We start from the raw sequence: 55,444 nt of genomic DNA on the forward strand, positions 1-55,444 counted from the left end.
TCGTACAGCTTACGACGCAGGCGGGAGATCGCCACGTCGATGCTGCGATCCATACCGTCGTAGCTCACGCCACGCAGGTTTTGCAACAACGCCTCGCGATCCATGATCTGCCCGGCATGGGTCGCCAGCTCCCACAGCAGATCGAAATCCGAGGTGGACAGGGTGATGGTTTCTTCGCCCAGCGTAACCTGACGGTTGACAGGATCGATGCACAGCAGCCCGAAATGCAGCGCGTTATGCTGGGTGAGCGGCTGAACCGACTCTTCTTTCGGCTGTTGGCTGTGTTGGCGCAGGTGCAAACGCAGGCGCGCCAGCAACACCGCCGGTGGCGTGGTTTTCAGGATATAGTCGTTGGCGCCCATCTCCAGCGACAGGATATGGTTCATGTCACTGTCGAGCGAAGTGAGCAGCACGATCGGGCCGGGGAAGGTAGGGCGCAGATCGCGGCACAGCGTCATGCCGTCTTTGCCGGGCAGCATGATGTCCAGCAGCACCAAATCGGGTTGCTCGCGCTCGATGCGCGCCTGCGCGCTGTCGCCACGCGGTTCGATCAGCACCTCGATGTCATGTTTGCCCAGATAGGCGGCGATCAGTTTGCCGACTTCAGGATCGTCTTCCACAAAAACAATTTTATGCATATGCCCGTGTTTTAATATAAAAAGCGGATTTGAGCATAGCGCGGCCCGCGACGTTGCGCCATGCGGATCTTGGCGTCAGCGCAGCGGCCGGCCGCCGTCGACGCCGTGGGTGCGGCCGGTGACGTAGCGGCTTTCCAGCAGGTAGTTCACCAGATTGACCACTTCACTTTCGCCGGGCGCGACCTTCATCAGCGATTTCGCCAGCGCCTGCTGGCGATAGGCTTCGTCGTCGCCCGGATTGAAGATGATCAGCGCCGGCGCGATGGCGTTGACCTTGACCTCCGGCGCCAGCTTGCGGGCAAACGAACGAGTCATATTGTCCAGCGCAGCCTTGCTGGCGGCGTAGGCGATATGCTTGTCGCTGCCTTTTTCCACCACGTAGTCGGTGAGATGGATAATGTCGGCGCCAGCCTGGCCCTGGCCGGTCAGACAGGATTCGAGCAGCTGGTTGAGCAAATAGGGCGTGTAAACGTGAATTTGCAGCATTGCTGCCATTACCTGTTCCGGCGGCACCTCCGGTGACTCGGCCTGCCAGGCGCTGGCGTTGTGGATCATCGCGCGCAGCTTGGGCGCCACTTGCCGCACCTGGTCGGCGAAACGGTAGATACCTTCATGTGTGGCAAAGTCGCCCTGAATGCAGCGGGCGCCCAAGGCCTGCAACTCGGCCATCGCCGGATATTCGCTGCGATAGGCGATAATGACCGGAACGCCGCGCTGGAGAAACGCTCTGGCGAGCGCCAGCCCTATGCGCCGCGCGCCGCCGGTAATCAGCACCGGGGCGGAGTTGGGGTGTTCCATTGATTAAAGCTCCTGGACAGACTGGCAAACAATAGGGGAATTATGCCATCATACGGCGGAAAGTCGTTAAAGCTTCGCATGATTATCCATTTCTGGATGTAAGATCCCCAATGCATTTCAGGTTGCCGTCCGGCGGCGGCTTGAAAGACCACGGGTTAACACTGGCCATGAGAGGAATGAGGGGATGAACAGCAATCACCTTGCATCCATCGCGCGCAGTGAGAAAATCTGTTTTGACTACATGGATTTTCTGTCCGCATCGTGCAGGAAGCACTGGCGCTTTGTTGATGCTATTTATGGTGTGATGCCGATCTTCGGCATGGTGTTGAAATCGCGCGTGACCACGTCACAAACGCGCAAAGAGCAGTTGAAAGAGCTGGCGCTGCAGGTGGTGTCAACGCAGGTTAGCGATGAAACCAATATCGTGCGCCTGATTGACCTGGCGCAGCAGCAGGGCCTGACGGTATTTGATATTCAGCTGCCTTATGCGCTGGAGGCGCAACAGCTGGCGGCCATTCAAAAAGAGTGCGCGGAAGGCATTGCGATCGCCCTGGTGGGTGAGCGAATGACCGTCACCATTCCCCCTAAAAGCTGACCGGGAATCAACCCGGCCGCCCGTTCATGGTTAGGCAATTGACCTGCTGCGATCGCCTAACCATGAACGTGAAATCTCACGCCGCGTGACGCGTGCTGTCTAAAGTCGGGTCCCGGCATTGGGATCGGAACGCAGGGTGTAAATACTGTCTATATGTATTAACACCGCGTATTTCGGCGGATTCATCCCGTTTTTTTCTGCAAATGCCAGCGCCTCGTCAAACGGTTTGCCCGTCAGAAACAGTTCGGGTGTACCAACGAAGCGGTAGCCGTCCAGTGCCTCGCGGTCGATGACCACAACGGCCATTTTCGAGCCTTCCTTGATGTTTTGCAGCGTTTGGCCACCGGTATTTTCGTTGTAAATCAGTGTACGGTCATCATAGAGGCGCAGAGAACGCTTGGGGCCGATATCGGGCACGCCGCTCGGGCTGCTGGTTGCCTGCACTGGCAGCTGTTTAGCCAGCATCTTCTTCATCTCGTCATTCAATTCATTCATGGGCAGATTACCCCTCAGGTTGATGTGTCACTGTTAATGCACGGTGGCGGAATGGTGGGTAGCGGGCGCGCAGATGCTGGTTTCCGGCAGACGGTGCTCGCGCAGTAAGTGCAGGGTTTCAATCCTGAAGCGCAGCAGGTGCCGCTCAGCGATCTGCTGCATCTGTTCGCACAGCGACGAATCGGCTAAGAGTTGCTCGATAGCGACTCGGGCCTGATGAACATGCAGCTCGACGCCGCGCAGAGGCTTCTGCCGCAGGCGCAGATGGGTGATGTTGTTGAACGTGACGATCAGCGCGGCAAGGGCAGACTCGAAAATATTCAGCGCTTCAAATCTGGCGGTATAGTCCGCATTCAGCCAAGGCTTCTCGGCGATGATCGCCTGAGCCCCCTCCAGCGCCTGTTGATAGCTGGTCATCGCCTGGCGATCGTGCCGCTGATTAAACGCCGTGTTGCCCTCGGCGATCAGCGCCTCCCAGGCGGCAAACAAAGGTAATGCGTGCAGCAGTTTCTCAGCCATGAAATGCCTTCCATTTTAGCCTGTCTTCATCCGCCGCCTGACGCCTCTCGCCAGGGGCACTCGCGTCTTACCATTAACCAATAAATGATAATGATAATTAATTGCATTTGAGATCGCAAGCGTGGCGCATGGCTGACTGTGCAAAGGGAGGGTAAGCGTGGTAGCAGGGGAAAAGAGGAAGCAAAATGCGGCTGACGGGCAGCCGCATTGACGGGGCACTTTAGTGCAGCATAAACCAGCCGGCGGGCAGCGTGGCCACCAGCAGCAGTAAGATACTGCCTTTTTCCAGGCGATTCAGCAGATTGATATCCTGATGGCCGCGGCGGGCGTACATGAACACCAACAGGCCCGGCGCATACAGCAGCACCGACATCAGCAGGTGCATCAGACCGGAAGCGTACAGCAGCCACAAACCATAGACGCAGGCGCCGGTGGCGGCGAAGATCAGGCGTTTGTCGCGGCGGCGGTAAGCCACCTTAAACAGAAATGCGCCGACCAAGAAGTAAGGCACCAGGATCATTTCCGACGCGATGGTCAACAGCGAGTTGTAGTTGCTACCGGTCAGCCAGATCAGCACCAGCGCCAGCTGTACCGCGATGTTGGTCAGCCACAGCGAAGACGCTGGGGCGTGATGGCGGTTCTGCTTGCCGAACACGCGCGGAAACGCGCCGTGCTGTGCGGCCAGCAGCGGCACTTCCGCCGCCATGATGGTCCAGCTGAGGTAGGCGCCGCACACGGAGATGATAAGTCCAGCGGCGATGATCACGTCTCCCCACGGGCCAATCAGTTCCACCATCAGCACCGCCATCGACGGATTGCGCATGTCGGCCAGTTCGCTGCGTGGCACCACGCCCAGCGACAGCAAGGTGACCATCAGGTACACCGCCAGCGCCGACAGCACTGCCAGCATGGTGGCGCGGCCCACGTCTTTCTTATTGCGGGCGCGAGCAGAAACCACCACGGCGCCTTCCACGCCGATAAACACCCACAGGGTGATCAGCATGGTGTCCTTGACCTGTTCCCACACCGGCTTGCCGAGGGCGATACCTTTGAAATCCAGCGTGAACACGTCCATTTTGAAGGCGATCGCCGCCAAAACGGCGAACATTCCCAATGGCAGCAGCTTGGCGAGGGTGGCCGCCAGGTTAATGCTGGCGGCAGTTTGCACGCCGCGCAGTACCAACGCGTGCACGATCCACAGCAGGGCGGACTCGGCGATCAGCGCCTGCCAGGTATTGCCGTCACCGAGAATCACGTTGCCGCCGCGATCGGTGAAAATACTCAGCGCCGCAAACACGATCACCAGATACGAGACGTTGGCGATCACGGCGCACAGCCAGTAACCCCAGGCGGAGCAGAAGCCCATCAGCTCGCCGAATCCTTCTTTGGCGTAGGTGAAGATGCCGCCGTCCAGATCCGGGCGCAGACGCGTAAGCAACAGCATGGCGAACGCCAAAAACAGAATGCCGACGCCGGTGATCCCCCAACCCAGCAGCAACGCGGCGGGGCTGGCGACCTGCGCCATGTTTTGCGGCAGACTGAACACGCCGGCGCCCAGCATCGAGCTGAGCACCAAAGCGGTTAGCGCGGTAAGACCGAGTTTTTTTTCCAATGACGGATCCTGAACGCAGAATAAACAACTGGAAGGGAACTGCTTGGCGGCAACAATGTGTTAACAACCACTGCGCGAATAGACAATAGCCCTAAAAATTGGCGCAAATTCTACGGAGGGATGATTAGAGATGCAATGATTGAATATGCGGAATTTACAAAAAACTATTCAACGAGCGGCGAAAAGAACGGCAATAAAAACGGGCAGCTCAAGGGCTGCCCGATGGTAAACCGAAAAGCGGGTTTTATTTGAACAGATCGGCGCTGACGGTCAGGTTGCCGCCGCTCTTGTTCTGCCATTGGCGAGTGACGTGATAGTACTTGGCGCCTTTCTCGGCCGCGCGTTTCGCCACTTCGGTGGACACGTCGGTCATGCTGTTGAAGTGGCCGGTGAAGGTGACGGAATCGAACGGCACCATCTGCGCGGCGGTCACGTTGTTCACTTCCTGGATCTTGGTGCCGTTAGGCAGCGTGACGGTATAGCGCTGGCCGGTAGAGGACTGCGTTTCGAAGAAACGGCCCACTTCGCGGCTTGGCGAACCGGAAGACGCGACGCCAGGGATTTCGACTTTCGCGGCTGCGGCACCACCGGCGGCCAGTGCGGCGCGGCCGGCGTCAGAATCAGCCGGGATAGCGTCCGGGCTCTGCACGCGGCGTTTCGGCGCATCGGCCTTATAGATGTACGCGGTGACGAACTGGTTGCCGCCGGAGTTGGCGTCAACCTGGCGCACGATGAAGAACGAGGCGGCGCCTTTTTTCTGCGCTTCTTTGGAGATGGCGTCGTTGATGTCCGGCTGGCTGCGGTAGAAACCGCTGACGCTCACGGTATCGTAAGGCTCCAGCAGGTAGGCTTCCTCTTTAGGCAGTTCATTCACGCCGTTAAATACGCGGTATTTTGGTGTTTTGCTCACTTCTGGCGCATCTTTATGATAAAGGTCTGCGGTGACGCGCCAGTTGCCGCCGTTGTTGCTGTTGTTGCTGTCCTGGATATAGAAGGAATCGGCACCCAGTTTGTCTGCACGGCGGGATACGGCGTCGACGGCTTCATTGATGGCATTGAAGCGGCCGGTAATCGTGATGCGATCAAACGGCTTCAGCGCCGCTGCTTTCTCAGGAGTTAACTCTTGCGCCGCATGAGCAGACAGCGCGGTGAGTGATAACAAGGCTGACGCGATGATCGTGGTCTTCAGCTTCATAAAAAATCCTTTCGCCTAGCGCATTAACGTTTATAACGTACTGAACTGTTTAAGTGTAATTCAGCCGTCGATTATTACATGTAATTCTGAAAACTGTCTCAGCATTTTATGTTATCCCGTGCGACAAATCGCTTACGGTGACGCGGGCCGCACGGATGGCGCCATCATCATAAGTTTCCATAATAAAGGCTTTGGTGTCATTAATGTTAATTATTCACAAAATGATAACTTTTATGCTTTTTCGCCGCGCGTGGCCATCAATCGTTACGCCGGGCGTAAACCTCTTGTCACGCAGAATGTGCTGTTCTGTATGGATTTTTTCACAGTAAATTGCGATTTGTCATATCACGCGCGGCATTTTTATGTAAAAACAGAGCTGAATGCGTAAGCAATTATGGATCATCGACCTTATTTTCAGTAGGTTATAGTTGGCGTCTGAAATCAGTGCGGGCAAGTTAACGCCTTGCTCGCCGGTGGCGTCGTGCTATGGGCAGGAAAATAATAAACATCATCCAAGACAGGTGAGAAGGGAACATTATGCGTATTGGTGTACCAAGAGAGCGGTTGGCCAATGAAGCCCGGGTCGCAGCCACGCCGAAAACGGTGGAACAACTGCTGAAGCTGGGTTTTACCGTCGCGATTGAACGCGGGGCGGGCAAACTGGCCAGTTTTGACGACGTCGCCTACGAAGCCGCCGGTGCGGCGCTGGTCGACGAAAACGAAGTGTGGCAGTCGGATCTGATCCTGAAAGTCAACGCGCCGCAAGACGACGAGATCGCCTTGATGCGCGAAGGCAGCACGCTGGTCAGCTTTATCTGGCCGGCGCAAAACCCCGAGCTGATGGCCAAGCTGGCGGCGCGCAACGTCACCGCGCTGGCGATGGATTCGGTGCCGCGCATCTCGCGCGCCCAGTCGATGGATGCGCTGAGCTCGATGGCCAATATCGCCGGCTACCGCGCGATCGTCGAAGCGGCGCATGAGTTCGGCCGCTTCTTCACCGGCCAGATCACCGCCGCCGGCAAAGTGCCGCCGGCTAAGGTGATGATCATCGGCGCCGGCGTGGCCGGCCTGGCGGCGATCGGCGCTGCGGGCAGCCTCGGCGCCATCGTGCGCGCCTTCGACACCCGCCCGGAAGTGAAAGAGCAGGTGCAGAGCATGGGCGCGGAATTCCTCGAGCTGGATTTTGAAGAGGAAGCGGGCAGCGGCGACGGTTACGCCAAAGTGATGTCCGAAGCCTTTATCAAGGCCGAGATGGCGCTGTTTGCCGCACAGGCGGCGGAGGTTGATATCATCGTCACCACCGCGCTGATCCCAGGCAAACCGGCGCCGAAGCTCATCACCAAAGAGATGGTGGCGTCGATGAAGCCGGGTAGCGTGATCGTCGATCTGGCGGCGCAAACCGGCGGCAACTGCGAACTGACCGTGGCCGACACCATTACCGTGACCGGCAACGGCGTGAAAATCATCGGCTATACCGACCTGCCGAGCCGCTTGCCGACCCAATCTTCGCAGCTGTACGGCACCAACCTGGTCAACCTGTTGAAGCTGCTATCGAAAGAGAAAAACGGCGAGATCGACATCGATTTCGACGATACGGTGATCCGCGGCGTTACCGTGGTGCGCAGCGGTGAAGTCACCTGGCCAGCGCCGCCAATCCAGGTCTCCGCCCAGCCGAAAGCGGCACCTGCCGCTGCACCGGTCGCCAAACCCGAAGCCAAACCGACCTCGCCGTGGCTGAAGTACGGCCTGATGGCCCTGGCGATCCTGCTGTTCGGCTGGCTGGCGGACGCGGCGCCGAAAGAGTTCTTGTCGCACTTTACCGTGTTCGCGCTGGCCTGCGTGGTCGGTTACTACGTGGTCTGGAACGTCAGCCATGCGCTGCATACTCCGTTGATGTCGGTCACCAACGCGATATCAGGGATTATCGTGGTCGGTGCGCTGCTGCAAATTGGCCACGGCGGCTGGGTGAGTTTCCTCTCCTTTATCGCCGTGCTGATCGCCAGCATCAACATTTTTGGTGGATTCACCGTCACTCAGCGCATGCTGAAGATGTTCCGCAAGAACTAAGGGGTAACAAATGTCTGGAGGATTGGTTACAGCTGCATACATTGTTGCCGCTATTTTGTTTATTTTCAGCCTGGCGGGCCTGTCGCGTCATGAAACGTCGAAGCAGGGCAACCTGTTCGGCGTCGCCGGTATGGCGATCGCGCTGATCGCCACCATTCTGGGGCCGGATTCCGGCAACGTCGGCTGGATCATCATCGCCATGATCATCGGCGGTTCGATCGGCGTCTATCTGGCGAAGAAGGTCGAGATGACCGAAATGCCGGAACTGGTGGCGGTGCTGCACAGCTTCGTTGGCCTGGCCGCGGTGCTGGTCGGTTTCAATAGCTACCTGGATCACGGCGCACCGATGGAACCGGTGATGGCGAATATCCATCTGACCGAAGTGTTCCTCGGTATCTTTATCGGTGCGGTGACCTTCACCGGTTCGATCGTCGCCTTCGGTAAGCTGCGCGGCATCATCTCTTCCAAGCCGCTGATGCTGCCGAATCGCCACAAGCTGAACCTGGCGGCGCTGGTGATCTCGTTCCTGCTGCTGGTGGCGTTCGTTCGCGCCGACAGCGTGGGCTGGCAGGTGGTGACGCTGCTGCTGATGACGGCGATCGCGCTGGCGTTCGGCTGGCATCTGGTTGCCTCGATCGGCGGCGCCGACATGCCGGTGGTGGTGTCGATGCTCAACTCTTACTCGGGGTGGGCCGCGGCCGCGGCGGGCTTCATGCTGAGCAACGATCTGCTGATCGTCACCGGCGCGCTGGTGGGCTCTTCGGGGGCGATCCTGTCTTACATCATGTGTAAGGCGATGAACCGTTCGTTTATCAGCGTGATCGCCGGCGGTTTCGGCAGTGACGGTTCATCCACCGGCGACGCCGAAGAGATGGGCGAATACCGTGAAACCACGGCGGAAGAGGTGGCCGAGCAGTTGAAGAACTCCACCTCGGTGATCATCACCCCGGGTTACGGCATGGCGGTGGCACAGGCGCAATATCCGGTGGCGGAAATCACCGAGAAACTGCGGGCGCGCGGCGTGAAGGTCCGTTTCGGTATTCACCCGGTCGCGGGGCGCTTGCCGGGCCACATGAACGTGCTGCTGGCGGAGGCGAAGGTGCCGTACGATGTGGTGCTGGAGATGGATGAAATCAACGAAGATTTCCCGGATACCGACACCGTGCTGGTGATCGGCGCCAACGACACGGTGAACCCGGCGGCGCTGGAAGATCCGCGCAGCCCGATCGCTGGCATGCCGGTACTGGAAGTGTGGAAAGCGCAGAACGTGATCGCGTTCAAACGGTCGATGAACACCGGCTACGCCGGCGTGCAGAACCCGCTGTTCTTCAAGGAGAACACTCAGATGCTGTTTGGCGACGCCAAAGACAGCGTGGAAGCGATTCTGCGGGCGTTGCAGAAGTAAAATTGGGCAACCAAAGAAAAACGGGCCGCTTAGCGGCCCGTTTTTTATACGCGAAGCTTAATCTTCGTCGTCGTGTTCGTCGTCTTCATCCGCTTCGATCGGGCAGTTGAAGTTTTCCGGTTTAATCACCAGCAGGTCGCATTTCAGATGATCGATCACATGTTCCGCGGTGTTGCCGATAAAGGCGGCTGAAATGCCGGTGCGGCCCAGGGTGCCCAGCACCACCACGCCGGCCTGCAGGTGTTCGGCCAGATCGGGGATCACCTCTTCCGGCAGGCCTTTTTCTACGTGGGTGAACTCTTCCTTAATGCAGAATTTCTGCCGCAGCGCCTTCATGGCGATCAGGTGCTGGCCGCGAATGGCGTCGTTGTAGACGCTCGGGTCGAAGTCGGGCAGTTCGATGGCGATGTTGATCGGCGTGACGGGATAGGCGCCGACCAGGTGAACCTCGGTCTGGTTGACGTTTTGCGCCAGTTCGACGGTTTCTTGCACCAGTTTGATATTGAGCGGGTCGTGATAGGGTTCTTCGCTGGCCAGGTTGACCGCCACCAGCGCTTTGCCGCCTTCCGGCCAGGGCTGGTCTTTCACCATCCACACCGGGCAAGGGCATTTGCGCAGCAGGTGCCAGTCGGTGGGGGTAAAGATCACCGACTCCAACCGGTCGTGCTGGTGCGCCATTTTCAGCAGCAGGTCATGTTGGCCAGAAAGCACTTCCTGAATGATGGCTTCGAAGGGGCGGTTATGCCAGACCACTTTGATTTCGATCGGCACGCCGTCGTTGAGGTAGAAGCGGCACTGTTCATTGATCCAGGCGGCGCGTTGGCTGATCACACCTTGCCGCATCGCCGTTCTTTCGTCCGGGGAGAGCAGGGTCGTCATTTCGTAAGAGAAGTCGTAAATGGGCAGGAAGGCTTTGATGCGCCCGCCGTTCCGTTTTACCAGGTACACGGCGCGGCGCAATGCCGGCTGATCGTCCTGATTGGGGTCAATAGCCACCAGAAGATTCTGATACTTCGCCATAGGGCCTCCTTACAGCTGAAATCAACAGTCTGTTAATTTACAGAGTAACCCAACATTGAAAAACAGAACAACAACAGAAGCGTGCCGGATCAACAATTTCGGGGAAATGTTGATCCGGCAGGGGGATCAGGCGTTGACGGTCACGTTGATACGTGGCGTTCCGGCCAGCACCGACAGGGCGTCGGCATTTTCGATGGTGATGTATTTGCCTTTCACGCTGAGAATTTCGCTTTTCTGGAAGCGGCCCAGCAGGCGGCTGATGGTTTCCACCGTCAGGCCGAGGTAGTTGCCGATGTCGCCACGGGTCATGGTCAACCGGAACTCGCGCGGTGAGAAGCCACGTTCCGCGAAGCGACGCGACAGGTTGTAAACGAACGCCGCCAGGCGCTCTTCGGCATTTTTCTTCGACAGCAGCAGGATCATGTCCTGGTCGCCTTTGATCTCGCCGCTCATCAGCCGCATGATCTGCTGACGCAGGTTGGGCATTTTGCCGGACAGATCGTCGAGGGTCTCGAACGGGATCTCGCACACCATCGAGGTTTCCAGCGCCTGGGCGAAGCTCGGGTGCTTCAGGCCGCCGATGGCATCGAAGCCCACCAGGTCACCCGCCAGGTGGAAACCGGTGATTTGCTCGTCGCCTTGCTCGGTGATGGTGTAGCTTTTGATGGTCCCGGAACGGATCGCGTACAGCGATTTCAGCTCGTCGCCGGCCTTGAACAGGGTCTGGCCTTTCTGGATGGGCTTTTTCCTCTCGATAATGTTGTCGAGCTGGTCCAGCTCGTGAGCATTAAGGGTGAAAGGAATGCACAGCTGGCTGATGCTGCAGTCCTGGCAATGGATCGCACAACCACCAGACTGGATACGACGAATCACGCGTTTTTCCGGGATCATAGATTACGCTCATTCAATAATTGATATGAGTCAATTTTAACATCTTTTGCTGCAGCTGATAAGGGTGGCATTAGCATGAATAGGGGTATTGTGTGCGAATTTTGCGCACACATGCCGCCGATTATTCTGTATGGGACTGAAGTTATGAGTATTATTTGTGACTTATGCGTTTTATTCACACAAGCTATTAATAGTACCCAAGTGGGCACGCGCGCGGCGAAGAGCAATGTGTTTTATTAAGCAGCGCCAAACAATGGCGCTGGATAGGTGGCTACAGCAAATTTTTCGGCAGGTAGCCTTCGTGCTGCAGCAGCCACTGCTTGCGTTGTACGCCGCCGGCATAGCCGGTCAGCGCGCCCTGCGAACCGATCACTCGGTGGCAGGGCACCACGATGCTGATCGGATTTGAACCGTTGGCCATGCCGACCGCGCGCGAGGCGGTCGGACGGCCGATGCGTTGCGCCAGTTGGCCGTAGGTCAGGATCTCGCCGCAGGGGATTTGGCGCAGCTGTTGCCACACGGTGCGTTGGAACTCGGTGCCGGCAGTCATCACCGGCAACCGATCGATAATGCTCAGTTCACCGGCGAAATAGCGCTGCATGGCGTCGGTCAGCCCGCTGGGATCGCGCTGTTCGCGCAGGGTGAAGCGATCGGCGCGGTAGTGGGTATTCAGCAGCTTCATGAGGCGCGCTTCGTGATCGGTCCAGTCAATCGCCCGCAGGCGCCCCTGTTCATCGGCAATCAGCACCAGTTCACCCACCGGCGTAGCGGTACGATCAATCAAAAAAGTCTGCATCTGGATCACTCCTCGGTTTAGTGTGGGGATTATCGCATGAAACGGAGGGAGACGATGGCGGATTTCGGACATGTTGATGGGCAACCGCAGGGTTACCCAAATAGGCGGCTCAGGGGAAGCCAGGGAGTCATTGTTCGACGAATTTATAAAATAAATTTATAAGTTATCAAGACAAGTTGTTTCTTGTTTATTATTTCATCAAGCATTGACACATTGGGGTTACTTATAGCTGATGGTCACACGCTTTAAATGGGGATCGTTATTCACCATTTCACTGGTGACGGCAGAGACTAATTCTTTTGGCATCTCTTTTAACGAAGAAGAAATATACCCGTTCTGATATTCCGTCACTTTGCCGAAACAGTTGGAGATAAGCTGTTCATCCTGATGTGTGATGGCGCAGGTTGGCGTAGTAATGGCGCCGGTGAAGCGCACGACGCCGGAGGCGACCTGGCTTCCGGAAAGCGGTTTTGCTTGCAGAGCGAAGGGCAGAATGACCAATGCGCTTAATACGGCTAAGTAATGGTTCATACGCTGTTCCTCTTAGAGTAAAGAATGCCGCCAATTAAAAACAAGCATGCTTGTTTTCATTAAATAAGCTATTTCGTGTGGCGAAATAAAAACTAATGGGCAAAATTCCTACTGCCTTCATCCAATGGATTTGATAATAGGGAGGTAGGGTGAGCAAAACCATGATTTGGATCATAGTGAAGGCCGGTTAATGGTTTCCGGTGCGGGCAGGGTAAAAGGCTGTGATCGTTCTCTCAGGAAAGCGGGGAATGGCGGGATGTTTTCGCCCCCGTGGTGTAACGGCAGGAACCGGGGGCGAGAGCGGGCTTACAGCATGCCGCTGCTGCCGCAGATGCGGATCTTTTCCGCTACCACTTCTTTCATCGCCAGCTTGCCGGGGACGATGTATTTGCGCGGATCGTTAGCATCCGGGTGCTGCGAAAAGTAGCTTTTTACCGCATCGGCGAAGGCGATTTTCAGTTCGGTAGCGACGTTGACCTTGCAGACGCCGAGCGAAATCGCGCGCTTGACCATCGCTTCCGGAATGCCGGAGGCGCCGTGCAGCACCAGGGGCACGTCCACCTGTTCGCGGATCAGCGCCAGGCGCTCGAAGTCCAGCTTCGGCTCGCCGTGATACAGGCCGTGGGCGGAACCGATCGCCACCGCCAGCGAATCGATGCCGGTGGCGGCGACAAACTCGCGTGCCGCCATCGGGTCGGTATAGAAGCTGTCCGCGGTATCGACGATCAGATCGTCTTCCTGCCCGCCCAGGCGGCCCAGCTCCGCCTCCACGCTGGCGCCATAGCGGTGGCACAGGGCCACTGCGGCGGCCACCTTGGCGATGTTCTGCTCGAACGGCAGATGGGAACCGTCGATCATCACCGAGCGGATACCGCTTTTCACCTTGTGCTCGATGTCGTCCAGCTCTTCGTGATGATCCAGATGCAGCGCCAGCGGCAAATCGTAGCGGTGCGCGGCCGATTGGCAAATGCCGATCAGGTAGTCGGTGCCGGCGTAGCTGAAGGTGCCGGGCGTGCCGGCCATGATCACCGGTGAGCGCAGCTCGGCGGCGGTCTCCGCCACCACCTGCACGGTTTCCAGATTGTGGACGTTAAACGCCGGAACGGCGTAACCCTGGCGCTGTGCCTTGAGCAGCATTTCTCGATTGGCTATCAGATACATGGGATCTCCTTACAACTCAGGGGAGGGAAAACGGTAAATCGTCACGCCTTTCACCACCCGGTTGACCTCGCCGGTCGGGCAAGGGTTGTCCGGGGTCAGCCCCAGCGCCAGCGAACTCTCGAAGGCCAGCATCTGGGTGAACAGCAGATACGGGAACAGCAGCCAGATATCGTCAGCCGCGTCGTGCATATTCAGCAGAGCGTCGGACAGGGATTGGCGTTCGCCGGTCAATCCGACCAACTGCATCGCCAGCCCGTCGCGCTGCAGCTCGTTCCACAGATCGCGGTCATACTGGCGGGCGTAGTCGTCGTGGGAGAACATCAGCACCACCAACGTCTGGCCGTCGACCATGAATTTCGGGCCGTGGCGCAGGCCGAGCGGCGAGTCGTAGCGTGTAACGATGCGGCCGGCGGTCAGCTCCAGCATCTTAAGTGAGGCCTCTTCGGCGAGGCCGGTAAAGCAGCTGCCGCCGAGGGTGATGTAGCGGCGGAAGCCGCTGGCGGCCAGCGCTTTCACCTGCGCCTGCAGCGTTTCACGCAGTTCTCGGCAGCGCTGCACCATGGCACTCAGCGGTGCCTGGGCGGCCTCGAGCGACGTTGGGCCGAGCAGCAGCGCGGCGCTCAGCATCATACAGCTGAAGCTGGAGGTCATGGCGAAGCTCTGATCGTTGGAACCTTGCGGCATCACCAGCGAACAGACGTTGTCACGCCGATGCGCGTACTGCGCCAGCCGGCTGTCCGGGTTGCACACTAGCATCAGGTGATAGCTTTCCGGCAGCAGCTGGTCGGCCAGCTCCACCGTCGCCACGCTTTCGGGGCTGTTGCCCGAGCGGGCGAAAGAGACCAGCAGCGTCGGCCGATCAGGGTCGAGATACTGCAGCGGGTTGGCGACGATATCGGTGGTGCCGTAGGCTACCACGTCGCGGCCGGTGCGTTCGCGCAGCCAGGGCGCCAGGGCACGGCCGGCAAATGCCGAACTGCCGGCGCCGCACAGGACGATCTGCAGGCGCGGATTGGCCAGCAGCGGCGCCAGGAACGGCTGCCACTGCGCCTGTTGATCCTGCAGCTGCCGGTGCAGCGCTGCCCACAGATCCGGCTGTTGCCAAATTTCTGCGGCGGTGTGCCAGGCGTTGCGCTGCTTCAGCCAATCCGCCTCGTAAGAGAAATACGCGTTCATGATGACAGCTCCTTAAAAAGCCTCGGTTAACGGTCGGCGATAATCACGTCGATCCCTAAATGGTGCAGCGCCTGCAGGTAGTGCGCCGGAATGCGGCTGTCGGTGACCAGACGGTGGATCTGACCGATTTCGCGGATCATGCAAAAACTGGTGCGGCCGAATTTGCTGGCGTCGGCGATGGCGATCACTTCACGCGCCACCTCGCACATCACGCGGTTCAGCTGCGCTTCGCCCGGATCCGGCGTGGTGATGCCGCTCGTGAGATCGAAACCGTCGACGCCGAGAAACAGCTTGTCGAACCGGTATTGGTGCAGCTGCTGTTCGGCGGCAGGGCCGTACAGCGACCAAGCCTTGCGGCGCACGCTGCCCCCGACCACCATCAGATCGATCTGCTCGTTGCTGGCTAATTCGTAGGCGATGTTTAGCGCGTTGGTCATCACCACCAGATCCTTTTTCCCCGCCAACTGCGGCGCCATCTGGCTGGTGGTGGAGCCGGAGTCGAGGATGACGGCATCGCCGTCTTCAATCAGCGCCGCGGCCGCGCAGGCGATGACGTGTTTTACGTCGCGATTGAGGCGGCCCTTGTCCTGCAATGGGCGGTCGAAGGCGAACTGTTTGTTCAACATAGCGCCGCCGTAGGCGCGCACCGCGCAGCCGTGTTTTTCCAGCTGGCGCAGATCGCTGCGGATAGTGACGCTGGACACCGAAAACTGCTGGCTGAGCTGCTCCACGCGCACTGTGCCCTCGCGGCACAGCTGGTCGATAATTAATTCCCGGCGTTTTGCGGTATTGATCATTAACGCAGACTCCTGATTTACCTGTAGCCGTGCCCGACCGCGGCTTAATAAGCCGCAGCGATACCGACCGGAGCGCTTTCAGTTGTTCGTGGCGAATTACAGCAAACGAAACACTGAAATGCAATCGGTTAATTTTAAAATATCTATATCTATCAGATGGTTATATTTAATTTTGCTTTCAGTTTAATGCCAACCGAAAGCGGTGTTAACGCAAAGTGAAAACGGCAAATTCGTTATTTTTCAGTCGCCAATTCCCGGCATTTAATTATTCAGCCCGTCGAGGCCGAAAGCCGCAACGATCGCTCGACAACCGCCAGGCTTTCACTGTTTTTTTATGCCGGCGCGCGTAAAAGCGCCGCGCCGCGTACGCCGCTGCTGTCACCGTGCACCGGCGGGAACACCGCCGCCGGTTCCACGCCCGGCAGCAGCCAGCGCCGCATCACCGGCGGCAACAGCCGGTAAAGCTCGCCGACGTTGGACAATCCACCGCCCAGCACGAAGGCATCAACATCCAGCAGCAGCTGTAAGCCGGCCAGTGCGCTGGCCAGAATGTCGACGTAAATCGTCATCAGCCGATGCGCGAGCGCATCACCGGCACGATAGCTGGCGACCAGCGCTGGCACGTCGGCGGCCGGATGGGCGAAATGGCGGCTCAGCGCCAGCAGTCCGCTGCCGGAGACGTAGCGCTCAAAGCAGCCGGTCAGCCCACAGTTGCAGCCGAACAGCGGCAGATCGTAACGCTGCGCCAACTGGGCCGAGATCGGCATATGGCCCCATTCACCCGCCACGCCGCTGCGTCCCTTATGCAGTTGCCGGTTCACCACCAGGCCACCGCCGGCGCCGGTGCCGATGATGGCGCCGAACACCAGCGGCAGGTGTGCGGTTTGCGGCGTACTGGCTTCCGACAGCGCGAAGCAGCGGCAATCGTTCTCGATGGCGATCGGCCGCGCCAGCGCCCGCGTTAAATCATCCGCCAGGCAATGCCCGGTCAGGCAGGGCACGTTGACCGCCAGCTGGCGGCGGCTGACGGGATCGGTGATCCCCGGTAAACCGATGCCGATGCTGCCGCGCGTATGCAGTTCGCGATCCGCCTGCTCGACCAGCCCGGCGATGCAGGCCACGAATTCGCCGTAATCTCTGGTAGGGGTGCGCACCCGCTGGATCAGCACCTGATTGAGCCGGCGATCGTAAGCGGCCATTTCAATCTTGGTGCCGCCGATGTCGAAGCCGTAACGCATCTCTGTCGTGGCCATGCTTCAGGCTCCGTTCAGGGCGATCACCGCCGCTTCACGGCGTGCGCGTTCGGCGGCGAACACCATCAGGTGGCTCTCCAGCGCTTCGGCCGGGCCGGCCAGCACCTGGCTCGGATCGTTGGCGCGAATGGCCGCGATAAAGTGCTGCATCAGGTAGTAGTCGCCGCCGCCGTGGCCGCCCATCGCGTGCAGATCCTGGCCGGCGTCGGTGTCGTAATGCGTTTCGCCGTCGTCGAGGAACGAGGTGATGCGGATATGGCGGCCGTCGCCTTCCAGGCAGCCGCGGCTGCCGAAGATGCGGGTGTGGCGATCTTCGTGGCGAGTGAAGGCCGTCATGGTGAACGACGCAGTGCGGCCGCCGGCGAACTGCATGTTGACCACCTGATGGTCGACCACGTTATTGTCGCAGCGGTAGACGCAGCGGCCGTAGGGCCCGTCGCGCAGCGCCGCCCGCAGCGTCGTCTGGTCGGGTTCCGGCGTCAGCACCCGCAGAAAACCGGGCGTGGCCTTGTGATCGTCGCCCAGATAGATGCGTTTGGCGGAATAGGGACAGGCTGCCTCCACTGCGCAATCCAGGCAGTTGTCCGCCGCGCCGGCCGGTTGGTTTTCCCGGCGGAAGTGGTGCAGGTTGCCGAAGGAGCTGACCTGTTCGCAGGGCTGTTCCATCACGTAGCGGATCCAGTCGATGTCGTGGCAGGATTTCTGCAACAGCATAAACGCGGCCTGTTGATCGTTGCGCCAGTTGCCGCGCACGAAGGAGTGCGCCTGATGCCAGTAGCCAACCGGTTCTAAGTGTTGCAGGCTGACGATGTCGCCGATCGCGCCGTCGCGCAGCAGCTGTTTGAGCTTTTGGGTATAGCGGGTATAGCGCAGCACGTGGCCGACTGAGAAGATCAGCTTTTGGCGCACGACCTCTGCGACGATGGCCCGGCACTCGTCGGCGTCCGGCGACAGCGGTTTTTCCAGCAGCATGGCGTAGCCCTGACGGGCGAAGGCCAGCGCCGGCTCTAGGTGCATCTGATCCTGAGTGCAGATCAGCACCGCGTCGGCCAGCTTGCCGGCGTCGGCGGCCTGGCGCCAGTCGGTGAAGACGTTTTCCGGCGCGATGGCGTGCTGCACCACGAACGGCTCGCGGTAGGCATCGCGCGGTTCCGCCACCGCCACCACCTGCATCAAATCGGGGTGCGCCAGCGCATAGCGCGAGTAGATTTCACCGCGCGCACCGGCGCCGACGACCAGCACTCGCACCGGGCGCTGGGCAACGTTGTTGGGTTGTGTTGACGACATTGCTGATACTCCGCTGTTGTTATTTGAGGTTTTGGCCGCTGAGCTCGTCGAACAAATGCGCGCGCGTCAGATCGAATGCCAGATGAATGCTTTCGCCGAGGCGCGGCTCCCAGTCCGGCAGCGACGCCATGCGCAGCACGAAGCGCAGGTCAGCCAGTTCGCAGTGCAGTAACTCTTCGTTGCCCATGCGCTCGATGGTGACGATCTGCGCCGGGAAACAGTTGGCGCTGCCGGGCGCACACAGCCGCAGGGACTCCGGCCGGATGCCGAGACACACCCGCGCATGCGGGTAGTCGGCCAACTGCCGTTGCAGCGCCGGCGGCAGATCGAGCTGGTGCTGCAGGCCGATACGCAGCCGCACCGTTTGGCCGTCGCGCACGATCGCCAGATCGTGCAAATTCATCGACGGGCTGCCGATAAACTCGGCGACGAAACGGTTGGCGGGGTGGTGGTACAGATTGATCGGTTTATCCACCTGCATGATGGCGCCGCGATTCATCACGCAAATGCGATCGCCCATGGTCATCGCTTCGACCTGATCGTGGGTGACGTACACCATGGTGGCGGCGGCGCCTTCCTGCTTCAGCTGGTTGTGCAGTTCGATCAGCTGTACGCGCATCGACACTCGCAGCTTGGCGTCGAGGTTGGACAGCGGCTCATCGAACAGGAACACCTTGGGCTTGCGCACGATGGCTCGGCCGACCGCCACCCGCTGGCACTGGCCGCCGGAGAGCTGGCCCGGCTTACGCTGCAGCAGGTTGGTGATCTCCAGTTTTTCCGCCGCGTCGCGCACCCGGCGGTCGATCTCGGCCTTGCTCTCTTTGCCGATCAGGCCGAACGCCATGTTCTTGTACACCGTCATGTGCGGGTACAGCGCATAGTTCTGGAACACCATGGCGATGCCGCGATCCTTCGGCATGCTGTCGTTGACGCAGCGATCGTGGATCAGGATCTGCCCCTCGCTGACGCTCTCCAGCCCGGCGATCATCCGCAGCAGGGTAGACTTGGCGCAGCCGGACGGGCCGACGAACACCATAAATTCCCCGTCTTCAATTTCCAGATCGACGCCGTGCAGCGCGTGGAAACCGTTGGGGTAGACTTTTTTAACGCTGTTTAACTGAATTCCGGCCATGTCGTTTACCTTGTCTGCGCGTTAGCCTTTCACCCCGGCGCTGGCGATGCCCTGGATGAAATAGCGTTGGAAAATAATGAACAGCATCAACATCGGGATCACCGCCATCAGCGCCCCGGCCATCAGCAACGGGTATTCCACCCCGGCGCGGCTGGAGAGCGAGGCGAGGCCAACCGGCAGCGTCAGCTTCTCGGTGGTGGTATTGACGATCAGCGGCCACATCAGGTTGTTCCAGCTCCACAGGCCATTGATGATGACGCAGGCGATAATGCCTGGCCGGATCAGCGGCAGCATGATGCGCCAGAAGATGGCGAAGTAGCTGTAGCCGTCGATCAAAGCCGCTTCTTCCATTTCCTTCGGTACCGCCAGGAAGAACTGGCGCAGCAGGAAGGTGGCGTAAACGCTGAAAATGCCCGGCAGCACCAACCCGGTGATGCTGTTGACCAGCCCCAGCTTCTGTACCACCAGGAATTGCGGGATCAGAAACGCCTGGCCGGGCACCATCAGGATCGACACGCATACCAGAAACACCGCGTCGCGGCCGCGAAAATGCAGGCGCGAGAAGCCATAGGCGGCCAGGGTAGCGATCGCCATCTGCAGGGTGACGGTGAAGAAAGTCGCCAGCAGCGAGTTGAGGTAAAAGCCGGCGAACGGGATTTCGTGCATCACCCGACCGTAGGCCTGCAGGCTAGGGTGCGCCGGCAGCAGCGTCAGCGGGATCTGAATGCTCTCGGCCTGGGTTTTCAGCGAGGTCACCAGCATCCAGATAAAGGGCACCACCGAGGCCAGCGCCGCCAGCCCCATAAACAGGTACACCAGCGTTTTCTTGCTTGCGTTCATGTGCAGCTCCTCAGCTGACTTTCAGGCGCTTGCCGATCGCCATTTGAATCAGGGTGATCACCAGCGTGACGGCGAACAGCACCACGGTGATGGCGGAAGCGTAGCCTTTTTCCTGCAGGTAAAACGCGTACTTGTAGAACAGGTTGGTGACGGTCATCACGTCGTTTTCCACCAGCGCGCGGTCGAACATCAGGAACACCACGTCGAAGATTTGCAGGATCTCGATAAAGCTCATCACCGACACGAAAAACAGCGTCGGCACCATCATCGGCAACGTGATACAGAAGAAGCGGCGCAGGGTGCCGATGCCGTCGATATCCGCCGCCTCGTACAGCTGGCGCGGAATGCTCTGCAGCCCGGCCAGCAAAATGATGATCTTCAGCGCCAGCGACGACCAGATGATGATGATGGACACGCTGATGCGCACCACGTCCGGATCGGACAGCCAGGCGACCGGCGCAATGTGCAGCAGGCCCAGCGCCTGGTTGATCAGGCCGAAATCCTTGTTGAACAGCCATTGCCACACCATGGCCACCGCCGCAGGCATGGTGACCGCCGGCAGGAACAGCAGGGTGCGCAGCAGGCCTTTGCCACGGATGTTCTGATTGAGGCCGATCGCCAGCAGCAGCGACAGGCTCAGGCTGATCGGCACGCACACCACCACGTAGAACAAGGTGTTGGCGGCGGCGGTGTAGAAGTCATCGTCTTCGAACAGGTTGAGATAGTTATCGACGCTGATGCTGCTCCAGCGCATGAACTGGTTCAGATCGGTAAAGCTGTAAAAAATGTTTTGCAAAAAGGGGATCAGGTAAAACACCGTCACCCCCAACAACAGCGGCAGGATCATCACCCAGCCCCAGAAGCGTTCGGCGCGTTCGAGCCGATTGAGCGCGGGGCGGGCGGTGCGCCGGGATGGTTTCAGGGTGACCGTAGCCGTTTCTGCCAGCGACATGTTGCCATTCCTCACCTATGACGTTCAGCGTGGGTCCACCGCGGCGCGTGCTCGGGGCTGCGCGCCGCGGCGGGGCGATTACTGCTCCATGACGCGCGCGATCTTCTTGACCGATTTGTCCATTTCCTGCTTAGCGTCCGCGCCCATAAAGATCTTCTTCAGGCTGGCGATCCACATGTTCTGCCACTTCGGCGTATTGGTGCCGGCGGTGGGGTAAGCCTGGGTCACTTCAAGGGTCTGGATATAAGGCGAAACGTCGACTTTCTGAATCTGCTGCGCCCAGACCTTGGCCGCCGTCTTATTGGCCGGGATCACCACCTTGGCCAGCTCAGCCTGTGAGGCTTCGCTGCTCATGAAGGCAATATATTTCCAGGCGGCCTGCTTATGGGCGCTTTTGGCCGACATGGCGAAGGCCAGGCTGTGCGCCACGCCGGACTGGCGTTCAATTTTGGGCATCATCACCACGCCGATGTGGTCGTTGATCAGCGGGTTATTGGCGAACGGTGCCGCCAGCCAGGAACCGGCATAGACCATCGCCGCGCGGTTGGACTGGAAGATGTTCTCGGTTTTGACTTCGCTCATCTGCTGGGCGCTTGGCATCAGGCCGTCTTTCATCATGCCCTGCAGCTGCTGGTAGACCCAGAGGGATTTGTCGTTGGCGATGTCGGTGGGCTGGCCGTCTTTCGGCACGATGTGATTGCCGTTTTGGAACAGCAGGTTCATGTAACTGTCCTGACCGTCGATGCTGAGATCCATCACCAGCGGGAAGGCCGTGCCTTTCAGCCCGTTTTTCAGCGCGGTAGCCTTGCTTTTCAGATCGTCCCAGTTCCAGTCGCTGGTGGGGTAGCTGACGCCGGCCTGATCGAACAGTTTTTTGTTGTACCACACGGCGATGGAATCGACGTCGCGCGGGATGGCCATCTGCTGGTCGTCGTACTGGTAGGCTTTCACCGAGCTGGCGACCACGTCGTCCAGCTTAAGGCCGCTGTCTTTAATATAGGGTGCCAGCGGCTCCATAATGCCGTTTTTGGCGTACTGCACAAAATAAGGCATATTGATCCAGAATATATCCGGCGCCACGCCGCCGGCGGCTGCGGAATCTAATTTAACGAAATATTGTGCCGAGGGGGTTAATTCTATTTCTATTTTTATATCCGGGTTGGCCTGCTCAAATCGCTTAGCAATCTCCTGTTCGGATGATAATTGATTTCTGTCCCAAACGGCATAGCGCAATGTTATTTTATCTGCGGCGTGGAGCAGTGTGGGCAATAATAATGCGCTGGCAAGAATAGAGTGCGCCAGCAGGCGGCCGGTATTTTTTATCGGTGACATTGCTTTCCCCTCGGTGAGCGACGAATAGCGTTTTTCGCAACGTAAATTCTTTCTATCCCTTAACTTTCAATGTGTCAATACACCCCCAAATGCCCAAAAATGGGGCGTTGATGTTTCATTGTTGTTAAAATCGAAAGGCTTTGACGGCCAAGTGAAAGGTGTGTTTATTCACAATTCGTTAACCTTTTGACGGGTTTTTTCCCCGGTGGCGCGGCATTTAGCGGCCTTCGCAGGCATAGGAATAACTGATAACCCTTGCACCATAATGGGGATTAAAAACATTTTTATTGTGCAAGCTTCTGCTTCTTTCATTTTTGTGATGCAAATAAACAAAAAAATCTTGCTGTGGCTGTCAGAGGAGGGGGCAGGAACGTTTTTTATTGCCGGCTATTGTCTGTGGCGATAAAAGACGTTAGCCTGAATTTCACAATATTGATTTATCCAAAATAAAGAGGGCCGATTATCATGCGCCTGTCTCTGGTATTTACGCATTGCCTGGAGAAAGTATTTCATTGCCAAAATATGCCGCCCGTTGCCGTAGAAAATCGGCTGAGCGGGTTAAATAACGAGGTGCTTTCCTGGCAGGCGGTGTACTGTTTGCAAACCCCGGGCAACGAGACTCGCCATGAGCTCAGTTATCAACTTGACGGACCGCTGGCGGCGTATATCAGCGTGCGCCAGGTGCAATCGGTACCGAGCGGTTTTCCCTGTTATCGCGAGATCGATGAGAATTACCTGACGACCGAGCCGGGCTTATTTCCCGATCCGCTGATGCCGCTGCCGCAACGGCGTTTTTTTGCCGCCTGCCGCTATTATGGCAGCCTGTGGCTGACCTTGACGCCGCCGGCCGACGCGCAACTGGCTGGTGACTTTCCGTTGACCCTGCGGCTGCGGGATGCCCAGAGCGGTGAGGCGCTGGCCGAGGCCACGCTGACGCTGCATCTGGTGCCGGCGGCGTTGCCGCCGCAAACGCTGTTGCACACCGAGTGGTTGCACACCGACTGCCTGGCGGATTACTACCGTCTGGCGGTGTTCAGCCCGGATTACTGGCGCGCGGTGCGCAACTTTGTGCGCTGTGCGGTGCAGGCGGGGGTTAATATGCTGCTGACGCCGCTGTTTACGCCGCCGCTGGATACCGCCGTCGGCGGTGAACGCACCACGGTGCAGTTGGTGAGGGTGTCGCGTTCGGCGCAGGGGTATGACTTCGATTTCAGTCTCCTGGCGCAGTGGATAGCGTTGGCGCAGGAAGAGGGCATCGAGCACTTCGAAATCGCGCCGCTGTTTACCCAATGGGGCGCGGCACATGCGCCGAAGATCGTGGTGGAGGAGCAGGGCGAGGCGCGACCGCTTTTCGGCTGGCACACCGATGCGCAGGGCGAAGCGTACCAGCGTTTTCTGCAGGCGCTGCTGCCGGCGTTGACCGCCTGGTTCCGCGAACGGGGGCTGGAACGGCAGGTGTGGTTCCATGTTTCCGATGAGCCGACGCTGGACAACCTGGCGGCCTACCAGCGCGCCAGCGCCGCGCTACGCCCATTGCTGGATGGCTTTCGCACCTTCGATGCGCTGTCGGATTTCGCTTTCTATCAGCGAGGCCTGGTGGAAATCCCGGTCGCTGCCACCGATCATATCGAACCCTTTATCGAACACCGGGTGCCTGGCCTGTGGGCCTATTATTGCTGCGTACAGAAGACCGAGGTCGCCAACCGGTTCTTCGCCCAGCCTTCGGCGCGCAACCGCATATTGGGCGTGCAGCTCTATCTGTACCGCATCGCCGGCTTCCTGCATTGGGGATTCAACTTCTATAACAGCGCTCATTCGCGCGAGCGCATCAACCCTTACGCCGTGACCGACAGCGGCCATGCGTTTCCCTCCGGCGATCCGTTCGTGGTCTATCCGGGCGAGGATCTGCAGCCGCTGGAGTCGCTGCGCCTGCGGGTGCTGCATCAGGGGCTGCAGGACATGCGCGCGCTGCAGCTGCTGGAGAGTCTGACCGACCGGGCAACGGTTGAGGCGCTGATCGAACGCGAGCTGGGCATGCGCATTACCTTCAAACGTTATCCGCACCAGGCCGGGCCGCTGCTGCGCTTGCGCGAAGCGGTGAACCGCCGCATCGAAGCGCTGCTGGCGCCGATGTGAGGGCAAGTGGGGGCGAAAATGCGTCTTTCGCTCCCAATTCGTCATTACTTTGCTATACCTGATAGTCGATGGATTCATTTTATTGTCATGTAACTGACACGTCAGAGTCACGGCTCTGGCTTAAGTTTGCAGCGACTACGTCAGGAGATAACGCGATGTTCAGCCTGGATTCTCTGTTGCAAGATGCATTTCCACACCGCAATACCCCTGCCTGGCAGCGCAGCCTGCTAAGAACCCTTCTCTTCGAAAAAGAATTCAAACAGTTCGCTGCCGACTATCCCCACCTGAAAGGGCTCGATCTGATCGAGCAGGTGGTGGACTACTTCAACCTCAGCTGCGAGCTGGTGGACGGCGATCTGGAAAACATCCCGAGCCAGGGGCCGGTGGTGCTCGTGGCCAATCACCCGATCGGCTCGCTCGACGGCCTGGTGCTGCTGCGCGCCGTCGCGGCGGTGCGCCCGGATGTGAAAGTGGTGGCCAGCCAGCTGCTGACCTATATCGAACCGCTGCGCAACCTGTTCGTGCCGGTGGATAACGTCGCTTATAAAACCAGCCGCAAACAGATTGAAGGGATGCAGCAGCAACTGGACAATCAGGGCGCGCTGATCCTGTTCCCGGCTGGCGAAGTGTCGCGCATGAGCCCGAAAGGCATCCGCGATGGCCACTGGCATACCGGCTTTCTGCGCCTGGCCGCCAAGGCGCGCGCGCCGATCGTGCCGATCCACATCAGCGCGCGCAACAGCAACCTGTTCTACTTTACCTCGCTGGTTTATCGGCCGCTGTCGACGCTGCTGCTGGTGCGTGAAATGTTCCAGCAGCGGGGCGGGCGCATCAAGATCCGCGTCGGCGGCCGGGTGCCGTTCGCCAGTTGGCACGACGGCCACACCAGCGCCAAGGATCTGGCGGAGCGTTTTCGCCGCCACGTCTATCGCCTGGGCCAGGGCAAACCGGGGCTGTTCGCCAGCGAGTCGCCGATCGCGCTGCCGGAAGAGCGTCTGGAGCTGAAAAAGGCGTTGGCGAACTGCGAACGGTTGGGGGTAACGCCGGACGGTAAAACCATCTACCTCTATCGCCGCCGTGACGAAGCGCGTACGCCAATCCTGCGCGAGCTGGGGCGCCTGCGCGAGATCGCCTTCCGCGCGGTGGGGGAAGGATCCGGCCGCCGCCGCGATCTGGACAGCTACGACGACGATTACTACCACCTGGTGCTGTGGGATGAGGAAGAGCTGGAGATCGTCGGCGCCTATCGTTTTATTCCCACCGCCGAACAAATCGAACGCAAAGGGCTGGAAAGCATCTATAGCAACAGCCTGTTCCATTACGACCGCGATATGGAACCGATCCTGGCGCAGGGCATCGAACTGGGGCGCAGCTTCATTCAGCCGGCCTATTGGGGCAAGCGCGGGCTGGACTATTTGTGGCTGGGCATCGGCGCCTATCTGTCGAAATACCCGCAATATCGCTATCTGTTCGGCCCGGTGTCGATCTCCGGCGGCATGCCGCTGGCGGCGCGCGATTTGCTGATCGCCTTCTACCGGCTCTATTTCTCGCCGGATCACGCCTTCGCGCAGTCGCGCCGGCCTTATCCGGCGTCGCTGCCGCAGGTGTTGGCGCAGTTTGCCGGGGACAACTACCAGGAAGATCTGGTACGGCTGAAGAGCCTGCTCAGCAACATCGGCTGCTCGATCCCGACGCTGTACAAGCAATACACCGAGCTGTGCGAACCGGGTGGGGTGCAGTTCATCGACTTCGGCACCGATCCGGCGTTCAACAACTGTATCGACGGACTGGTGCTGGTGGATACCACGCGGCTCAAGCCGTCGCGCTATCAGCGTTATATCGCGGTGCACCAGCCACAGCCAGCCGAGACGGCATGACTACAGTCTGACTCATGCCTTTTTGATCTAAGCACGACCTTGGGGCCGGCGACGGGATAGCGCTACGATAAACGTTTTGCTTTCCACCGCCGGAGCCCGTCATGCCCCATTCGTTTATCCCGCCGTTATTGTCCGCCGATGAACCGCCCGCAGCTGCCGTTGAAATCCCGCGCGGCAAAGCGCCTTTTTTGCTGCTGTGCGATCACGCCGGCAAGGCGATACCGCAGTCCCTTGGCGACCTCGGTTTGCCGTCGGGGGAGATTGAACGCCACATCGGCTGGGATATCGGCGCGCTGAGCGTGTCGCGCCATCTGAGCCGCCAACTGGACGCCACGCTGATCCATCAGCGTTACTCACGGCTGGTGATCGACTGCAACCGGGCGCCCGGCATCGCCAGCTCGATCCCGCCTTTGTCCGAACTGACGCCCATCCCCGGCAATATCGGCATCGACGGCGAACACGCGCTGGCGCGCGAGCGTGAGGTATTTTTGCCGTATCACCACGCCATCGACGATCATCTGGGGCAACGCCAACTGCGCGAACTGCCGACGGCGGTGATCGCCATGCACAGCTTCACGCCGGTGTTCAAGGGCGAATCGCGCCCCTGGCAGGTGGGCCTGCTGTTTAACCGCTACCCGGAATTTGCGCTGCTGCTGGCCGAACTGCTGCGCGAAGAGGGGGATTTGCAGGTGGGGATCAACGAACCCTATGCGATGACCGACGCCACCGACTACACGTTGCCGGTGCATGCGGAACGTCGCGGTTTGCCTTATGTCGGCATCGAAATCCGCCAGGATCTGATCGCCGATGAACGCGGGCAGCAGGCGTGGGCGAAACGTTTCGCACGCCTGCTGCCGCAGGCCTGGCAGCGTTGGCAAATTTGACTTTAGGAATATTCCCAGAGATGATAACCGTAAGGAATACGTAATACGTCATTAGAAAAAAAGTCAGGAGAGACGTGTGGAGCACAGCGATAACGGACTGTTTATCAAACGGGAGCGTTTTGAAGTTCTGGCGATTCTGCGTGAAATTTGCAAACAACGCACGCCGCTGCGCGTAGAAAATCAGCAGCACCGGTTTCAAAGTCTGTTATTGAGCGTCGGGCCGGACAATATCGTGTTTAGCGGTGAGGAAGCGGAAAATGCCATCGACGGCGCCTGCACCATCGTGATTGAAAGCAACGACGCCAAAATCGAGTTTTCCGTCGGCCAGGCGGAACTGACCGAACATCAAGGCGTCCAGGCCTGCTCGACCCGGCTGCCGCAGGAGTTGGTCTACATCCAGCGCCGCCGTCAGTTCCGCATCACCACGCCACACTGGCGCCAATTCTTCTGTACCGGCGAATACCCGGACGGCACGCCTTATGAGCTGCGGATCCACGATCTGTCTGCCGGCGGCGTCGGTTTGCGCTTCGACGGGCCGCTACCGGATTTCTTCCAGCCGGGCCTGCAGTTCAAGAAAGCGGAGTTGGATCTGGGCAGCTACGGCAGCTTCAAGGTCAACATGGAGCTGGTGGTGGTCAACGACGATCAGGAAACCGACGATAACGATCAGGTGGTGCACTTCTCGCGCCTGTCATGCCGTTTCCTCAAGCTGGGGTTGGCGATGGAGCGCAAAATTCAGAGCGCCGTGTTCGCCTTCGAGCTGGATTTCAACAAAAAGAAAAAACGCTGATAGTGATCAGGGGCGGCACGCTGCCCCTGACTCTCCACCGGCCTTACGGCTTTAACGCCCGCAGGCTGCCGATTTCTTCCCAACCGAAATGTGCCGCTTCGGCCAGCACGTCGCACACTTCACCCCCGGCGGCGACCACGGCCGCGTCGAGCGCAGCGCCGTGCAGCAGATGGCTGACCAGCAATGCGGCGAACAGATCGCCGGTGCCTTTGACCGCCGATTTAACCTTCGGATGGGTAAAGCACTGTGTTTCCTGCCGGGTGACCAGCATCAATCCCACCTCGTCTTCGTGCTGCGTGACGCCCGGTGCGCTGGTGACCAGCACCCATTCGGTGGTGTCGTTCAACAGCGCCTGCGCGGCGTGCTGCGTCTGCTCCCGGCTGCTCAGTTGTCGGCCGCACAGCTGTTCCAGTTCAAAGCCGTTCGGCGTCAGGCCGTTGGCCAGCCGCAGGAACGGCGATCGATAGCAGTTGACGATGCGCTCATCCACGTAGATCCCTTCACCGTAATCGCCCATCACCGGATCGATATAGATTTTTATCTGAGGATTGAGCGAGCGCACCCGCTGCAGCCAGTTGGCCAGAATATGGCACTGCATCACATCGCCCAGGTAGCCGACAATCACCGCCCGGGTGCGCGTCATCACGCCGCGGGCAATCAGATCGTCGAGAAAGCCGCCGAACCACTCGCCGGAAATGACGCCGCCGTGCGGCTTGCCGTAATAGGGCGGGCAGCCGAACAGCACGCTCGGCACCTGCAGCGTTTCCAGCCCCTTTTTCAGCAGGGCGCGGTAGGCGATGCCGTTGCCGACGCTGCCGTAGACCACCTGAGATTGAATGCTGATCACGTCGATGGACGGTGACCGCAAGGGTGAAGACTGTTGCATGAGTTACATCCTTGGTTCGTTATTATCCAGCCAGCGTGCGAACACCTGCCGCGCGCGTTGTTCCAGCTGTGCGCCGTGGCACGCCGCCTGTTCGCGCAGGCTCTGTGGCGCAACGCCGGCCAGTTCCAGCTCGCAGGCATGGCCAATCAGCCAGCGTTCGATATCGCGATGATCAGCCTCCAGATGGAACTGCAGGCCGAGCGCGAACCCCTGATAGTCGAAAGCCTGATGTGGGCAAATCGCCGTGCCGGCCAGGCAGCGGGCACCGTCCGGGATCATGAACATATCGCCGTGCCAATGCAGCACCGGCGTATCGGCCAGCGGGGCCAGCACCGAGTCGTCTTCCGCCGCGAGCGTGCTCAGCGGGGCGAAGCCGATCTCTTTGACGCCGAGCGAGATCACGTCGGCGCCCAGTGCCTGGGCGATCACCTGCGCGCCGAGACAAACCCCGAGGGTCGGTCGCCGCTGCGCCAGGCGCTGTTTGACCAGCGCTAATTCATGGTCGAGAAAATCATAGCGCTGCTCACCGGAAAAGTGTTGGGCGGCGCTGATCGGCCCGCCGAGCACTACCAACAGATCGGTCTCTTCATTATTGATAGCACGAATATCATCGCGGCCGGCATCGTAATAGTCGATCTGATAGCCGCGCAGCGAGAGCAGAGAACCGAGGATACCCAGGTTTTCAAAATTGACGTGTCGAATGGCGACGGCTTTTTTCATTGTTCAACCTCGCTAGCGTGAGTGAAAGGGGTCAGCGCCAGCGACTCGCCCAGCACAGTGATGCCTTGCGCACCGCTCTGGTAGACGATGCGACGTTCGCTGACCTGGCTGAGCTGCACCTGATAACCCTGAGCGGCCGGGAACAGCGCGCACGCCTGTTCCAGCTGATCGGCTGCCCAGGGAGTGAACATCTGCAGGCGGGCAAAGGCTTTTCCTGCATACTGAATGTCGAGCACGTAATGTTTATCCATGGAACCCCTTACTTTTGGCCGCGGAAACGGGTAATCTATTTTGAACTAGTACAAAAGGATTTATGTATGAATTCATTGTATGCAAAAGGCGGCGGCGCTGTCCAGATTGCCGAGCAGATCGCCGCACGCATCAAAGACGGCGCGCTGCGGCCAGGTGAGCTGTTGCCGCCGGTACGCCAACTGGCGGCGGAGCTGGAGGTCAATCCGAATACCGTCGCCAGCGCTTACGCCCGATTGCGCGACGCCGGTCTGGTGGCGACGCGCGGGCGGGCCGGAACGGTGGTGCTGGAGCCGCCGCTGGCGGCGGTGAGTGCGGCCTATGTGCCGCGTCAGGTGCCTGCAGGGATGTGCGATCTGGCCAGCGGTAACCTGGATGCCGCATTGTTGCCGGTGCTGGCGCTTGGCGCGGCGGAGGTGTTCCCGCAGCAAAACGGCTATGACATCAGCGGCGATCTGCCGATATTGACCGGTCTGGGTCGCGAGTGGCTCGGCCGCCAGGGCGTCGCGCTGGGGGAGCCGGCGGTGTTCTCCGGCGCGCTGGATGCGATGGAAAAGGCGCTGCGCTGCCATGTGCAGTCGGGCGCGGCGGTGTGGGTGGAAGATCCCTGCTGGCCGCCGCTATTGACGCTGTTGCGCCACCTGCGCCTGCGGCCGCTGCCGCTGGCGGTAGATGAACAGGGCTGTCGGTTGCCGGAAAGCGGGGCGGCCGCTGCGGTGATCCTGACGCCGCGCGCCCACAATCCGACCGGCGCCTCGCTCTCTGCGCAACGCGCGCAGCAGTGGCGGCGTTTTCTGCACGACAACCCGCAGTGTCTGGCGATCGTCGACGATTTCTGGGGGCCGCTGTCGCAGCAGCCGCTGCATCTGCCGTTCGACGGCGATCGCGGCCTGTACGTGCTGTCGCTGAGCAAGTTTCTCAGCCCGGATCTGCGTATCGCGCTGGCCTGCGGCGACCCGACGTTGCTGCAGGCGATGCGCGCCGATCAGTACATCAGCGAACGCTGGGTCAGCCATATCTTGCAGCAGATCGCCGCCAGACTGTGGGAACAGGCGTTGCAGGAAGGGCAACTGCAGCGGGCTCAACAGGCGTATCAGGCCAGAAGGGATGAACTGGTACAGCGGCTCAATACGTTGAATCACACGGCGCTGGCGGCGGGTGAAGGGCTGCATCTGTGGTTGCCGGTGAGATCAGAAACCGCCGCCGCGCAGCTGATGGCGCAGCGGGGGTGGTTGGTGCAGGGCGGTGAACCTTTCCGCCTCAAGGGCGGCCCGGCGCTCCGCGTCAGCCTGGCTAACGTCACGCCGGCGCAGTTGGCGCCGCTGGCGCAGGATCTGACCGACGCCATGCGGGCCAGCGCGGCGATCAACTAGGCCGGCGTCAGGCTCTCCTCCGCCAGCAGCTGTAGCGAGGTGAGCCGGGCGCTCGGTTCGCCGATCGGCGTGTCGATGATGAACTCGTCCACGCCGTACTGCTGCTGCAGCAGCGCCAGTTGCTGATGTACCTGCGGCGCGGTACCGAGCAGGATATGGCTTTCCCGCGGCTCGATGCGGTAGTCGGTGGCGCCGGCCTGCTGCACGAAACTCTCTGCCTGCGCCAGGCTGCCGACGGTCACGCTCTGCTCACCGGCGACGTGCACACGGTATTGCTGAATATCCGCCGCCAGCGCCTCAGCCTGTTCCGCGCTTGGGGCCACGATCGCCGCCACCGCCAGCAGCGCCTTGCGGCCGCCGCTCAGTGCGGTGTAGTGCGCTAGCGCCTCGCGGATATCTTGCGGATTGCCGTTCAGATGCGCGGCGAACACGAAGGCCCAGCCGGATTCGGCCGCCAGCGTCGCGCTCTCTTTACTGGCGCCGAGCAGAAAGCGCTGGGCGGCGTGCGGCGGCAGCGGTGTGGCGCTCAGGCCCGGTTCGGCGTCGTCGTTCAGGTAGGCGGTCAGCTGCGACAGCTGCTGCGGGAATGCCGGTTTGTTTTGTCGGTCATGGGCGGCCTGCAGCGCCTGGGTGGCGAGCGGCAGCCCGCCGGGCGCTTTGCCTACCCCGAGATCGACGCGCCCCGGCGCCAGCGCCGCCAGCAGGTTAAAGTTTTCGGCTACCTTGTAGGCGCTGTAGTGTTGCAGCATCACGCCGCCAGAGCCGATGCGAATGCGCGACGTCTGGCCGAGCAGGTAGCCGATCAGTATTTCCGGCGACGGGCAGGCGAGCTGCGGCGTGTTGTGGTGTTCCGCCAGCCAGAAACGCCGATAGCCCCAGCGTTCCGCCTGTTGCGCCAGATGCAGCGTGCGCGCCAACGCCTGCGCGGCGCTTTCCCCGTCGGCGATCGGACTTTTTTCCAATATGCTCAAGGCATAAGCCATTTTCCCGCTCCTTTGATCATCAGATATGCCTGACAAATACCATGCGGGCGGCGTGAGGCTTAATACTGATTGGCGATAGGATATTCCATTGATCCAAAACGGATTTGGATATGCGTGGGACGGTAAAGCGCCACGGTGTTACCCCTCGAGCCAGGCCTTCAGGCGAATGGCGTCACGGTAGTGGCCGTAGCGCGGCTGCGCGCCGAGCAGGATCATCACCACCGGTTGGCCTTTGATGGTGGTGCGCATCACCAGGCAGTGACCGGCCTCGTCGGTAAAGCCGGTTTTCTGCAGCTGGATCTTCCAGGCCGGGTTATTGATTAAGCCATTGGAGCTGCGGTAGACCAGTTGGCCGCGGCCGGGGCGTACGATCTGCTGCTTGTCGGTGCTGAAGCGGCGGATCGACTGATAGCGATAGGCGTGATTGACCATCTTCAGCAGATCGTTGGCGCTCGCCACGTTGCGCGGCGTCAGCCCGGTCGGATCGTAGAAGCTGGCGCGTTTCATGCCGATGGCGCGCGCTTTCTGATTCATTTTCGCCACGAAGGCCTTGCGCCCGCCGGGATAGCTGCGGCTCAGCGCCGCGGCAGCGCGGTTCTCCGAAGACATCAGGGCGATGTGCAGCATGTCGCGGCGGCTGAGCACCGAGCCGATGGTCAGCCGCGAATGGGTTTTCTTCAGCAGATCGCGATCGGCGGCGGTGACTTTGAGCTTGCTGCCCATCGGACGTTTGCTGTCCAGGGCGACCATGGCGGTCATCAGCTTGGTGAGCGAGGCGATCGGCAGTACGCGGTTCGGCTGCTTCTGATAGAGGGTCTTTCCGGTGCGTTGATTGACGACCAGCACCGATTTGGCATTCAGCACCAGCGGTGGCGCAGCGGCATACACGGGCGCCAAAACGAACAGCAGGCTGAACAGAAGGGCGGCGCCGAAGCGCCGGACAGGCAGACGGAGAAAAGCGTGAGATAAAAGCATAACGGCGGAAATAGTGACCCTAAGTGATTAAAAAATATCAAAAGAGTCTGCCCGGCAAATGTGAAGGAAATAGGGCGATAATCGCTCAAACTGTTACAACAATCCCTTTTGCTGCAGCGTGAAGCGCGTAGCCTCGTTCAAATCGTAGTCCCCCAGGCGCTCGCGCGGCACCCAGGCGTAGTCGTCGAACTCGTCGTTGATCGTTACGTCGCGGTTGGCGGCATGGCAGTCGAAAATCAGGTAAATCATGTAGATTTGCTCCTGGCGGCCGTCGGCGTAGGTTTTCATACGCACGTCGTCGCGGAAGGTCCAGGGCGTGATGTTGTCGAGGATCAGCGCGGCGCCCAGCTCTTCGCGCACTTCGCGCCGCAGCGCCTGTTCTATTCGTTCACCCGGCTCGACGCCGCCGCCGGACAGCGCCCACTGGCCGGGAAACACGCCTTTGTGCGCCGCCATTTTGCACAGCAGGAAGGCGTTATCGTTTTCAATCAGCGGGCAAACAATGATGCGTTGGCGCATGGAAGACTCCTGTCAAAATGGAAAACAACCACTTTAACATGGGGTTTGGCACAGTAGCGTGAGAGAAATCAAAGCGTTGTCCTCGTACAGAGAAGCGGCAACCGCTTCTCTGCGCTAAGGTCAGTAGATTTCCGGCACCACCATGTTGTCCGGCACCGGGCTACGGTGGTATTCCGGGCTGCGTTTGCGCTGCGGCAGCGTGATGACGTTGCCTTCGGCCTCCTCATAAGACACCTGCTGCAGCAGGTGAGTGATGCAGTTCAAGCGGGCCTTTTTCTTGTCGACGCCCTGAACTACCCACCAGGGTGCCTCGGCAATGTTAGTGCGCGCTAACATGATCTCTTTGGCTTCGGTGTAGTCTTCCCAGCGGCGGCGGCTTTCCAGATCCATTGGGCTGAGCTTCCACTGTTTGAGCGGATCGTGAATGCGGCTGAGGAACCGCAGCTCCTGCTCGTCATCGGTGATCGAAAACCAATATTTGACGATTTGGATGCCGCTGCGCGTCAGCATTTTTTCGAATTCCGGCACGCTGCGGAAAAACTCCTCATACTCTTCGTCGTTGCAAAAGCCCATCACGCGTTCCACGCCGGCGCGGTTATACCAGCTGCGGTCGAACAGCACCATTTCGCCGGCGGCGGGCAGATGCGCGATGTAACGCTGAAAATACCACTGGGTGCGTTCGCGATCGTTTGGCGCCGGCAGCGCCGCCACGCGGCAAGTGCGCGGGTTGAGGCGCTGGGTGATGCGTTTGATCACGCCACCCTTGCCGGCGGCGTCGCGGCCTTCGAAGATGATCACCAGCCGGTGGCCGGTGCGCATCACCCAATCCTGCAGCTTCACCAGTTCGCCCTGCAGGCGCAGCAGTTCGCGGAAGTATTGTTTGCGCCAGGCTTTTTTCGCGTCGCTGTCGACTTCTGCCGCGTCGAAGCGCAGGTCGTCCAGCTCCATTTCCAGCTCTTCATCGTAGCTGTCGTAAAATTCTTGCAGCAGGCGCTGGTTGAAACCGTCATCGCGGTTGAATTCATGCATGGTCATCAGATTTTCTCCGTATCAGCCCGGTGTTAGAAATGGTTGAAGATCCAGTACAGCACCGCCGACAGCAGCACCGAGGCCGGCAGCGTCAGCACCCAGGCCATCAGTAGATTACGCAGGGTGGCCATCTGTAGGCCGGAGCGGTTGGCGGCCATGGTGCCGGCGATGCCGGACGAGAGTACGTGCGTGGTCGAAACCGGCAAACCGAAGGCGTCGGCCGCGCCGATGGTGGTCATCGCCACCAGTTCGGCGCTGGCGCCCTGGGCGTAGGTCAGGTGCGATTTACCGATCTTTTCGCCCACCGTCACCACGATGCGGCGCCAGCCGACCATGGTGCCGAGCCCCAGTGCAATCGCCACCACCACTTTCACCCAGAAGGGAATGAAGCGGGTGGCATTATCGAGTTCACCCTTCAGCGCGTCGAGGTTGCGCTGCGCATCGGGATTGATCTGCAGCTGACGCTCTGCTTTGAGGTGCTTGAGGGTCTCGGACGCCAGGTACATGTCGTTGCGGGTGTTCGACACCGCCTGCGCCGGGATCTTGTCGACCGAGCCGTACTGACGGATTTGATCGCCGATCGCGCCGGCCAGCTGCGCCAGCGCCGGTACGACTTCCGGCGTCAGTTCGCTGGTGCGCACATAGCCGGTCAACACCTCACGCGGCGGGGTTTGGCCGCCGGCCGGGAACTGGCGCAGCAGCTCGTTTTTGGTCACCTCCGCCAGCGCCGCCACCCGGGGGATCTGCTCCGGCGGCATCGAACGGTTCAGGGCGTAGGCGATCGGCATGGTGCCCACCAGGATCAGCATGATAAGGCCCATGCCTTTCTGCCCGTCGTTGGAGCCGTGGGCAAAGGAAACGCCGGTGCAGGTGAGGATCAGCAGCCCGCGGATCCACAGCGGCGGCGGGGTATTGCCTTTAGGCGCGCTGTACAACTGGCGGTTCTTGACGAACAGCTTTAGCGCCAGCAGCAGCAGGCCGGCGAACACGAAGCCGATCACCGGCGACAGCAGCAGCGCATAGCCCACCTTGATCGCCTGGCCCCAGTCCACGCCGCTGGTGCCGGTGCGGCCGTGGATCAGGGCATTGGCCACGCCGACGCCGATAATCGAGCCGATGAGCGTATGCGACGACGAGGCGGGCAGCCCGAGCCACCAGGTGCCGAGGTTCCAGATGATGGCGGAGAACAGCAGGGCGTACACCATGGCGAAACCGTTGCCGGTGCCGGCTTGCAGGATCAGCTCGACCGGCAGCAGTGAAATGATGCCGAAGGCCACCACGCCGCTGGAGAGCAACACGCCGAGAAAGTTGAAGAAACCGGACCACACCACGGCGACCATCGGCGACAGCGAGTGGGTGTAAATCACCGTCGCGACCGCATTGGCGGTATCGTGGAAGCCGTTGACGAATTCAAAGCCCAGCGCGATCAGCAGCGCCAGCCCCAATAATAAAAACGGAATGTAACTGGTATAGACGGCGCCGGCATCGCTGACGTCGTTAAATAAGTTCACTCCGGCAAACGCGATCCCCAGAATTAATAAGAAAACAAAAAAAAGAACAGTGAGTCGACTGTTCTTTTGATGCAGCTTGGGCAGGCTGGATGCGGCCGGCACACCCGTTTGAACGGCGCTGTTATCGCTCATAATGACCTTCCTGAAAGGATTGAATGCGGTAGCTGTCGCCTGAAAAGTATTCTGAATGAATGTGGCCTTTTTATGACGAAAATATTAATCATCGGGAACGGCGAAAATCATTAACGCCGATAAATAAAGATTGTTATAACAGCGGGGAAGGTCTTGGGTTAACGGCAACAGGCAGGATATGGCGTTATGGTGCAACGGTTAGCGGAAAAGATGCACAAGCTGGATTTTGATGATGAGGTGACCGGGCTGATCTACGGCCATGTGTTCCGCTCCGGTGAGGCGCCGGCGCGCCTGAACTCGCAGCAGGTTTGTCAGGCCTACCAAGCGTTGCCGCCCGGCGACGGTTTTGTCTGGCTGCACCTCAATCTCAACCACGCGGCGGCGGAGAAGTGGTTGAAAAACCATTTCGCCATTTCCGATTTTTTCTTTCACGAGATCCGCCACGGCTCCCACACCACGCGCATCGAGCGCCAGGGCGACGATCTGTTCGCGGTGCTCAACGACGTGATTTTCCACCCCGAGGACAGTAACCCGGAAACGGCGACGCTGTGGCTCTATTGCTGCCGTGGGCTGGTGGTCACCGTGCGTCACAAACCGGTGCGACTGATTGAACGGCTGCTCGGCCGCCTGACGACGCTGCAGCTGGCGTCGTCTACCGAGCTGCTGGCGCACCTGCTGGAAGAGCAGGAGGACGTGCTGGAGCAGGTGGTGCGGCAGGCCAACCAGTATGTCGATGCCATCGAGGATCGTCTGCTGACGAGCCGCGTTAAACGCAACCGCGCCGAGCTGGGGCGCATGCGCCGCATGCTATTGCGCTTTCAGCGCCTGTTGGCGCCTGAGCCGGCCGCGCTGTTTCGCCTGTTGAACCGGCCGCCGAGCTGGCTGAGCCGTGAGGTGGTGCAGGATCTGCGGCAGTTTACCGAAGAGTTCACCGTGGTGTTGAACGATCTGGCCAGTTTGACCGAACGCATTCGGCTGCTGCAGGAGGAGCTGAGCGCCAAGCTGATGGAGCAGAATAACCGCACGCTCTATACGCTGACGGTGATCACCGTGCTGGCATTGCCGATCAATATCGTCGCCGGTTTCTTCGGCATGAACGTGGGGGGGATCCCGCTGGCCAGCAATCACCACGGTTTTATCCTGCTGGTGTTGCTGGTCGGCAGTTTTACGCTGATCGCCGGTTATTTGGCGTTCAGGCGCAGGGACGAGACGTAATTACAGGCGGGCGCGGTACTCTTCTTCCAGCCGGGCATGGGTGCTCCAGAACGGCTGCGGCGCCCGGTCGTGCAGGCGATCCAGCAGGATATCCAGATGAGTGTGCCAGCCGCCGGCGACGCTGAGCATCTCGTCGCGGTTGGCCAAGCGCCGGTGGGTGACCGTCAGCAGCACCGCGTTTCCCTGCTCCGTCAGTTCGAAGGTCACTTCGGAAGGGCGCCCCTGATCCTGTTCGGCCCAGGTAAAGCTCAGCAGGCGCGGCGGGAACAGGCAGGTGATGTGGCCGCGGTTGCTGACACAGCCGCCGTGCTGTTTGTACTTGGCCGGCGGTTGCTCGTGCTCGCCGGCCAGATCGGAGTTGCGAAACTCCAGCTCCAGCGGTGCGCCGTTTTCCAACTTCATGGCGCCGGACGCCAGCCAGGTGGCGCGCTTGTCGGATTCGGTCAGGTAAGCCCACACCCGCTCGATGGGCCCGGGCAGCAGCCGCTGGATGCGCAGCGTGCCGGGTTCGATAATCATGCCGTAATCATTCATGGTTCACTCCTTGGGAGGAAGCTGTTCGGGCTGTAGCAGCGCCTGTTCGAGCGCATCCAGCCGTTCAGTCCAGAAATGTTCATAGGTTTGCAGCCAGTGCATGGCCTGCGCCATAGGCTCGGGTTCGAGCCGGCAGATATGGTTTCTTCCTTGCACGGTGCGTTGCACCAGGCCCGCATGTTCCAGTGCTTTCACGTGCTTGGAGGCGCCGGCGAACGACATCTGCAACGGCGCGGCCAGTTCGCCGATGCTGCGCTCACCGCCGGCCAGCGCGCGTAACATCGAACGGCGGGTCGGGTCGGCCAGCGCATGAAAAATGGCGTCCAGCTGTGAGGAAGATAATTCAACCATATGGTTGAATATAGAACAGGTGGGCTAATATTCAACCGTTTTGTTGAATATTTTTTTGCCCCGGCGAGAAACCGGGGCGAGGATCAGGCGCAGGTGTGCGCCAGCAGGGCGTTGAGCAACACGTCGGCGCCTGCGGCTGCCCAGGCGGGGGTGATATCTTCCCGCTCGTTGTGGCTGATGCCGTCCACGCAGGGAATGAAAATCATGGCGGTCGGGGCGACGCGGTTAAGGTAACAGGCATCGTGGCCGGCGCCGGAAATCATGTCGCGATGGCGATAGCCCAATGCTTGCGCGGCGTGGCGTACGCTGTCGATGCAGCCCCGATCAAAAGCGATCGGGGGATACTGGAAGATGCGGTCGGCGCGGGCGGTCAGACCACCGCCGTTGACGGCGTTCACCGCCGTCAGCAGACGCTGCTCCATCTGCTCCAGGGTAGACTCCTGCGGATGGCGGAATTCGACGCTGAAAAAGACGCGTCCCGGCACCACGTTGCGTGAATTGGGGGTAATTTGCGCCATGCCCACCGTGGCGCGCGCATCGGGCGCAAAATCCCAACCGATGCGGTTGACCGCCGTGACCAGCGCCGTAAAGCCCAGCAGGGCGTCGCGGCGTCGATCCATTGGCGTGGTGCCGGCATGGGCGCTGAAGCCGACGACCTCCAGCTCATACCAGCGCTGCCCTTGTGCGGCGGTCACCACGCCGATGTCGAGATGTTCCGCTTCCAGAATCGGCCCCTGTTCGATGTGCAGTTCGAAGGCCGCGTGGATCGGCGTGCCGCCCACCGGGTGCTCGCCGGCGTAACCAATGCGTTCCAGTGCGTCGCCAAGGCTGACGCCGTGCTCGTCGCGGCGCGTCAGGCCGTATTCCAGGTCGAATACCCCGGCGAACACCCCGGAGGCGATCATCGCCGGCGCAAAGCGTGCGCCTTCTTCGTTAGTCCAGTTGATCACTTCAATCGGGCGTTCGGTGACGATCTGCCGATCGTTAAGGGTACGAATAACCTCCAATCCGGCCAGCACGCCGTAGATGCCGTCGAAACGGCCGCCGCGGGGCTGCGAGTCGCCGTGCGAGCCGGTGACGACCGGCGCCAGCTCGGGGCGAGCGCCTTCACGGCGCAGGAACATGTTGCCCATCCGATCGACGCGCACGTTACAACCTGCCTCCAGCGCCCAGGCGCGCAGCTGCTCGCGCGCTTGGCGATCTTCTTCACTCAGCGCCAGCCGGGTGACGCCGTTATCGGCGATGGCGCCGAACTGCGCCATCGCGTGCAGGCTTTGCCACAGGCGCTCGCCGTTGACCCGATACGTCATTGTTCTTCTCCCGACGTTTTGGCGGTGTAGCGAAAATCGCAGCAGGGGGCGCCGGACATGATGGTTTGGCTGCGCTGCAGGTCAACCTCTGGGGCATAGCCGACGATGAACTGGCTGTCGCGGGCGCAGGAAAGCAGGTGGCCGATCTCCCCCAGCCCCATCTCGTGATACATCTCGGCGTAGCGGCAGCGGGTGACGTTATAGTCGAAGTGCTGCGCATCCTGGTTGATCACCTCGACGCGCAGCGCATCGTCTTTTTCCCACAGGTACTGCAAGGCGGCGAAGCTGCGCAGATCCGCGCCGTTCGGTTCCTGGGCGGCGAACTGTTTGCCCGCCTCGATGGCGGCATTCTCGATGGCTTCGCCGATCACTGCCTGAGCGCGCGTCTTGCCGATTTCACGCACCAGGATCTGGTAGATCGGTTTGATGATTTCCGCCTCAATCTTTCTGCGGGCCAAAATGCCCAATTCGTTATTTGCACAGCTCATCGCCTTGCTCCTCTTGATTTATTGTGTTTTGTCGCCGCCCAACACGGTTTGCGGCTGCCATTTGCCGTCGACCACCCGGTACAGGGTGAAGCTCGGCTGTTGCAGGTTGCCCTGCGCATCGAAGGCAATGGCGCCGGTCACGCCCTGGTAATGTATGGCGCGCAGTTTCGGCAGGTAATCGGCCGGATTGGCCGAGCCGGCTTGTTCGATGGCGGCGATCAGCACCCGGGTGGCATCGTAGGCGAAGGGCGCATGCAGTTCGATGTGGGTGTGATAACGATCGCGGTAGGCTTGCTCAAACGCCTTGCCGCCCGGCATCTGCTCCAGCGGCAGCCCTGGCTCCAGCGCGACGACGCCTTCGCCTTCCCGCTGCGCCAACGTCAGGAAGGTTTGGCTGACAAAGCCGCCGGCGCCCATCAGCTGCGCGTTCATGCCCAGCTGTTTCAGCTTGCGCGCCAACGGCGCCGCTTGAGAATCCACGCCGCCGAAGAAAATCAGATCGGCGTTTTTACTGCGCACGGTGGTCAGCACGGCGCTGAAATCGACGGTCTTGTCATCTACATACTCGCGGGTGACCGGCTGCACGCCCTGGGCCTGCAGCGATTTGATAAACTCGTCCGCCAGCCCCTGGCCGAAAGCGGTGCGATCGTCGATTACCGCGATACGCTTGGCTTTCAGCGTTTTCACCGCATATTGCCCGGCGTAGTTGCCGCCGTCGTCGTCGTGGCCCATCACGCGGAAGCTGGTGTCAAAGCCTTGCTGCGTGTAGCCGTGACCGGTCGCCACCGGCGCCACCTGAGCGATGCCGGCGTCGTGGTAGATGCGCGCCGCCGGGATGCTGGTGCCGGTGTTCCAGTGGCCGACCACGCCGGCGACGCCTTCGTCGACCAAGCGCTGCGCCACGGCCACGGCGGTGCGCGGGTCGGACTGATCGTCCTCGGACAGTAATTTGAAGGTGACCGGTTTGCCGTTCAGCGTCGGTTTCTGTGCGTTAGCGTCGGCGATCGCCAGCCGTGCGCCGTTTTCGAGATCTTTGCCGATGCGCGCGGAAGGGCCGGTCAGCGGCCCGGCCAGGCCGATCAGCACGGTGTCGTCCGCCAGCGCCGGGAGGCTCAGGATCATTGTCATGGCGGCCAGCGCCAACGGCTTGATGCGAATGTTCTGCTGCATGTCATACTCCTGGTGCGGTTAAAGGTAACAACGGTTATTCACCCAAATAGATCTGTTTGATTTTTTCATCGTCCAGCATGTCGGCGGAGCGGCCGCTGTGGCTCAGGCTGCCGCTGTCCAATACGTAGGCGCGATCGGTGGACGCCAGCGCCAGGCGGGCGTTCTGCTCGACCAACAGCAGCGTGACACCGTCACGGGCTAACTGCTTGATGACCGAGAAAATGGCCTCCACCACAATCGGCGCCAGCCCCATCGACGGTTCGTCCAATATCAGCAGCCGCGGGCGGCTGAGCAGCGCGCGGCCCATCGCCACCATCTGTTGTTCACCGCCGGAAAGCAGCCCGGCCGGTTGATGCAGGCGCTCGCTCAGCCGTGGGAAGGTGGCGCACACGCGTTCGAAATCTTGCCGCACCGCCGATGCGTCACGCCGCGCATAGGCACCCAGCTGCAGGTTTTCTCGCACCGTCAGGCGGGTGAAAATGCCGCGTCCCTCCGGCACCATCACCAGCCCTTGTTGCAGCAAGCGGTGCGGCGGCATGCCGCGAATCGAACGGCCGTCGAACAGGATGTCGCCCTCAAACGGCTGCAGGCCGGTCAGCGCCCGCAGGCTCGAGGTTTTTCCCGCGCCATTGGCGCCGATCAGCGTCACCTGTTCGCCGGCGTTCACCGTGAAATCGATGCCTTTGACCGCATGAATGCCGCCATAAGACACTTTGAGTCGTTTAACGCTCAGCAGGGCTTCAGACATGCGCGCCACCTCCCAGATAGGCCTGAATGACCGCCGGTTCGCGCCGCACCTGCGCCGGTTCGCCTTCGGCGATCGCTTTACCGTAATCCAGCACCGTCAGCCGATCGCACAGGCCCATCACCAGCTTGACGTCATGTTCAATCAGCAGCAGCGTTTTGCCGCTGTCGCGGATGCGCAGCAGCAGTTCGCGCAGCGCCACTTTTTCTCCGGCGTTCATGCCGGCCGCCGGTTCGTCCAGCGCCAGCAACCGGGGCTCGGTCGCCAGCGCGCGGGCAATCTCCAGCCGCCGCTGATGGCCGTAGGCGAGATCGCCGGCGCGGTAATGAGCGAATTGGCTGATGCCGACGTACTCCAGCAGCGCATGAGATTTATCGCGCACCGCCTGTTCCTCCTCCCTGGCGCGACGGTGCCGGGCGATCGCCGCCCACAGGCCGTTGCGGGTGCGCACGTGGCAGCCGACCATCACGTTTTCCAGCACGCTCATTTCATTGAACAACCGCAGGTTTTGGAAGGTGCGGGCAATGCCGGCCTGCGCCACTTTGTCGATCGCCTGGGGTTTATAGCGCTGGCCCGCCAGGCGGAACTCACCCGCGTCGGCGCGATACAGGCCGGTGATCAGGTTGAAGCAGGTGGTCTTACCGGCGCCGTTCGGCCCGATCAGGCCGTAGATTTCCCCCTGGCGGATGCTCATGCTGACGTCATCCACCGCCGTCAGGCCGCCGAAGCGTTTGCTGATATGGTGTAAAGCGAGCAGCGGCGTCATGCGGCGGTCCTCCCAGCATGGCGAGCCGGCCACAGGCCCGCCGGGCGATACAGCATCACCAGGATCAGCGCCAGGCCGTAAAACAGTTGGCGAATGATTTCCGGGTCGATCAGCACCTGGCCGAACAGCGCCTGCTGCAGCGGCCCCATGCTGCTGCGCAGCAGCTCCGGCAGGGCGGCCAGCAGCAGCGCGCCCAGGATCACGCCGGGGATGTGCCCCATGCCGCCGAGCACCACCATCGCCAGTACGGCGATCGATTCCTGCAGAGTGAACGATTCCGGCGACACGAAGCCCTGAAACGCGGCAAACAACGCGCCGGCCACACCGCCAAAGGTGGCGCCGATGGCGAAGGCCAGCAGCTTGAAGTTGCGGGTATTGATGCCCATCGCCCGCGCGGCGTCCTCGTCTTCGCGGATCGCTGTCCATGCGCGGCCAATGCGCGAGTTTTGCAGCCGCAGGCTGATAAACAGGATCGCCAGCAGCAGCGCGGCGAACAGGTAGTAATAGAGATACAGCCCGGAGAAACGCACGCCGAACCACTCATGCATGCCGGAAAACTTCAGGCCGAACAGGCTGACCGGGTCGATGCCGGAAATGCCTTTAGGGCCGTTGGTGAGGTTGACCGGGCGATCGAGGTTACGCATCAGAATGCGCACGATCTCGCCGAAACCGAGCGTGACGATCGCCAGATAGTCGCCGCGCAGCCGCAGCGTCGGCGCGCCAAGCAGGATGCCGCACGTCGCCGCCAGCAGCGCCGCCAGCGGGATCAGCCACAGCATCGACAGGTGCAGCCCGTCGGGGAACCACTGCAGCAGCAGCGGGAATTGCTGCGTCAGATGCGGTGATGACAGCAGCGCGGCCAAATAGGCGCCGACGGCGTAAAAGGCGATAAAACCCATGTCCAGCAACCCGGTCATGCCCACCACGATGTTCAGCCCGAGCGCCAGCATCAGGTACAGCAGGGCGAAGTCGACGACCCGCACCCAGTAGTTGCCGCCGGCGGCGCCCGCCACCCAGGGCGCCAGCAGCAGCGCGAGAATGAACAGCGTCAGCCCCAGCCTGGCGCGACGCGGCGTGGCCAGAGGAGCGGGGGGAGTCAAAACGGTCATGGTGATGTCCTTATGCGCGCGTGGCGATGCGTTCGCCCAAGAGCCCGGAGGGGCGGAAGACCAGCACGGCGATCAGCACCAGAAACGCGAACACGTCCTGGTAGTTGCTTCCGAACACGCCGCCGGTCAGCTCGCCGAGATAGCCGGTGCCCAGCGATTCGAACAGGCCCAGCAGCAATCCGCCGAGCATCGCGCCGCGCAGGTTGCCGATGCCGCCGAGCACGGCGGCGGTAAACGCCTTGATGCCCGGCAGAAAGCCCATCGAGAAACCGGCGTTGCCGTAGTTGCTGGCCATCATGATGCCGGCCACCGCCGCCAGCGCGCCGCCGAGCGCAAAGGTCAGAACGATGATGCGGTCAGGACTGATGCCCATCAGGCCGGCGACCTGCGGGTTTTCCGCCGTGGCGCGCATGGCGCGGCCGAAACGGCTGTGCTCGACCAGCAGCCAGAGGCCGGCCATGACCGCCACGGCCACCGCCAGCGTGACGATCGCCGTGCCGGTGATCACCGCCGGCGCATGCCCGCCGCTGCCTGCGGTCAGGGCGATGGGGGTCATTGGCAGCAGCTGCGGAAACATCAGGGGATTACGTGACCAGATCAGCATCGCCAGGGTTTGCAGCAGCAGCGAGACGCCGATGCCGCTGATCAGCGGAGCCAGGCGCGGCGCAGTGCGCAACCGGCGGTAGGCGAGACGCTCGATCGCCATCGAGGTAATGGCGCAGACCGCCATGGCGAACAGGGCCGCCAGCAGCAGCGTGGCGTACGGCGATAACGCGGGAAAGTGGTGTTGCAACACGCCGATCGCCGACAACGCGCTCAGGGCACCGACCATCAGCACGTCGCCGTGCGCGAAATTGATGATGCGTAGGATGCCGTACACCATGGTGTAACCGAGCGCGATCAGCGCATAGATGCTGCCGAGCATCAAACCGTTGACGGTTTGCTGTACCAGCGTATCCATAAGGAGAGTCCGGAGATAATGAGTCAGGAGGCTCACAGTAGAGAATTTAAAAAAATTGTAAAATACGGAAAAATACTTTCTTATACAAAAAACGAGTGATTTTAATACGTTGATTTTTATGTATATTGAACCCATCCCTTCAGTGTCGATTTCCCAAAAACAGTCAATATATGAAAAAAACAGAACAGTACGATGAGCCATTGCCGATGCTGCCGAACGATCCGCCGCTGCGCGCCGTGCGGGCGTTCGAAGCCATCGCGCGCCTGGGTGGCATCAGCGCGGCGGCTAACGAGCTGATGATTTCGCCTTCGGCGGTCAGTCATCAACTCAAAACGCTGGAGGCATTTTTGCAGATGCCGTTGACCGAACGGCAGGGGCGTAACCTGGTGCTGCGCAGCGAGGGGCGGGAGTATTACCGTTCGATTCGCTCGGCGTTCAACGTGCTGCGCCAGGCGACCGAACACGTGCGCGAGCAGTCCGCATCGCGGCAGGTGACCATCAGCCTGATCCCGCTGTTCGGCATGGGCTGGTTCATTCCGCGGCTGCGTGGCTTTTTGCGCGAAAATCCGGATATCGACATCAATGTGGTTTACGCCAACCACCGCAATTACCTGAGCGACGCCGCCGATCTGTCGATTCGCTTCGGGGTTGGGCAGTGGACCGGCTATCGCAGCGAAAAGCTGATGTCTGGCCAAATGGTGCCGGTGTGCAGCCGGGCATTCAGTAAACTGCACGGTTTGCTGGATACGCCGGATCAGCTGGCGACGCTGCCGCTGCTGCACGACGAGGAGCGCAATACCTGGATGCAATGGTTTCAGCTGGCCGGCGTTAAACGCCCGCTGCGCAGCATCGGGCCGATGTTTGAAGACGGATTGTTGACACTGGCGGCGGTGCAGGCGGGGCTAGGGTGCGCGTTGATGCGTGAACCGTTAATCGCCCAGTACCTTGAGAGCGGTGAGTTGATCAAAATGTTCGATCTGCCGATCGACGACGGCCGCGATTATTACCTGTGCGCTCGACTGGATAGCGAGCTGTCGCAGGAAGGCGAAAATCTGCGGCAATGGCTGCGGCGTGAGGCGGCGGCTCAGAACGTCGGGGCATAATCTACAACCAACGCGTCTTTCAGCACCTGGCGGCTTGCAGTAGAGTGCGGGTTCCTGTGTCGCGATAAGGTATGACGATGCTGTTCGATTTAAACCAGCAGGCGGCCGAACTGCCCGAGGCTTGGCGTTCTGCCGTGCTGGGCCGCGTCGGTGCGGCCAATATCAAAGTGCTGCGCATGGACGCGCGCAGCATTGCGGATGAAGTGCATGATTACAGCGAAGGATTGCTGGTGATCAGCGGCCACCTGCGGCTGCAGGTGGCGGGGGAAGTGGTGGTGGTGCGCGCCGGCCAGCTGTATCAGGCCGCGGCCGGCGTGCCGCATCGCGTGTTGCCGGGCAGCGAAGGCACGCTGGTGATTGTCGATCTGCCGGAGGATTAAGCGGCGCCCAGGACCGCCAGCGCCACCTTTACCGCTGCCAATAGCCGCTCTTCAGTGACGCCGTCACGTGCCTGAATCGACAGGCCGTGCAGGAAGACGGCGAAATAGTCACCCAGGCTGTCGGCGTCGGTATCGGCCGGCAATTCGCCGGTTTGCATCGCCTGCCGCAGCCGTTCGACGATCTGCTGCGTACGCTGCAACCGATGCTCTGCCAGCCAGGTTTTGAGCCCATCGTTTTCCGCACTGACGCTGGCGGCGGCGGAGACCACCATGCAGCCCTGCGGCAGATCTGGCCGGCTGTAGAGGCGCACGGCATCTTCCAGCATACGTTGGATCGCCGGGCGAATGCCGCTTTCCTGCGCGAAGGCGCGATCGGCGAAGCCGCCTTCCTCGGTTTCGTAACTGGCGATTGCCTCGCGGAACAGCTGCTCTTTGGAGCCGAACGCCTTGTAGATGCGCGCGGAAGCAATGCCCAATTCCGCCACCAGATCCGACATCGAGGTGCCTTCGTAACCTTGCCGCCAAAATAAGTTTCGCGCCTTCAAGAGCGCCTGTTCGCGGTCGAACTCACGCGGTCTGCCAGCCATTCTCTGCTCCAATTTACCTGCCATTCAGCGACATAGGATCGCTTAAATCGGCGGGAATACCAATGTCTTTATAAATTTCGCTTGCGGTCATCGCGCCTTGCCTCTATTGTTTGTCAATCGACAACCAATAGGAGTTTACGATGAAAACCCTCAAAGGTCCAAGCCTACATCTCGCGCAGTTCAGCGATGAGACAGCGCCGTTCAACAGCCTGCCGGCCATCGCCGAGTGGGCGGCGCAAACCGGTTTTACCGCCTTGCAGATCCCGGCCTGGGATCGGCGTTTATTCGACGTGGCCACTGCCGCGGAAAGCCAAACATACTGCGACGATCTGACCGGGATGTTGGCGGAGCAGGGGTTGGTGGTCAGTGAATTGACCAGCCATATCTTCGGCCAGCTGATGGCGGTACACCCGGCTTACGATGCGCTGTTTGACAGCTTCGCGCCGCCGGCGCTGCAGAGCAATCCGCAGGCGCGCGGCGAGTGGGCGCGGCAGCAAATGCTGCTGGCGGTGAAGGCGTCGGCGCGGCTCGGGCTCAGCGAGCTGGGCACCTTTTCCGGTTCGCTGGCCTGGCCCTATCTGTTCCCGTTCCCACAGCGCCCGGAAGGATTGATCGACACCGCGTTCGACGAACTCGCCAAACGCTGGCTGCCGGTGCTCGACGCCTGCGAAGAACAGGGCATCAACCTGTGTTATGAAATTCACCCAAGTGAGGATCTGCACGACGGCGTGACGTTCGAGAAGTTTCTTGAGCGCGTCGGCAACCACCCGCGTTGTCGGGTGCTGTTCGATCCGAGCCATATGGTGCTGCAGCAGCTTAACTATCTGGAGTTTATCGATATCTATAAGGACTTTATCGGCATGTTCCACGTCAAGGACGCCGAGTTCAATCCGACCGGTCGCCAGGGCATTTACGGCGGCTATCAATCCTGGATCGATCGCGCCGGCCGCTTCCGCTCGCTGGGCGACGGCCAGGTTGATTTCAACGGCATCTTTTCGCGCCTGACGCAGTACGGCTATTCGGGCTGGGCGGCATTGGAGTGGGAATGTTGCCTGAAAAACCCGCAGGACGGCGCGCGCGAAGGCGCAGCCTTCATTCGCGATCGCATTATCCGCGTCACCGACAAAGTGTTCGATGACTTCGCCGGTGCGCCGGTCAATCCTCAGCAGATCAATGCCTTGCTCGGCATTCGCTGAGCCTGACCCCACAGGGAGTTAACCCCATGAAACACAGTCAAAACGAGATCCTGTTGCAGGATCTCGCGGCGGAACACGTCTATACCCAGGTCAACGGCCGGCGCCTTCACTGCGTGGTGGCCGGCGAAGGGCGGCCGGTGCTGCTGATCCCCGGCTGGCCGCAAACCTGGTACACCTGGCGTTATGTGATGCGCGCCTTGGCGGCGGCCGGTTTTCAGGCGATCGCCGTCGATCCGCCGGGCATCGGCGACTCTGACAAGCCCGCTGGCGGCTACGACACCGGCAGCATCGGCGCGGTGTTGCACGCGATGATGGTGCAGCTGGGCCATGAGCGTTACCAACTGGTCGGCCACGACATCGGCATGTGGATCGGTTACGCCATGGCGAGCGATTTCCCGCAGGCGGTGGAGCGTCTGGTGCTGACGGAGGCCGTGATCCCCGGGCTGGCGCCGCCGCCGCCGATTTTCGTTGCGCCGGAGGAGAACATCTTCCTGTGGCATTTCATGTTCAACCAGCTGGCGGATTTGCCGGAGACCCTGACCCAGGGGCGCGAACGGGAGTATCTTGGCTATATCTTCAACCGCTGGTCCTATCGGCGCGATCGGGTGGCGGCGGAGGTGTATATCGCCGCCTATTCGGCACCGGGCGGCCTGCGCGCCGGATTCGACTATTACCGGGCGATCCCGGAGACCGTGCGGCAGAACCGGCTGCGCGCCGCTACGCCCTTGACGATGCCGGTGTTGACGGTGGGAGCGGAGCACGCCACCGGCGACGCGCCGCTGACGACGCTACAGGGCAATGCTCACGATCTGCGGGGCGAAACCGTCGCCGGCTGCGGCCATTTCATCACCGAGGAGTGTCATGAGGAATTTATTGCACTGATTACGCCGTTCCTGTCAGGAGAGCCGTATGCCGCTTGATGAACGCATCGCCGCCTTTTTGGCGGCCTCGGCCGACGCGCCGCTACCCGCTTCGCTGGCGGCAATGCGCGCGGCCACGGAAACCGGTTTACGCCAGCTGCAGGGCGAGGCGGAACCGAGCGGCGGCGTCAGGGACCATACGGTGGTCGCCGCCGATGGACACCGGATTGCACTGCGCGCCTATCTACCGGCGGGGGAAAACGGCACGACCGCGCAGCCGGCGATGCTGTTCGCCCACGGCGGTGGCTGGTGCCTCGGCTCACTGGCGTTGTACGATCGGCCCTGTCAGGCGTTGGCTAACGCCACCGGCCGGGTGATCCTGTCGGTTGACTATCGTCTGGCGCCGGAATACCCGTTTCCACAGCCGCTGGAAGATGTCTATCAGGCGCTCTGCTGGGTGGCACAACGGACGCCGCAGTTGGGGATTGACGCGCAGCGCCTGGCAGTGGGCGGTGATAGCGCAGGGGGCAATCTGGCGGCGGCGGTCGCACTGTTGGCGCGGGATCGCAGCGGCCCGTACATCGAACGTCAGCTGCTGCTGTACCCGGCGCTCAGCCGCGAGATGACGACGACGAGCTATCACGAGTTTGCCGAGGGGCACTTTCTGACGCGCGACGCGATGGGGTTTTGTTGGCAGCAGTATCTGGGCCAGCGGCGCGATCCCGGCGCGGAACCGTTGTATGCCGCCACGCTGCGCGGGTTACCGCCGGCCACCATCCTGAGCTGCGAATACGATCCGCTGCGCGATGAGGCCGAGCAGTATGCGCAGCGGCTACGCGAGGCGGGCGTGCCGGTGCGCTGCGAACGGTTGCCGGGCATGGTGCATGCCTGTATTCACATGCTGGGGCTGACCCCGGCGGCGCGGCAGCTGTTCGAACTGGCCGGTGAGTAAAAAAAAGCCCCGCATTGCGGGGCTTCTGGCTATTCATCCGCCGGGCGATTATCGGCCGGCGACGGTGACAAAGCGCGTTTCCAGGTAGGATTCGATCGCTTCGCTGCCGCCTTCGGTGCCGTGGCCGGAGTCTTTCACGCCACCAAACGGCGTTTCCGGCAGGCCGAAACCGATGTGGTTGATGCTCAGCATGCCGCTCTCCACGTCACGCCCCAGCGCATTGACGGTGGCGATGTTGCGGCTGTAAGCGTAGGCGGCCAGCCCGTACGGCAGGCGGTTGGCTTCGGCGATCGCCTCGTCATAGGTAGCGAACGGGCGCAGCAGGGCGACCGGGCCAAACGGCTCTTCCGACATGGCGCGCGCGCTCAGCGGCACGTCGCGTAGCACCGTCGGCTCGAAGAAGTTGCCTTTGCCCGCCACGCGCTTGCCGCCGGTGCTGGCCTTCGCCCCGTGGGCGACGGCATCCTGCACCAGCGCCTCGATATTGTCGACGCTGCGGCCCAACACCATCGGCCCCATCGTCACGCCGTCTTCCAGCCCGTTGCCGAGCTTGAGCTCACGCACCGCGGCGGTGAATTTCTCCACGAAGGCCTCATAAACGCCTTGTTGGATCAGGAAGCGGGTCGGGGCGATACAGACCTGGCCGGCGTTGCGGAACTTGGACTGCGCCAGCTCTTTGGCCGCCGCGTCGAGATCGGCATCGTCGAAGATCAGCACCGGCGCGTGGCCGCCCAGCTCCATGGTGGCCTTTTTCATATGCTGGCCGGCCAGCGCCGCCAAATGCTTGCCCACGCGAGTGGAGCCGGTGAAGGAGATCTTGCGAATGGTCGGATGGGGGATCAGGTATTCCGAAATGTCCGCCGGGGTGCCATACACCAGCGCGATCACCCCGGCCGGAATACCGGCGTCGGCGAAGGCTTTGATCAGTTCAGCCGGTGAGGCCGGCGTTTCTTCCGGGCCTTTGACGATGATGGAACAGCCCGCCGCCAGCGCGGCGGACAGCTTGCGCACGATCTGGTTGATCGGGAAGTTCCACGGCGTGAAGGCGGCCACCGGGCCGACCGGCAGCTTGAGGGTTTGCTGCTGTACATCGCGGGCGCGGGAAGGAATGATCTGCCCGTAGGTGCGGGTGGCTTCGCCGGCGAACCAGTCGATAACGTCGGCGGCGTTGAGAATTTCGACTTTGGCCTGCGCCACCGGTTTGCCCTGTTCCTGCGTCATGACGGCGGCGATGGCGTTGGCGCGTTCGCGCAGCAGCGCCGCGGCTTTGCGCATCAGGTTGGCGCGCTGGTGCGCGGCGGTGTCGCGCCAGACGTTAAATCCGCGCTCGGTGGCGGCCAGCGCCAGATCGAGATCCTCTGCGGCGGCATGCGCCACTTGACCGATGACCTCGTCGGTAGCGGGATTGGTGACCGGCAGGGTTTTTCCGGCCAGTGCGCTGCGCCATTGTCCATCGATATACAGTTGAGTATCCGGATACATTGTTGCCTCTTGTTTGCGGAGTGTCAGGGGCCGATGAGCTTCGCGATGCGGCCCGTCTGAAAGGGACAGGGACCTTAACCCTACGCCGAATGGCGGCGATCGTCCAGGCGAGGGGCACGAAAGGAGCAGGGCGGCTACTCAACCGGCGATGTTTTGGCTATGCTGAGCAGATTGTCAGCACGGATGAGGAGGTCGGGTGCAAGGGGTTCCACAACAGTTTCCGTTCGAGAAGGACTGCGCGCAGTTCCGGCATTTGTCGCATCTGCCCGGCGTCGAACTCTATCAGGCGCATATCGAACGCTATGCCTTCGAGCCGCATACCCACGACGCCTTCGCCATCGGCACCGTGGACACCGGGGCGGAGCGTTTTCGCTATCGCGGGGCGCAGCACCTGGCGGCGCCGGGCGCGCTGGTGCTGATGAACCCGGACGAGCTGCACACCGGCGAAGCCGAAACGCCGGGCGGCTGGTGTTATCGCATGCTCTACCTGGCGCCCGAGGCGCTGGAGCAGCTGTCCGGCGATCGGTGCCAGTGGTTTACCGATGCGGTGCGCCACGATCCGCGGGCGGCGCAGCGCCTGTCCGCCATTCTCGCCACGCTGTGGCAAACCGACGATCCGCTCACGCTCGACGGCCTGCTGTTGGAGGCGGTCGAGGTGTTGCACCCGCACATCCGTACCGGGCGGCGAGAGAAAGCCGAGGCGGCGCACCGTTTCGAGGTGGTGAAAAGCTACCTGCACGATAACTTCGCCGAGGCCATAACGCTCAACCAGCTGGCCGATCTGGTATCGCTCAGCCCGTACCATTTCCTGCGCAAGTTCAAGGCCGAATATCACGTCTCGCCGCAGCAGATGCTGATGGCGATCCGGCTGTCGCAGGCCAAACGCATGCTGGAGCGCGGCATGCCCGCTGCACAGGTGGCGGCGGCGGCGGGGCTGACCGATCAGGCTCACCTGACGCGCGCCTTCGCCAACCGTTACGGCGTCACGCCAGTGCGTTTCCAGAAACAGGTGAAATTGGGCTAAAACAGCAACCTGCTACAATAATTCCTCCCCGCGTTTTCGTTACTCTGCCGCTGTCTTGTCGGGCGGGTTGGCCGCGCCGGCCGTTTGTCGGAGTCGTTATGTTGATTGGCGTTGTGTTTGCCCTGGCCGCCGGGCTGATGTGGGGACTGATTTTCGTCGGTCCGCTGCTGGTGCCGGATTATCCCGCCGCGCTGCAGTCCACCGGGCGCTATCTGGCCTTCGGGCTGATCACCCTGCCGCTGGCGTGGTTCGATCGCCGCCGCCTGCGCAAGCTGCGGCGCCAGGATTGGCTGGAAGCGCTCAAGCTGACGGCCATCGGCAATCTGCTGTACTACCTGTGCCTGGCCAGCGCCATTCAGCGTACCGGCGCACCGGTATCGACCATGATCATCGGCACCTTGCCGGTGGTGATCGCCATCTGCGCCAATCTGTTTTACGGGCGGCACGACGGGCGCCTGGCCTGGAGCAAGCTGGCGCCGGCGCTGCTGTTGATCGTCTGCGGGTTAGCGTGCGTAAACATCGCCGAACTGCGCGGCAATGCGGTGCCGATCGACGGCTGGCGCTATCTCAGCGGCCTTGGGTTGGCCGCGTTGGCGGTGGCGTGCTGGACCTGGTTTCCGCTGCGCAATTCGCGTTGGCTGCGGGATAACCCGACGCAGCGGCCGGCCACCTGGGCCACGGCGCAGGGGCTGGTGACGCTGCCGCTGGCGCTGCTGGGCTATCTGGCGGTCTGCGGCCAATTGGCGCTGAGCGAACCGGCGTTTGCCTTGCCGTTCGGCCCGCGCCCCGAGGTATTTATCCCACTGATGCTGGTTATCGGCGTGTTCTGCTCCTGGCTGGGGGCGCTGTGCTGGAACGAAGCCAGCCAGCGGCTGCCGACGGTGTTGGTGGGGCCGCTTATCGTGTTCGAAATTCTGGCGGGGTTGGCCTATACCTTTCTGCTGCGCCAGGCCTGGCCGCCGCTGCTGACATTGGCCGGCATCGTTTGCCTGATCGCCGGCGTGGTGTACGCCATGCGTATCAAGCCGCAGCCGGTGGTGGTGGCGCTGGAGGACAAGCCGAGGTGACGCCCGCCGCGAAGGCGGGCGCGAGGGTTAACGCTTGCTGTGGTGAATGATTTCTTCGGCCACGTTGCGCGGCGCTTCGGCGTAGTGGCTAAATTCCATGGTGTAGGTGGCGCGGCCCTGCGACATCGAACGCAGGGTGGTCGAGTAACCGAACATCTCGGACAGCGGCACCTTGGCGCGAATTTCCTTGCCGCCGCCGCCCGGGATCTCTTCCATACCCTGTACTAGACCGCGGCGTGAGGAGAGGTCGCCCATCACGTTGCCGGCATAATCTTCCGGCGTTTCCACTTCTACCGACATGATCGGCTCAAGGATCACCGGGTCCGCCAGGCGGCAGGCGTCCTTGAAGCCGAAGATCGCCGCCATGCGGAACGCCTGTTCCGACGAGTCGACATCATGGTAAGAACCGAAGGTCAGGTGTACCTTGACGTCCACCACCTGATAACCGGCCAGCACGCCGTTATTCAGCGCCTCAAGCACGCCTTTTTTCACCGCCGGGATAAACTCGCCCGGAATGACGCCGCCCTTGATCTCATCGAAAAACTCGAAGCCTTTGCCGGGTTCGTTCGGCTCGACGGTCAGCACCACGTGGCCGTATTGCCCTTTACCGCCGGATTGGCGCACGAACTTGCCTTCCACGTCGGCCACCCGTTTGCGGATGGTTTCGCGGTAAGACACCTGCGGTTTGCCGGTGGTGGTCTCCACACCGAACTCGCGGCGCATGCGATCGACGATGATCTCCAGGTGCAGCTCGCCCATGCCGTAGATAATGGTTTGGCCGGATTCTTCATCGGTGCGCACGCGGAACGACGGATCTTCCGAAGAGAGCCGCTGCAGCGCGATGCCCATTTTCTCCTGGTCGCCCTTGGTCTTCGGCTCGATCGCTTGGGCGATCACCGGCTCGGGGAAGGTCATGCGCTCCAGCGTGATGATGGCGCCAGGGTCGCACAGCGTATCGCCGGTGGTGACGTCCTTCAGGCCGACGCAGGCGGCGATGTCGCCGGCGTGCAGTTCGTCGATGTCCTTACGATCGTTGGCGTGCATCTGCACGATGCGGCCGATGCGCTCCTTTTTGCCTTTGATTGGGTTGTAAACGCTGCTGCCTTTGGCCAGCACCCCGGAGTAGACGCGCACGAAGGTGAGTTGGCCGACGAACGGATCGGTCATCAGCTTGAACGCCAGCGCCGAGAATTTTTCGTTGTCGTCGGCTTTGCGAGTGATGATTTCATCGTGTTCACCGTGGCCTTCCATCGGCGGCACGTCGAGCGGCGAGGGCATCAGCTCGATCACCGCATCCAGCATGCGCTGCACCCCTTTGTTGCGGAACGCCGACCCGCACAGCATCGGCTGGATTTCGCCGGCGACGGTGCGCACCCGCAGCCCGTGAACGATCTCCTCTTCGCTCAGCGGCACCTGGTTGAGGTATTTCTCCATCAGTTCTTCCGACGCTTCGGCGGCGGCCTCAATCATGTTTTCACGCCACTCCTGCGCCGAGTCGCGCAGCTCTGCCGGGATCTCTTCGAAGCTGAAGTTCATGCCCTGCGAGGCCTCGTCCCACAGAATGGCTTTCATCCGCACCAGATCCACC

Annotated in this window: 56 protein-coding genes (2 of these 56 running past the window's edge); 17 read left to right on the top strand and 39 right to left on the bottom strand. The window is 60.9% G+C overall.

Features of this window, described 5'->3' with window-relative positions:
• A protein-coding gene (rstA, locus tag BVU99_RS15110) for a two-component system response regulator RstA (RefSeq protein ID WP_004938307.1) crosses the window boundary here: on the bottom strand, window positions 1-638 show its 5' portion. 88 nt of this gene lie to the left of the window's left edge; 638 of the gene's 726 nt are visible here — the first part of the coding sequence; the start codon lies at window positions 636-638; the stop codon falls past the left edge of the window.
• A gap of 75 nt (window positions 639-713) precedes the next feature.
• Window positions 714-1,436 (bottom strand): dihydromonapterin reductase, encoded by a 723-nt coding sequence (gene folM, locus BVU99_RS15115; protein WP_025302971.1) that lies wholly within the window; start codon window positions 1,434-1,436, stop codon window positions 714-716.
• A 184-nt stretch (window positions 1,437-1,620) separates the two neighbouring features.
• Between folM and BVU99_RS15120 the strand changes: the two genes are divergently transcribed.
• Entirely contained in the window at window positions 1,621-2,031 is a 411-nt protein-coding gene (locus BVU99_RS15120) for a hypothetical protein (RefSeq protein WP_025302970.1), read from the top strand.
• A gap of 99 nt (window positions 2,032-2,130) precedes the next feature.
• On the opposite strand, the gene BVU99_RS15125 is transcribed toward BVU99_RS15120, so the two are convergent.
• From BVU99_RS15125 to ydgH, 4 genes are all read right to left on the bottom strand, one after another.
• Window positions 2,131-2,526, bottom strand: coding sequence for a pyridoxamine 5'-phosphate oxidase family protein (locus tag BVU99_RS15125; RefSeq protein WP_099817211.1), 396 nt, complete (start codon window positions 2,524-2,526; stop codon window positions 2,131-2,133).
• A gap of 33 nt (window positions 2,527-2,559) precedes the next feature.
• Complete coding sequence (locus BVU99_RS15130; RefSeq protein ID WP_043143614.1) at window positions 2,560-3,045, bottom strand: hypothetical protein; 486 nt, start codon at window positions 3,043-3,045, stop codon at window positions 2,560-2,562.
• A gap of 220 nt (window positions 3,046-3,265) precedes the next feature.
• The gene (locus BVU99_RS15135; RefSeq protein WP_025302967.1) at window positions 3,266-4,657 is read right to left on the bottom strand and encodes an amino acid permease; all 1,392 of its coding nucleotides are present in this window, start codon (window positions 4,655-4,657) and stop codon (window positions 3,266-3,268) included.
• A 244-nt stretch (window positions 4,658-4,901) separates the two neighbouring features.
• Window positions 4,902-5,852 (bottom strand): DUF1471 family protein YdgH, encoded by a 951-nt coding sequence (gene ydgH, locus BVU99_RS15140; RefSeq protein WP_025302966.1) that lies wholly within the window; start codon window positions 5,850-5,852, stop codon window positions 4,902-4,904.
• Between the two features lie 118 nt (window positions 5,853-5,970).
• Between ydgH and BVU99_RS24990 the strand changes: the two genes are divergently transcribed.
• From BVU99_RS24990 to pntB, 3 genes are all read left to right on the top strand, one after another.
• Window positions 5,971-6,240, top strand: coding sequence for a hypothetical protein (locus BVU99_RS24990; protein ID WP_127145956.1), 270 nt, complete (start codon window positions 5,971-5,973; stop codon window positions 6,238-6,240).
• 149 nt (window positions 6,241-6,389) lie between these two features.
• The gene (pntA, locus tag BVU99_RS15145) at window positions 6,390-7,919 is read left to right on the top strand and encodes a Re/Si-specific NAD(P)(+) transhydrogenase subunit alpha (RefSeq protein ID WP_089195928.1); all 1,530 of its coding nucleotides are present in this window, start codon (window positions 6,390-6,392) and stop codon (window positions 7,917-7,919) included.
• A gap of 10 nt (window positions 7,920-7,929) precedes the next feature.
• A complete protein-coding gene (pntB, locus tag BVU99_RS15150) occupies window positions 7,930-9,324 on the top strand; it encodes a Re/Si-specific NAD(P)(+) transhydrogenase subunit beta (RefSeq protein ID WP_025302964.1) in 1,395 nt (464 codons plus the stop codon).
• 57 nt (window positions 9,325-9,381) lie between these two features.
• Here pntB and uspE read toward each other — a convergent pair whose 3' ends face one another.
• The 13 genes from uspE to BVU99_RS15215 form a co-directional block, all read right to left on the bottom strand.
• Window positions 9,382-10,344 (bottom strand): universal stress protein UspE, encoded by a 963-nt coding sequence (uspE, locus tag BVU99_RS15155; protein ID WP_004938281.1) that lies wholly within the window; start codon window positions 10,342-10,344, stop codon window positions 9,382-9,384.
• Window positions 10,345-10,470: 126 nt separating this feature from the next.
• A complete protein-coding gene (locus BVU99_RS15160; protein ID WP_004938278.1) occupies window positions 10,471-11,235 on the bottom strand; it encodes an FNR family transcription factor in 765 nt (254 codons plus the stop codon).
• Between the two features lie 271 nt (window positions 11,236-11,506).
• Window positions 11,507-12,031 carry a methylated-DNA--[protein]-cysteine S-methyltransferase gene (gene ogt, locus BVU99_RS15165; protein ID WP_025302963.1) on the bottom strand — a complete coding sequence of 175 codons (525 nt, stop codon included), beginning with the start codon at window positions 12,029-12,031 and terminating at the stop codon, window positions 11,507-11,509.
• Window positions 12,032-12,250: 219 nt separating this feature from the next.
• Complete coding sequence (locus BVU99_RS15170; protein WP_099817212.1) at window positions 12,251-12,562, bottom strand: hypothetical protein; 312 nt, start codon at window positions 12,560-12,562, stop codon at window positions 12,251-12,253.
• A 306-nt stretch (window positions 12,563-12,868) separates the two neighbouring features.
• Window positions 12,869-13,723 carry a tagatose bisphosphate family class II aldolase gene (locus BVU99_RS15175; RefSeq protein ID WP_025302961.1) on the bottom strand — a complete coding sequence of 285 codons (855 nt, stop codon included), beginning with the start codon at window positions 13,721-13,723 and terminating at the stop codon, window positions 12,869-12,871.
• A gap of 9 nt (window positions 13,724-13,732) precedes the next feature.
• Window positions 13,733-14,899 (bottom strand): SIS domain-containing protein, encoded by a 1,167-nt coding sequence (locus tag BVU99_RS15180; protein ID WP_099817213.1) that lies wholly within the window; start codon window positions 14,897-14,899, stop codon window positions 13,733-13,735.
• Window positions 14,900-14,925: 26 nt separating this feature from the next.
• On the bottom strand, window positions 14,926-15,696 hold the full coding sequence (gene agaR / locus BVU99_RS15185; RefSeq protein ID WP_099817214.1) for a transcriptional repressor AgaR: 771 nt from the start codon (window positions 15,694-15,696) through the stop codon (window positions 14,926-14,928).
• A 332-nt stretch (window positions 15,697-16,028) separates the two neighbouring features.
• Complete coding sequence (locus tag BVU99_RS15190) at window positions 16,029-16,934, bottom strand: ROK family protein (protein WP_049275861.1); 906 nt, start codon at window positions 16,932-16,934, stop codon at window positions 16,029-16,031.
• A gap of 18 nt (window positions 16,935-16,952) precedes the next feature.
• Complete coding sequence (locus tag BVU99_RS15195) at window positions 16,953-18,236, bottom strand: Gfo/Idh/MocA family oxidoreductase (protein WP_043143427.1); 1,284 nt, start codon at window positions 18,234-18,236, stop codon at window positions 16,953-16,955.
• A gap of 19 nt (window positions 18,237-18,255) precedes the next feature.
• A complete protein-coding gene (gene ugpC, locus BVU99_RS15200; protein ID WP_025302956.1) occupies window positions 18,256-19,368 on the bottom strand; it encodes a sn-glycerol-3-phosphate ABC transporter ATP-binding protein UgpC in 1,113 nt (370 codons plus the stop codon).
• Window positions 19,369-19,389: 21 nt separating this feature from the next.
• Window positions 19,390-20,208, bottom strand: coding sequence for a carbohydrate ABC transporter permease (locus tag BVU99_RS15205; protein WP_004938251.1), 819 nt, complete (start codon window positions 20,206-20,208; stop codon window positions 19,390-19,392).
• 10 nt (window positions 20,209-20,218) lie between these two features.
• Complete coding sequence (locus BVU99_RS15210) at window positions 20,219-21,160, bottom strand: sugar ABC transporter permease (protein ID WP_025302955.1); 942 nt, start codon at window positions 21,158-21,160, stop codon at window positions 20,219-20,221.
• 78 nt (window positions 21,161-21,238) lie between these two features.
• Window positions 21,239-22,492, bottom strand: coding sequence for a sugar ABC transporter substrate-binding protein (locus BVU99_RS15215; RefSeq protein WP_099817215.1), 1,254 nt, complete (start codon window positions 22,490-22,492; stop codon window positions 21,239-21,241).
• Between the two features lie 465 nt (window positions 22,493-22,957).
• Between BVU99_RS15215 and BVU99_RS15220 the strand changes: the two genes are divergently transcribed.
• The 4 genes from BVU99_RS15220 (at window position 22,958) to BVU99_RS15235 (ending at window position 28,179) form a co-directional block, all read left to right on the top strand.
• On the top strand, window positions 22,958-24,628 hold the full coding sequence (locus tag BVU99_RS15220; protein WP_099817216.1) for a DUF4091 domain-containing protein: 1,671 nt from the start codon (window positions 22,958-22,960) through the stop codon (window positions 24,626-24,628).
• Window positions 24,629-24,783: 155 nt separating this feature from the next.
• The gene (olsF, locus tag BVU99_RS15225) at window positions 24,784-26,505 is read left to right on the top strand and encodes an ornithine lipid synthase OlsF (protein WP_025302952.1); all 1,722 of its coding nucleotides are present in this window, start codon (window positions 24,784-24,786) and stop codon (window positions 26,503-26,505) included.
• Window positions 26,506-26,606: 101 nt separating this feature from the next.
• The gene (locus BVU99_RS15230; RefSeq protein ID WP_099817217.1) at window positions 26,607-27,389 is read left to right on the top strand and encodes an N-formylglutamate amidohydrolase; all 783 of its coding nucleotides are present in this window, start codon (window positions 26,607-26,609) and stop codon (window positions 27,387-27,389) included.
• A gap of 76 nt (window positions 27,390-27,465) precedes the next feature.
• Complete coding sequence (locus tag BVU99_RS15235; RefSeq protein WP_025302950.1) at window positions 27,466-28,179, top strand: flagellar brake protein; 714 nt, start codon at window positions 27,466-27,468, stop codon at window positions 28,177-28,179.
• A 43-nt stretch (window positions 28,180-28,222) separates the two neighbouring features.
• Here BVU99_RS15235 and pdxY read toward each other — a convergent pair whose 3' ends face one another.
• Genes pdxY through BVU99_RS15250 form a run of 3 tightly spaced genes read right to left on the bottom strand, consistent with a single transcriptional unit; the run spans window position 28,223 to window position 30,036 of the window.
• A complete protein-coding gene (pdxY, locus tag BVU99_RS15240) occupies window positions 28,223-29,065 on the bottom strand; it encodes a pyridoxal kinase (RefSeq protein ID WP_099817218.1) in 843 nt (280 codons plus the stop codon).
• Between the two features lie 3 nt (window positions 29,066-29,068).
• Entirely contained in the window at window positions 29,069-29,785 is a 717-nt protein-coding gene (locus tag BVU99_RS15245; RefSeq protein WP_043143441.1) for a glutamine amidotransferase, read from the bottom strand.
• Entirely contained in the window at window positions 29,782-30,036 is a 255-nt protein-coding gene (locus BVU99_RS15250; RefSeq protein WP_025302947.1) for a hypothetical protein, read from the bottom strand. Before BVU99_RS15250 ends, BVU99_RS15245 begins: the two co-directional genes overlap by 4 nt.
• A 66-nt stretch (window positions 30,037-30,102) precedes the next feature.
• Between BVU99_RS15250 and BVU99_RS15255 the strand changes: the two genes are divergently transcribed.
• Window positions 30,103-31,407: an aminotransferase class I/II-fold pyridoxal phosphate-dependent enzyme gene (locus tag BVU99_RS15255; protein WP_099817219.1), complete on the top strand. Its 1,305-nt coding sequence runs from the start codon at window positions 30,103-30,105 to the stop codon at window positions 31,405-31,407.
• On the opposite strand, the gene BVU99_RS15260 is transcribed toward BVU99_RS15255, so the two are convergent.
• The 5 genes from BVU99_RS15260 to BVU99_RS15280 all read right to left on the bottom strand — a co-directional run bounded on the left by BVU99_RS15260 (window position 31,404) and on the right by BVU99_RS15280 (window position 36,556).
• Window positions 31,404-32,390 (bottom strand): MsnO8 family LLM class oxidoreductase, encoded by a 987-nt coding sequence (locus BVU99_RS15260; protein ID WP_089195922.1) that lies wholly within the window; start codon window positions 32,388-32,390, stop codon window positions 31,404-31,406. The genes BVU99_RS15255 and BVU99_RS15260 overlap by 4 nt on opposite strands.
• 138 nt (window positions 32,391-32,528) lie before the next feature.
• Window positions 32,529-33,365 (bottom strand): D-alanyl-D-alanine endopeptidase, encoded by an 837-nt coding sequence (gene pbpG / locus BVU99_RS15265; protein ID WP_089195921.1) that lies wholly within the window; start codon window positions 33,363-33,365, stop codon window positions 32,529-32,531.
• Window positions 33,366-33,458: 93 nt separating this feature from the next.
• A complete protein-coding gene (nudI, locus tag BVU99_RS15270) occupies window positions 33,459-33,884 on the bottom strand; it encodes a nucleoside triphosphatase NudI (RefSeq protein ID WP_049207497.1) in 426 nt (141 codons plus the stop codon).
• 120 nt (window positions 33,885-34,004) lie between these two features.
• Window positions 34,005-34,919, bottom strand: coding sequence for a polyphosphate kinase 2 (gene ppk2, locus BVU99_RS15275; RefSeq protein WP_049207500.1), 915 nt, complete (start codon window positions 34,917-34,919; stop codon window positions 34,005-34,007).
• Window positions 34,920-34,945: 26 nt separating this feature from the next.
• A complete protein-coding gene (locus tag BVU99_RS15280) occupies window positions 34,946-36,556 on the bottom strand; it encodes an inorganic phosphate transporter (protein WP_089195920.1) in 1,611 nt (536 codons plus the stop codon).
• Between the two features lie 186 nt (window positions 36,557-36,742).
• On the opposite strand from BVU99_RS15280, the gene BVU99_RS15285 reads away from it, so the two are divergent.
• Window positions 36,743-37,771, top strand: a complete 1,029-nt coding sequence (locus BVU99_RS15285; RefSeq protein ID WP_099817220.1) for a transporter — start codon at window positions 36,743-36,745, stop codon at window positions 37,769-37,771.
• On the opposite strand, the gene BVU99_RS15290 is transcribed toward BVU99_RS15285, so the two are convergent.
• From BVU99_RS15290 to BVU99_RS15330, 9 genes are all read right to left on the bottom strand, one after another.
• Window positions 37,772-38,305, bottom strand: coding sequence for an SRPBCC family protein (locus BVU99_RS15290; protein ID WP_025302939.1), 534 nt, complete (start codon window positions 38,303-38,305; stop codon window positions 37,772-37,774).
• Between the two features lie 3 nt (window positions 38,306-38,308).
• The gene (locus tag BVU99_RS15295; RefSeq protein WP_004938187.1) at window positions 38,309-38,656 is read right to left on the bottom strand and encodes a metalloregulator ArsR/SmtB family transcription factor; all 348 of its coding nucleotides are present in this window, start codon (window positions 38,654-38,656) and stop codon (window positions 38,309-38,311) included.
• Between the two features lie 83 nt (window positions 38,657-38,739).
• The gene (locus BVU99_RS15300) at window positions 38,740-39,966 is read right to left on the bottom strand and encodes a Zn-dependent hydrolase (RefSeq protein ID WP_099817221.1); all 1,227 of its coding nucleotides are present in this window, start codon (window positions 39,964-39,966) and stop codon (window positions 38,740-38,742) included.
• Window positions 39,963-40,454 carry an L-2-amino-thiazoline-4-carboxylic acid hydrolase gene (locus BVU99_RS15305; protein WP_049205643.1) on the bottom strand — a complete coding sequence of 164 codons (492 nt, stop codon included), beginning with the start codon at window positions 40,452-40,454 and terminating at the stop codon, window positions 39,963-39,965. The genes BVU99_RS15300 and BVU99_RS15305 overlap by 4 nt, the downstream gene beginning before the upstream one ends.
• 18 nt (window positions 40,455-40,472) lie before the next feature.
• Window positions 40,473-41,624 (bottom strand): branched-chain amino acid ABC transporter substrate-binding protein, encoded by a 1,152-nt coding sequence (locus tag BVU99_RS15310; RefSeq protein ID WP_049205644.1) that lies wholly within the window; start codon window positions 41,622-41,624, stop codon window positions 40,473-40,475.
• 34 nt (window positions 41,625-41,658) lie between these two features.
• Window positions 41,659-42,372: an ABC transporter ATP-binding protein gene (locus tag BVU99_RS15315; RefSeq protein ID WP_043143459.1), complete on the bottom strand. Its 714-nt coding sequence runs from the start codon at window positions 42,370-42,372 to the stop codon at window positions 41,659-41,661.
• Entirely contained in the window at window positions 42,365-43,135 is a 771-nt protein-coding gene (locus BVU99_RS15320) for an ABC transporter ATP-binding protein (protein ID WP_033643185.1), read from the bottom strand. Before BVU99_RS15320 ends, BVU99_RS15315 begins: the two co-directional genes overlap by 8 nt.
• Window positions 43,132-44,244 carry an ABC transporter ATP-binding protein gene (locus tag BVU99_RS15325; RefSeq protein ID WP_049207514.1) on the bottom strand — a complete coding sequence of 371 codons (1,113 nt, stop codon included), beginning with the start codon at window positions 44,242-44,244 and terminating at the stop codon, window positions 43,132-43,134. The genes BVU99_RS15320 and BVU99_RS15325 overlap by 4 nt, the downstream gene beginning before the upstream one ends.
• Window positions 44,245-44,254: 10 nt before the next feature.
• Window positions 44,255-45,205, bottom strand: a complete 951-nt coding sequence (locus BVU99_RS15330) for a branched-chain amino acid ABC transporter permease (protein WP_043143464.1) — start codon at window positions 45,203-45,205, stop codon at window positions 44,255-44,257.
• 170 nt (window positions 45,206-45,375) lie between these two features.
• Between BVU99_RS15330 and BVU99_RS15335 the strand changes: the two genes are divergently transcribed.
• Window positions 45,376-46,308 (top strand): LysR substrate-binding domain-containing protein, encoded by a 933-nt coding sequence (locus BVU99_RS15335; protein WP_043143466.1) that lies wholly within the window; start codon window positions 45,376-45,378, stop codon window positions 46,306-46,308.
• Between the two features lie 77 nt (window positions 46,309-46,385).
• Window positions 46,386-46,688: a cupin domain-containing protein gene (locus BVU99_RS15340; protein ID WP_043143548.1), complete on the top strand. Its 303-nt coding sequence runs from the start codon at window positions 46,386-46,388 to the stop codon at window positions 46,686-46,688.
• Here BVU99_RS15340 and BVU99_RS15345 read toward each other — a convergent pair.
• Entirely contained in the window at window positions 46,685-47,275 is a 591-nt protein-coding gene (locus BVU99_RS15345) for a TetR/AcrR family transcriptional regulator (RefSeq protein ID WP_043143468.1), read from the bottom strand. The genes BVU99_RS15340 and BVU99_RS15345 overlap by 4 nt on opposite strands.
• Window positions 47,276-47,415: 140 nt before the next feature.
• Between BVU99_RS15345 and BVU99_RS15350 the strand changes: the two genes are divergently transcribed.
• The 3 genes from BVU99_RS15350 to BVU99_RS15360 are packed head-to-tail and all read left to right on the top strand — an operon-like array spanning window position 47,416 to window position 50,283.
• Window positions 47,416-48,471 carry a sugar phosphate isomerase/epimerase family protein gene (locus BVU99_RS15350; protein ID WP_099817222.1) on the top strand — a complete coding sequence of 352 codons (1,056 nt, stop codon included), beginning with the start codon at window positions 47,416-47,418 and terminating at the stop codon, window positions 48,469-48,471.
• A gap of 26 nt (window positions 48,472-48,497) precedes the next feature.
• Window positions 48,498-49,391, top strand: coding sequence for an alpha/beta hydrolase (locus BVU99_RS15355; RefSeq protein ID WP_099817223.1), 894 nt, complete (start codon window positions 48,498-48,500; stop codon window positions 49,389-49,391).
• A complete protein-coding gene (locus BVU99_RS15360; protein ID WP_099817224.1) occupies window positions 49,381-50,283 on the top strand; it encodes an alpha/beta hydrolase in 903 nt (300 codons plus the stop codon). Before BVU99_RS15355 ends, BVU99_RS15360 begins: the two co-directional genes overlap by 11 nt.
• 48 nt (window positions 50,284-50,331) lie before the next feature.
• On the opposite strand, the gene BVU99_RS15365 is transcribed toward BVU99_RS15360, so the two are convergent.
• Window positions 50,332-51,765, bottom strand: coding sequence for an NAD-dependent succinate-semialdehyde dehydrogenase (locus tag BVU99_RS15365; protein ID WP_025302925.1), 1,434 nt, complete (start codon window positions 51,763-51,765; stop codon window positions 50,332-50,334).
• Window positions 51,766-51,961: 196 nt separating this feature from the next.
• Here BVU99_RS15365 and BVU99_RS15370 point away from each other — a divergent pair, with 196 nt between their 5' ends.
• Together BVU99_RS15370 and BVU99_RS15375 are read left to right on the top strand one after the other, a co-directional pair.
• Complete coding sequence (locus BVU99_RS15370; RefSeq protein WP_099817225.1) at window positions 51,962-52,789, top strand: AraC family transcriptional regulator; 828 nt, start codon at window positions 51,962-51,964, stop codon at window positions 52,787-52,789.
• Window positions 52,790-52,887: 98 nt separating this feature from the next.
• Complete coding sequence (locus tag BVU99_RS15375) at window positions 52,888-53,856, top strand: DMT family transporter (RefSeq protein WP_099817226.1); 969 nt, start codon at window positions 52,888-52,890, stop codon at window positions 53,854-53,856.
• A gap of 27 nt (window positions 53,857-53,883) precedes the next feature.
• Here the strand turns inward: BVU99_RS15375 and fusA are convergent, their stop codons facing one another.
• Window positions 53,884-55,444 carry the 3' portion of an elongation factor G gene (gene fusA / locus BVU99_RS15380; protein WP_099817227.1) on the bottom strand. It continues 545 nt past the right edge of the window, so only the last 1,561 of its 2,106 coding nucleotides appear in the window; its start codon lies off the right edge, out of view; it ends in the stop codon at window positions 53,884-53,886.

Origin of the sequence: Serratia sp. OLAL2 (assembly GCF_002752475.1) — a bacterium.
Lineage (GTDB): Bacteria > Pseudomonadota > Gammaproteobacteria > Enterobacterales > Enterobacteriaceae > Serratia > Serratia bockelmannii.

Excerpts from the sequence above, each read along its gene's own strand:
- folM (WP_025302971.1), bottom strand. The coding sequence starts at position 1,436 with ATGGAACACCCCAACTCCGCCCCGGTGCTGATTACCGGCGGCGCGCGG.
- BVU99_RS15120 (WP_025302970.1), top strand. The coding sequence starts at position 1,621 with ATGAACAGCAATCACCTTGCATCCATCGCGCGCAGTGAGAAAATCTGT.
- BVU99_RS15125 (WP_099817211.1), bottom strand. The coding sequence starts at position 2,526 with ATGAATGAATTGAATGACGAGATGAAGAAGATGCTGGCTAAACAGCTG.
- BVU99_RS15130 (WP_043143614.1), bottom strand. The coding sequence starts at position 3,045 with ATGGCTGAGAAACTGCTGCACGCATTACCTTTGTTTGCCGCCTGGGAG.
- ydgH (WP_025302966.1), bottom strand. The coding sequence starts at position 5,852 with ATGAAGCTGAAGACCACGATCATCGCGTCAGCCTTGTTATCACTCACC.
- pntA (WP_089195928.1), top strand. The coding sequence starts at position 6,390 with ATGCGTATTGGTGTACCAAGAGAGCGGTTGGCCAATGAAGCCCGGGTC.
- pntB (WP_025302964.1), top strand. The coding sequence starts at position 7,930 with ATGTCTGGAGGATTGGTTACAGCTGCATACATTGTTGCCGCTATTTTG.
- uspE (WP_004938281.1), bottom strand. The coding sequence starts at position 10,344 with ATGGCGAAGTATCAGAATCTTCTGGTGGCTATTGACCCCAATCAGGAC.
- BVU99_RS15160 (WP_004938278.1), bottom strand. The coding sequence starts at position 11,235 with ATGATCCCGGAAAAACGCGTGATTCGTCGTATCCAGTCTGGTGGTTGT.
- ogt (WP_025302963.1), bottom strand. The coding sequence starts at position 12,031 with ATGCAGACTTTTTTGATTGATCGTACCGCTACGCCGGTGGGTGAACTG.
- BVU99_RS15170 (WP_099817212.1), bottom strand. The coding sequence starts at position 12,562 with ATGAACCATTACTTAGCCGTATTAAGCGCATTGGTCATTCTGCCCTTC.
- BVU99_RS15175 (WP_025302961.1), bottom strand. The coding sequence starts at position 13,723 with ATGTATCTGATAGCCAATCGAGAAATGCTGCTCAAGGCACAGCGCCAG.
- BVU99_RS15180 (WP_099817213.1), bottom strand. The coding sequence starts at position 14,899 with ATGAACGCGTATTTCTCTTACGAGGCGGATTGGCTGAAGCAGCGCAAC.
- agaR (WP_099817214.1), bottom strand. The coding sequence starts at position 15,696 with ATGATCAATACCGCAAAACGCCGGGAATTAATTATCGACCAGCTGTGC.
- BVU99_RS15190 (WP_049275861.1), bottom strand. The coding sequence starts at position 16,934 with ATGCGTTACGGCTTCGACATCGGCGGCACCAAGATTGAAATGGCCGCT.
- BVU99_RS15195 (WP_043143427.1), bottom strand. The coding sequence starts at position 18,236 with ATGTCGTCAACACAACCCAACAACGTTGCCCAGCGCCCGGTGCGAGTG.
- ugpC (WP_025302956.1), bottom strand. The coding sequence starts at position 19,368 with ATGGCCGGAATTCAGTTAAACAGCGTTAAAAAAGTCTACCCCAACGGT.
- BVU99_RS15205 (WP_004938251.1), bottom strand. The coding sequence starts at position 20,208 with ATGAACGCAAGCAAGAAAACGCTGGTGTACCTGTTTATGGGGCTGGCG.
- BVU99_RS15210 (WP_025302955.1), bottom strand. The coding sequence starts at position 21,160 with ATGTCGCTGGCAGAAACGGCTACGGTCACCCTGAAACCATCCCGGCGC.
- BVU99_RS15215 (WP_099817215.1), bottom strand. The coding sequence starts at position 22,492 with ATGTCACCGATAAAAAATACCGGCCGCCTGCTGGCGCACTCTATTCTT.
- BVU99_RS15220 (WP_099817216.1), top strand. The coding sequence starts at position 22,958 with ATGCGCCTGTCTCTGGTATTTACGCATTGCCTGGAGAAAGTATTTCAT.
- olsF (WP_025302952.1), top strand. The coding sequence starts at position 24,784 with ATGTTCAGCCTGGATTCTCTGTTGCAAGATGCATTTCCACACCGCAAT.
- BVU99_RS15230 (WP_099817217.1), top strand. The coding sequence starts at position 26,607 with ATGCCCCATTCGTTTATCCCGCCGTTATTGTCCGCCGATGAACCGCCC.
- pdxY (WP_099817218.1), bottom strand. The coding sequence starts at position 29,065 with ATGCAACAGTCTTCACCCTTGCGGTCACCGTCCATCGACGTGATCAGC.
- BVU99_RS15245 (WP_043143441.1), bottom strand. The coding sequence starts at position 29,785 with ATGAAAAAAGCCGTCGCCATTCGACACGTCAATTTTGAAAACCTGGGT.
- BVU99_RS15250 (WP_025302947.1), bottom strand. The coding sequence starts at position 30,036 with ATGGATAAACATTACGTGCTCGACATTCAGTATGCAGGAAAAGCCTTT.
- BVU99_RS15255 (WP_099817219.1), top strand. The coding sequence starts at position 30,103 with ATGAATTCATTGTATGCAAAAGGCGGCGGCGCTGTCCAGATTGCCGAG.
- BVU99_RS15260 (WP_089195922.1), bottom strand. The coding sequence starts at position 32,390 with ATGGCTTATGCCTTGAGCATATTGGAAAAAAGTCCGATCGCCGACGGG.
- pbpG (WP_089195921.1), bottom strand. The coding sequence starts at position 33,365 with ATGCTTTTATCTCACGCTTTTCTCCGTCTGCCTGTCCGGCGCTTCGGC.
- nudI (WP_049207497.1), bottom strand. The coding sequence starts at position 33,884 with ATGCGCCAACGCATCATTGTTTGCCCGCTGATTGAAAACGATAACGCC.
- ppk2 (WP_049207500.1), bottom strand. The coding sequence starts at position 34,919 with ATGACCATGCATGAATTCAACCGCGATGACGGTTTCAACCAGCGCCTG.
- BVU99_RS15280 (WP_089195920.1), bottom strand. The coding sequence starts at position 36,556 with ATGAGCGATAACAGCGCCGTTCAAACGGGTGTGCCGGCCGCATCCAGC.
- BVU99_RS15285 (WP_099817220.1), top strand. The coding sequence starts at position 36,743 with ATGGTGCAACGGTTAGCGGAAAAGATGCACAAGCTGGATTTTGATGAT.
- BVU99_RS15290 (WP_025302939.1), bottom strand. The coding sequence starts at position 38,305 with ATGAATGATTACGGCATGATTATCGAACCCGGCACGCTGCGCATCCAG.
- BVU99_RS15295 (WP_004938187.1), bottom strand. The coding sequence starts at position 38,656 with ATGGTTGAATTATCTTCCTCACAGCTGGACGCCATTTTTCATGCGCTG.
- BVU99_RS15300 (WP_099817221.1), bottom strand. The coding sequence starts at position 39,966 with ATGACGTATCGGGTCAACGGCGAGCGCCTGTGGCAAAGCCTGCACGCG.
- BVU99_RS15305 (WP_049205643.1), bottom strand. The coding sequence starts at position 40,454 with ATGAGCTGTGCAAATAACGAATTGGGCATTTTGGCCCGCAGAAAGATT.
- BVU99_RS15310 (WP_049205644.1), bottom strand. The coding sequence starts at position 41,624 with ATGCAGCAGAACATTCGCATCAAGCCGTTGGCGCTGGCCGCCATGACA.
- BVU99_RS15315 (WP_043143459.1), bottom strand. The coding sequence starts at position 42,372 with ATGTCTGAAGCCCTGCTGAGCGTTAAACGACTCAAAGTGTCTTATGGC.
- BVU99_RS15320 (WP_033643185.1), bottom strand. The coding sequence starts at position 43,135 with ATGACGCCGCTGCTCGCTTTACACCATATCAGCAAACGCTTCGGCGGC.
- BVU99_RS15325 (WP_049207514.1), bottom strand. The coding sequence starts at position 44,244 with ATGACCGTTTTGACTCCCCCCGCTCCTCTGGCCACGCCGCGTCGCGCC.
- BVU99_RS15330 (WP_043143464.1), bottom strand. The coding sequence starts at position 45,205 with ATGGATACGCTGGTACAGCAAACCGTCAACGGTTTGATGCTCGGCAGC.
- BVU99_RS15335 (WP_043143466.1), top strand. The coding sequence starts at position 45,376 with ATGAAAAAAACAGAACAGTACGATGAGCCATTGCCGATGCTGCCGAAC.
- BVU99_RS15340 (WP_043143548.1), top strand. The coding sequence starts at position 46,386 with ATGCTGTTCGATTTAAACCAGCAGGCGGCCGAACTGCCCGAGGCTTGG.
- BVU99_RS15345 (WP_043143468.1), bottom strand. The coding sequence starts at position 47,275 with ATGGCTGGCAGACCGCGTGAGTTCGACCGCGAACAGGCGCTCTTGAAG.
- BVU99_RS15350 (WP_099817222.1), top strand. The coding sequence starts at position 47,416 with ATGAAAACCCTCAAAGGTCCAAGCCTACATCTCGCGCAGTTCAGCGAT.
- BVU99_RS15355 (WP_099817223.1), top strand. The coding sequence starts at position 48,498 with ATGAAACACAGTCAAAACGAGATCCTGTTGCAGGATCTCGCGGCGGAA.
- BVU99_RS15360 (WP_099817224.1), top strand. The coding sequence starts at position 49,381 with ATGCCGCTTGATGAACGCATCGCCGCCTTTTTGGCGGCCTCGGCCGAC.
- BVU99_RS15365 (WP_025302925.1), bottom strand. The coding sequence starts at position 51,765 with ATGTATCCGGATACTCAACTGTATATCGATGGACAATGGCGCAGCGCA.
- BVU99_RS15375 (WP_099817226.1), top strand. The coding sequence starts at position 52,888 with ATGTTGATTGGCGTTGTGTTTGCCCTGGCCGCCGGGCTGATGTGGGGA.